Source organism: Ensifer sp. YR511 (assembly GCF_900103045.1).
Classification (GTDB): Bacteria; Pseudomonadota; Alphaproteobacteria; order Rhizobiales; family Rhizobiaceae; genus Ensifer; species Ensifer adhaerens.
In genome coordinates this window covers 1-52,070 of sequence record NZ_FNGR01000040.1, presented here as the reverse complement: position 1 = coordinate 52,070, position 52,070 = coordinate 1, and the positions used below count along the sequence as shown (strand labels likewise).

Here is a 52,070-nt window from a genome sequence, read left to right as displayed (position 1 = left end):
CTGAAACAGTCATCGCTCAACTGCCGTTCTGGTTCGAGCATTACAACAATCTTCACCCGCATAGTGCTTTAGGATATCAATCACCGCGCGAGTTCATCAACTCGCAATCTCAAACCTGAGCATGTCCGGTCTTTTGGGGGCAACTCCACCGGGTTGTTGAAGAAATCCTTGGGGTTGAGGTCGGTCGCATAGGCGGGAATGATGATGATGTCCGGGTTCCAGACGAGCAACTGTTCAAAATCGACGGTTCGCCACCATTCACCGGTTTTATCCGCCGCCGGGTTGGTGACGCCGCTGAGGGAAAGATCCTGCGAGCCATTGGCGATGACCTGGATCTGGTCGGCGACCTTGTCGATGTGAAGGACAGAAGGAAGCGCCGACTTGTCGAGCTTGGCAACCTTTTCATTGAGGGCCTTCAACGTTTCGGACTGTGCTTCAGGATTGCCTGGGCGCGGTCGTTGCGGCCGGTCATGTAGCCACTGAGCGTGACATAGTCGAGCCGGTCCTGCTCGGAGCAGCATTGCCAGCCGACGACAGTGAGCCCCACCCGCTCCAGCGGTTCGATAAGCTTCTCGTCATGGGTCCACTGGATCACCACGTCGGGTTTTTCCGCAAGGATCGCCTCGACATTCGGTACGAAGCCATCCTGGGCGGCACTGGCATTGATTTTGGCCATTTCCGGGAGCATCTCGGCATAGATGCCGCTGGTAAAGTACCTCACCAGCGAATCCTTGTTCATGCCGACGATGCGATCGGCCTTTTCGTCCACGGCACGATAGATGATCGGCGCCGAGCGAACTGTCGTCACGACGCGTTCCGGCGGTTTTGCAAACATGACCTTCTTGCCGCGGTGGTCGAGGAAGGCCGTTTCGGTCGACGCCGCGGCCGGCAGAAACGCCGATAGGGACAGTACCAGTGCAGTGAATGTCTTGAGGCGGCTTGACATGTACGCTCCATCGCAAGGTCGGTAGGTTCGGACCAAGTTCTGCCAGTCAAGTTATCGCGCCGTGTCCAGCGCTCCGTAAATTTTTAGGGAGATTCGCCAGAAGATGCTGCTGCACCGGACGAATAGCGCGGTCTGCCTCCAGGCACCAAGGCAGTTTAGTAAACCGCATCGGTCGCGCGAAGATGCCGAGCCAGTCTACGGTTGGCGGCGGTTGACGATTTCCGGAGGTCTTCCCCGTCAATAATTGACGGTTCCCTCCTCACCGCGGCTGCAACGCGCTCGTGCGGAATGTAACCGTTACGTTCTTCAGTAGTACGATATATTCGACATAATGCTGACGAAGAGCGAACCTGGGGAAATACTGTGTGGTTTAAGCGGCTCTTGAAATGGGCCAATCGAGAATGTGACGAGAGGAGTCAAACATGAGCAAGCGGCAGCCCAAACAAAGCGGCTGGCAAACTACGCGGGACCTGAAGTGTTGAGGAATCCAGGTTGGAACAAGCAAAGGAGTGGCTGGAGTCGCTGGGCTCTGGTTGTTCTGACTGTTCCGCCGGCGATTCTGCTAGCCGTGGCAGCCGCATGGGCCTCGCTTGCATTATGGTATCGTCTTCCCGTTTCCGAATTCACAAGAGGTTTTATCGCCGGACTCTTTGCACTTGTCGGGCTTTTGACGGTCGCCGCGCTGTTTGGCCGCTGGCGTCTCAAAGCTCTCCTGGTATTTGCAGTTGCGTTCGCAGTTGTCTTGATTTGGTGGAGGACGATCAAACCCGTCGAAGACGGTTCGTGGGCACCTGATGTTGCACGACAGGTTACAGGCGAATTTCACGGCGACCTGCTGACACTAACCAATGTTCGCAACTTCGAATGGCACAGCAGCACGGAATTCGTCGAACGGTGGACCACGCGGACCTACGATATGAGGAAGCTCCGAACAGTCGACCTGTTCATGTCCTATTGGGCGGGGCCAGAGATTGCCCATGTAATATTCAGCTTTGGATTTGAAGGCGGCGAGCAGCTCCCGTGGTCGGTCGAAGTCCGTCGGCGGGTTGGCGGCGCGTTCTCGCCGCTCGCAGATTTGTTCAAGAGCAATCCTTTGGTGATCATCGCAGCCGACGAACGGGACGTGGTGGGCGTCCGGTCAAATTTCCGCAGCGAGGATGTTCAAATCTATCGCCTGAAGGCGTCACCTGACCAGGCGCGTGCGCTTCTGCGCGAGTATGTTACAGACGCCAACGCTCTTGCCACAACGCCGCTCTTCTACAACTCGCTTACGACCAACTGCACGACGACGGTTGTCAAGATGATGCGCGTTGTAGGAGACTCGATCCCGTTCGACTGGCGTCTCATCGTCAACGGGTATCTTCCCGACTACGCTTATGATCGGGGGGCGGTCGATACGTCAGTGTCGCTCGCAGAACTCAGAAATGCCAGTCATATCGGCCAACGTGCTCGGGACGACGGGTTGTCGCCAAATTTCTCAAAGGCAATAAGACTCGGCGTGCCTTCGCCAGTGCCGCAGGGCTCGCCTTGAAGACGGCGAACGGTCATCAGGGAGCTCATCAGCAATCCGCAACAGCCTGTTTCATTCTTCGCTACGTGCGCATGTCAGTCTTCTGATGGAGTTTCTTCCCCGAGCCAACTGGGCGTGAGCCTTGCCCCGCCTTCCCCGGCGGGGTTTTCTTTTGGACGATTTTGCGGGGCGCGCCAGCCTGGAACATATGGTGTTCCCTACGCCCCAACAAACTCCATGACCTCAAAAGCAAAAGCGCCCGCAGGAGATGCAGGCGCTTGGCAATTCTTCAGTCTTTAAGATCGCCTTAGCGGGCGAAGGCCGTACGTGCGACGCGGTCGATGTCGGCGCGTTCGATGCCGAGGTCGCGAAGTTCGCGGTTCGACATGCGGCCCAGCTCGGTGACCGTCTGACGGTACTTGCGCCAGTTGTTGATGGAGCGTGCTATGTTCATTTGATCCCCCTTTCAATGGGCTTTCGAAGCCTGGCTGCCAGTCCGTGGCGCCTCGTTTCGCTTCGATGAACACCTTATAGCTCAGGCTTTCCCTAAGTTGCAGCGCTCAAAACTCAGCGCTCCCATGTGGGAAATGCATAGGCGGTCGCCAGCCGACGGTTCAGCTGCGATGGCCATGAACCATCATGAGAGCTGTGCGTTACATGTCAGATCGTGAGGTAAAGAACATGGCGCGAACTTTTAGAAGCCAAAGCCACCGGGCGAACCTACTCCATCTTGCACTCGCGGTGCTCGCAATGCTGTTCATCGCAGCGATAGTGGCACTGCTTTAGGCTCGTGCAGGACGCCATTTGCCGCCACGGATCGGCGCCACACATTGGCCCGGCATGTGTCGCTGAGGCCGATTACGACAATACCAGTTTAAAACCTATGAAAAATTTTGCATAAGGGGTCATCCGGAAAGGTGATCCCCATGAACGATCAGACAACGCTCGAGTTTCTTGCCAGCCAAATGTCGGGCGACAGCGGCGAGCCGCTCTATCGCCGCCTTGAAGAGGCGATCAAACAGGCCATCAGCGCCTCGACACTCCGCCGCGGTTCGGTCATCCCCAGCGAGCGGGACTTGAGCGAGGGCCTTTCGATTTCGCGCGTGACGGTGCGCAAGGCGATCGAAGGGCTCGTCGCTGATGGCCTGCTTGACCGCCGCCAGGGGGCAAAGACCGTTGTTTCATCACGTGTCGAGAAATCCCTGGCCACGATGACGAGCTTCTCCGAAGATATGCGCTCGCGCGGGCTGGAACCCGGTTGCACCTGGATCTCACGTGAAATCAGCCGCCCGTCACCCGCTGAAATGATGGCGCTTGGCATTCCGGCGGGAGAAAAAATCGTACGCCTTAGACGATTGAGGACGGCCAACGACACGCCGATCGCGATCGAAACGGCATCGCTTCCCGCCCGCTTTGTGCCGGATCCGGACGCCATCGGCGCGTCCTTGTACGAATATCTCGCAGCCCACGGCGCTTTGCCTGTCCGGGCACTGCAGCGCATGCAGGCAAAGCCTGCAAGCGATGAAGAGCGACGCCTGCTCGCAACGCCCGAAGACACGAGCCTGCTCGTCATGGAGCGGCGCTGTTTCCTGGCCGATGGGCAAATTGTCGAATTCACCCAGACCAAGTACCGGGGTGACGTCTACGACTTCGTTATCGAGCTGATGAGGTAATACCAGTATAATTCCTGTTGCAATCTGGTCTTACACTGTTACCGTGAGGCCTCCATTGGGAGAGCCTGCGTGACCTTCGACATCCATAGCCTCAAGCACGGTCTGATCGTTTCTTGCCAACCGGTGAAAGGCGGCGTCATGGACAATGCCGCCATGGTTGTCGGTTTCGCCTTGGCCGCGCTCGACGGCGGCGCAACCGCCCTTCGCATCGAATCTGCAGACTATGTTCGCGCCGTGCGCCAGGCGACCGATCGGCCAATTATCGGCCTCGTCAAACGCGACCTGGAGACATCGCCGATCCGCATCACCCCCTTTGTCAAGGACGTCGATGCTCTGGCGGCAGCCGGCGCCGATATCATCGCCTATGATGCCACTGCTCGCGAACGGCCGGTTGCGACCAGGACGCTGATCGAGCGCATTCACGCCGGCGGCAAGATCGCCATGGCGGATTGCTCTGTTTTCGCCGACGCCGAGCGCGCGCTTGCCGAAGGTGCCGAGATCGTCGGCTCAACCCTTGCTGGCTACACCGGACCGGTCGAGCCGACGGAGCCGGACTTCGCGCTCATCGCCGCCATGCGCGGCCTCACCCCTCACGTGGTTGCCGAAGGCTGTGTGCGCACGCCCGAACAGGCCGCTCAGGCGCTGCAGGCGGGGGCCTTCACTGTCGTCGTCGGTTCCGCGATCACGCGTCCCGAACATGTGACGGCGTGGTTCCGGCAGGCGCTCGATCAAACGCTTGCCGGAAGCGAGGCTTGATCATGACTGAGCCCCGGACCGTTCTTTCGATCGATGTCGGCGGCACGAAGATGCTGGCTGCCCTTATCCGGGGAACAGAGATCGTCGACACGCACCGGATGCCGACGCCCCGCCAAGGCGACCCGACCCAGTGGCTCGCCGCACTCTTCGGTGCGATCGCGTCCTGGCGCGGTGCGTACGGCTCGGTCGGCGCCGCGGTCACTGGCATTGTCGATAACGGCCAATGGTCAGCGCTCAACCGCAACACACTCGCCATACCTGATCGGTTTCCGCTGACAGCGACGATCGAACGACTGGCTGACGTGCCGGTACTGGCTGCAAACGACGCCCATGCGGCCGCCTGGGGTGAATACGCCTTTGGCGCAGGCAACCGCGAAGACATGGTCTTCCTGACGATCTCCACCGGCATCGGCGGCGGCATCGTCCTGAACGGGCGTCTGCTCGAGGGCCTCGCCGGACACTTCGGCCAATCGCGTAGTGCCGAATGGGCTGATGATGTGCTCGAAGATCGCGTGTCCGGCCACTGGATCGCCAGGGAGGCATCCCCCCACCAATCCGGCGCCACCGCGCGCGACGTCTTTGCCGCGGCCCGAAATGCCGATGACTGGGCCAGGCGCATCATCGAAACATCCGCGGGGCGAACCGCGCTGCTCTGCCGCAACATCCAGCTCACGTTGGACCCGAAACGCATCGTCATCGGCGGCAGCATCGGCCTGGCCGAAGGCTATCTCGCCGCCGTCGAACGCGCACTGGAACCGGTGCCGCCACGCCTTCGACCATCGCTACACGCCGCCGCCCTTGGGGAGAATGCAGGGGTGATCGGCGTTGCTAATCTTGCAGAGTGTCAACAAAACTTGAGGGAGAACCAAAAATGACATTTGCGACAACGAAAAGACGTGCGCTGCTCGCCGCAGCGGGTATTGCGAGCCTGCTGGCGGCCACGCCGGCCCTTGCGGAAGTAACGGTGCTCGGCTGGCCGGGCGGCCCGGAAGAAACGGCACTGCGGGCTGCCGCCGACGCCTACAACGCCAAGTCAGACGTTGCCGAGAACGACAAGGTCGAACTTCTGTTCTTCAACCGAGACGGCTTCTGGGACAAGCTGCAGGCCGATCTCGCCGCTGGCTCGAAGGCCTTCGACCTCAACCTGCTCGCTACCTATTCGATCGGCCGTTACGCGCCGTTCATGGAGCCGGTCGAACTTTCGGGCGAAGCCAAGGCGGTCTATGGCGATTCCGTACTGTCGACCATGCAGTACCAGGGCAAGCAATATGGCGTGCCAACCGATCTCTCGCTTCACTTCATGTATTTCCGCAAGGACCTGATCGAGGCCCTGCTGAAAGATGACGCCGGCAAGGCGAAATATGCCGAGATCTCGGAGAAGTATCTCGGCAAGAAGCTGGAGCCCAAGATCCCGGACGAGTGGACCTGGGACGATTACGCCGCCACCGCGCTCTACTTCACTCAGGCGGTCAACCCGGACAGCCCGACCCGCTACGGCACGGTGCTGCAGCTCAAGAACCTTCTCTTCAACATCATGGTCTGGCAGTCGGTACCACGCGCCTATGGTGCGAACTGGATGGACGACAGCGGCAAGATCACCGTGAACTCCAATGCCTATCGAAAGGGCCTCGAGATCTACAAGCTGCTCTACGACAATGGCGCATCACCGAAGGACTCACTGTCTTACGAATTTGCCGAGGCGAATGCCGCCTTTGCGTCTGGCCAAGTGGCCGCAATGCTGCAATGGAATGCGGCAGCCGGCGACCTGACGAGCAAGGAGAAATCCCCTGCTGTGGCAGACGTGACCGAAACGGTCGCACCACCTGCAGGTCCTCAAGGGCGCTTCACCCATATCCACGGCCTCGGTTTCGGCCTCAACAAGAATGCCGAAAACAAGGAGGGTGCGGCCAAGTTCGTGAAGTGGCTGTCTTCCAAGGAAGCCGCGCTGATCTACGCCAAAAACAACGGCGCACCAGCCCTGACGCCGGAAGTGGTCGTCGAGGTCGCCGATTCCCGGCCTGATCTCGTCAAGCTCGGCGAATTCGCCGGCAAGTACGGTTACGTCATGAACGGTGCTACGTCAGCCAAGGCGCTGTCGGTCTACGAACTGCAGGCCAAGGAGTTCACCGGCTACTGGTCCGGCCAGCAATCGATCGAGGATGCGCTCGCTAGCACCGAAAAGGGCATGGCAGACCTGCTGAAGTAAGTGAAAGGGTTGCGGCGTCCACCAGGAGGCCGCAGCCCTCAACGACAAGCGGGTACCGGGGAATCTTTCTCCACCCCACTTGCCAGTGCTCCACACGGGATCCAGGTGCGCCGCGTCCGCGGTGCCAAAGAGCCATCCAGCTCAAGGATTTGGGCTGGCTAGATCTCCTGTAACAGGCACTGGGAAGTGGACCGAGGAAACACCTTGCGTCCCCTTGCCCGACCGACAACAGACACAGATCGGTGCCATGACGATAGCCAGACCGCAATCCAATGCCCCTGAGTTCCGGCTGCTCGCCACGCCGCTCGTCCTCTTCCTGCTCGTTTTCCTGGGCTTCCCGGCCCTCGTCAACCTGATCTATTCGGTCTCCGAGGTCTCCTTCGAGACGCTACGCCAGCCGACGTTTACCGGGCTCAAGAACTTTGTCTCGGTCTGGAGCGATGCGGCTTTCTGGCAGGCGAGCTGGTTCTCGCTGCGCTTCGGCCTCTTGACCGCTATTCTCGAATGCCTGCTCGGGCTGTCGCTGGCGATCTTCCTGTCGCCGCTCATCGAAAAACGGAGCTGGCTGATGGCGATCCTGATGCTGCCGCTCATGGTCGCGCCGGCACTGGTCGGCCTGATGTACCGCCTTGTCCTGCACGAATTCGTCGGGCCGGTACCTTATTATCTCTGGACCTATTTCGGCGCCAGCATCTCGTTCCTTGGGCCCGGCTCCGCCTTCTGGACCCTGGTCGTCGTTGAGACGTTGCAGTGGACACCATTCACGCTGCTGCTTTTCTACATGGCCTATCAGGCGATCCCTTCCGAGATTGCCGAAGCATCCGCAATGGACGGGGCGCGAAGCCTGCAGCGCCTGTGGTTCATCGAACTGCCGATGATGGGCCCTACGATCGCGGCCGCGTTGCTTATCCGCTTCATCGACGGCTTCCGGGTCTTTGACAACGTCTATGTGTTGACCGGGAGCGGTCCCGGCGGATCGACGGCATCGCTGTCGATCTACATCTATGAGGCCTTCTTCAAGCAGGGCGCCATCGGCAAGGCGGTTGCCGCCTCAGTCGTCCTGTTCGTCGCCTCCTTCGCCGTGCTTTATGGCCTCAATGCTCTCGCCAGCCGGCGGAAAGGAGCCAAGCGATGATGTCAGCACTCCGTTGGTTCGTTTTCGCTGTTGCCGCCATCGGCTTGAACTTTCCGGTGCTGGTGACGCTTTCCACCTCGTTCAAGAGTGCGCGCGAGCTTTCCGGCAACCCCGGTCTCTGGGTCCAGGCCCCGACATTTGAGAACTACCGCGCCGTGTTCGAGGTCTCCGATCGGCTGAACATCTTCCTCTATCTGTTCAACAGCCTTGCTGTGGCGCTGATGGGAACGGTACTTGCCGTGGCGCTGGCGCTCCCCGCAGCCTACGCGATTGCCCGCGGCAAGATTGGCGAACGCACACTCCTGCCCTTTATTGTCAACCTGCGCGCCGTGCCGCTGATCATCTTCGCGATCCCGCTCTACATGATGTTCCAGTGGCTTGCGCTGCTTGATACGCGCCTGGGGCTGGGGCTGATCCTGACGATCGTCAACCTGCCGCTTGCGCTCGTCATCCTCGTCAACGCCATCCGTGACCTGCCCGCGGAACTCGACGAGGCTGCCCTCATGGATGGTGCAAACCGCACGCAGATCCTCATCAAGGTCGTGATGCCGCTCTGCCGGCCGGCGATCGTCACCAGCCTGATCTTCGGCTTCATCACCGCGTGGAACGAATTCCTCTTCGGCCTGATGCTGACGACCTCCAAGGCAGTTCCGGTCACGGTCGGCGCATCCTTCTTTTTTGCCGCAAGCGGCGGCGGTGTGCAGTGGGGCGTAGCATCGGCAGTGATGGTCGTCGGCGCTTTGCCGCCAATGCTGCTCGGCCTCGTGATGTACCGCCAGATCAGTGGATCGATGACCGCCGGCGCGGTCAAGGGTTGATATTCCAGGAGACACGCATGGGAACGATTTCGCTCAGGAAAGCCGGAAAGCGCTACGGCGCAGTTGAGATCATCCGGGAGCTCGACCTTGAGATCGCCGACGGTGAATTCGTCGTCATCGTCGGGCCCTCCGGCTGCGGCAAGTCAACGCTGTTGCGCATGATCGCGGGTCTCGAGGCAACGACCGACGGCCAGATTTTGATCAATGGGCGGGATGCGACGTCCGCTTCGCCGGTCGATCGTCAGCTCGCCATGGTCTTCCAGTCCTATGCGCTCTATCCGCACATGACGGTGCGGCAGAACATGGGCTTCGGCCTGAGGCTCGCCAAGGTGCCGTCGGAGACCGCAAGGGCCAAGATCGAGGCAGCGGCGGAAACGCTGAAGCTCACGCCCCTTCTGGACCGCTATCCGAAGGAGCTCTCGGGCGGCCAGCGCCAGCGAGTCGCAATCGGGCGGGCAATTGTGCGCGAGCCGGTCGGCTTTCTCTTTGACGAGCCGCTTTCAAACCTCGATGCGGCGCTGCGCGTCGATATGCGACTTGAGATCGCCAAGCTGCATCGCACGCTTGGCGCCACCATGATCTATGTGACCCATGACCAGGTGGAGGCGATGACGCTGGCCGACCGGATCGTCGTGATGAAGGACGGGCGGATCATGCAGCAGGGTAGCCCGAGAGACCTCTACGAAAAGCCGGCGAACCTTTTCGTCGCGCAGTTCATCGGCAGCCCAAAGATGAACCTCCTGCCATGCCGGCGCGACCAGGGCGGCCGCCTCGACCTGAGCGGCGAAGGCGATCTAGCGCTTCCCATGCCAGGGACGGTCGAACCCGAGAAACTGGGCGCAAGGCCCGAGCACTTGGCGCTGGTTGCTCCGGAAACTGGGCATTGCCGCGGCGTCATCGAGGCGAGCGAGTATCTCGGCGGCAATATGAGCGTCTTCGTTCGCGCCGGCCGGCTCGGCCTGATCAATGTCAGCGCACCGGCCGACACACCTTTTCGCGTTGGCGAAGCCGTCGGGATCCGGATCGACGAGAGCCGGTCCTCGCTGTTCGATGGTACGGGCGCAGCAATTGGTGCCTGACACTGGGGGATCCCTCGAAGGCCTTTGAGCTAGGCAGGCGCTCAAGCGATCGGCAGCGTTCAGATGGCAAAAATCGGTTCATTGGCCGATTTCACATCAAACGCTGCGGACCCTGGCAGACGAAAGAAAAGCCTTCGATTGACCCAACAGCAAGCATGCACAATGGGGAACAGTTGAAATTTGTCGGTCGGACAGCCGACAGTGCGATTTCACATAGATACCCAGCAATCATGAGCGATAATGGTACCGAATGCCGACGAGCAACAGGGTCGTCCTGGCCGGGATGGCCCAGCGAAGTGCTCGTCGCTGTAGCGCTGAATGAAAGCCGATGAAATGTCGCGAAAGTATCTAGCACTCCAGGCCGACGGCGCCGTTGGAAAGATGGAGTTGAACCAAGAGATCGCGGCCGCGCTCGAAAGGTTGCCGGAGGATCCTTCGCTCTACTTCGATCTTGGAGAAGCACATCTGCTTATTCCGCTCGAGCAGCTTGTTAACGCGCGAATGCGCGAACGAGGCATCATCAGCGCGAACCGCTATATGCTTGCGTCGGCGCGCGGCAAGCAGGAGAAGCGAAAACCCCTCACTGTACACGCCCTTGGCAACGGGCTGTGGCTCGTGGTGGACGGGAATTCAACGCTGCTCAATGCTCGTCATTCCAATTGGCGGGCTGTACCTTGCACCACGGTTGACAAACCGACGTGGGATCCGAGCTCAGCCTGACGATCACAAGTGCAGACGTAGATCCGGGTCGCGGGGTTGGCGCCTACGGAGCCAGCGCAGGTGCCTGGTGCGCCACCCCATCCTGCATAGCGCGCTCTTCCGCTGGCAGCGCCAGCAGATGAATGAACATTGGACACTCCAATCCTGTCAGCATGCCGGGCAAAGTGGCCGTGTGGCCGAGGCGAGCGGGGTTTGCATGGCACCCCCGCTTCATTCAAAAACGCCCTCGGCGATCACCCCCTACGACTGTGAGAGAGCCCCGTAACCCGGCCGTTTATAGAGCGTGCTTTCGTTCGCCACTATTTCCGGGTCGTAGACACTCGCATCCCACTCCGCCGGATCCACTTCTAAGATGGAAACGGAAAGCGAAGCGTCGCTTGAGCCTAGGATGGTTTTCGCAGCTTCGACCACTTTCGCGGCGAATTCCTGTTTCTGCTCCTCGGTGCGGCCAGGGAACATCTTTACGACTATGTGCGGCATTTCCATTCCATTCGTTGATACCAAGTGCCATGACGGGAAGACGACAGGGCCCAAGGGCAAGCCGCAAATCCTGCCGACCTCGACGAGTCCACAAGGTGATTGCGGACGATCAATGCCAACTCATTGCCATTGCTTGCGTCTGCACTGACCCTATCATCCCGATACCAGGTGCTTTCGCGAACATCAAAGCTTGATGACGGTCTTCTTTGCAAGCAACCCCTGCGGAGCAAAGAGCAGAACCCCGATGACGAGCAGGATGGTGAAGGCGTCGCGGTAGCTGAGCAGGCTTTCCGGCAGATAGGCTTGCAAGAACACTTCGATGAAGCCGAGCAGAAAGCCGCCGGCGACAGCGCCGGAGAGGCTGCCGAGCCCACCGATAATTGCGGCGATAAAGGCTTTGAGCACTGGCAGGAAGCCCATCAACGGATCGACACTGCCGCGCTGGGCCACCCAGAGGATGCCGGCGACGCCGGCAAGCAGGCCGGAGATCGCAAAGGCGGTAGCGACCACCGCATTGGCGCGGATACCCATCAGCCGAACGATAGCGAAATCTTCGGATGCAGCACGCATGGCACGACCGAGCACGGTCGTGCGAAGGAAGAGGTTCAGGCCGACCAGCATGATGATCGTGACGAGGATCGAGGTTCCCTGAATGAGGCCCAGATGCAGGCCGCCGATCTCGATCGTGCCAGAAAAGCTCTCGGGCATCGGCACCGGCTTCGGACGGGCGGAAATGAAGTTCTGGAAGATCACGCGCAGGATCGCGCTAACGGCAAAGCTCGTTAGAAGCAGCGTCGTGCCACTGGCGCCGCGCACCGGCCGAAAGGCGATGCGCTCCATCAGCATGGCAAGCACGATGGCGATCAAAAGAGCCGCACAGACAGCGAGCGGAAACGGCAGGCCCAGCAACAGGGCAAAGCAGAGGCCGTAGCCGGCAGCCGTCATCAGTTCGCCATGGGCGAAATTGATGAGCCCCATGATCGAAAAGACGACCGCAAGGCCAAGCGCCAGAAGCGCATAAGTGCCGCCGAGGCTGAGCGCATTGACGAGTTGCTGCAGGAACATATCCATGAATTGACCCTCCACGCGCTCGGCTCAGGCGCCGAGATAGGCGCCCTGGATTTCGGTTGAATTGCGCAGTTCGGCGGCCGTGCCCGAAAGCACGACCCGGCCATTGGCCATGACGTAGCCCGCGTCAGCAATCTCGAGCGACAGAGAGACGTTCTGCTCGACCAGGAGGATCGTCAGGCCCTTTTGTCTCAGCCCGGCGATCAGGTCGAAGATCAGATCCACCACCTGCGGCGCCAGGCCGAGCGAGGGCTCGTCGAGCAGCAACAAGTCAGGCGACGACATCATCGAGCGGGCGATCGCGAGCATCTGCTGTTCTCCCCCTGAGAGCGAGCCGGCCTTCTGGGTGAGGCGTTCTTTCAGGATCGGGAATCGCGAGAGCATGTCTTCGCGCACCTCTGATATCGCGCCGCGCGCCTTGTGCATGGCACCGCCGAGCAGCAGGTGTTCGTCGACGGTGAGGCTCGGGAAGATGCGCCGTCCCTCGGGCGTCAAGGTCATTCCGAGCCGGACAATCTGTTCCGGCGCGAGGCCGGAAACATCCCGGCCGTTGAAAGACACACGTCCGGCCTTCTTTCCCGCCAGACCGACAAGCGCGTTCAGCGTCGAGCTCTTGCCAGCGCCGTTGGCGCCGAGCAACGTCACGATCTGCCCTTTGCCGACGGCGAGATCAACACCCTTCAGGGCTTCGACCGCACCATAGGCGACCTTAAGGCCGCTCACTTCCAGAAGCGGCTTCAGAACGGGAATTTCACTCATCATCATCGGGCAAAGTCCTTGCCGTGGATTGCAAAGCGCCGCCGGCGCAGACAGGCACGATCCCCGGGGAAATCCGGGGACCACCACAGGTGATCGATCAGGGGGCTGGAACGTCGGCGGCCGCCGGAACGCCCTGACTGATCAGCTGGCGATTGCCGCTTTCGATCTGCACCAGCGATACCGAGCGCATCGGCATCCCTTGCGTGCCGGCATAGCTGATCGGGCCGGTCACACCCTGGACGTTTTCGAGCGAGGCGATCGCGTTGCGTATGGCAACCGGATCGATACTGTTTGCCTCCGTCACCGCCGCGTCGATCACCTTGCCAAGGTCGTAGCCGTTGGCGATGTAGACCGTATCCGGCACCTGACCGTATTTTTCCTTGTACTTCACATTGAAGTCAGCAAGCGGGCTGCCTTCGCTGGCAAAGCCTGCGGTTGTAAAGACAACCCCGTCGACGGTGGCACCAAGGCCGAAGGTCGTGGGCGAATCGATGCCGTCGCTGCCGAGGATCGGCGTGGCCACCCCTGCACCGCGCAGCTGACGGATGAAGGCTGGGAAATCCGGCTCGTAGGCCGCCGTCATGATGACGTCGGGCGCCGGGTTCATCGCCTTGATCTTGGTGACCTCGGCGCCGAAGTCCTGCTGGCCCATGCTGTAGGTGCCCTCACCGAGCAGTTCGCCGCCCTTGGCTTTGAACGCAACGGCGAAATACTCCGGCAGCTTCAGAGTATAGGCGCTATCCGGCGACTTCAGGATGTAGGCCTTCTTGTAACCCTTCTCGAACGCGTAGGTCGCAAGAACAGAGGCCTGGACGTTGTCGGCCGGATAATTGCCAAACATGTAGTCGCCCACCGCAAGCGGCATGGTCGGCGTCGTGGCGCAGAAGGAGAAGGCGGGGATCTGGGCTGCCTGTGTCACCTGGCCGGCAGCAATCGACGGATCGGCATCGCAAGGCGTGATCACGATCTTGACGCCTTCGTCAACCAGTTCCTGCGCCACCAGCGCCGTCTGCGCCGCATCCGAGCGCGTATCCTTGGCGACGAGCTTGATCGGGAATTTGCCGGCAGCACCACCGGCCGCATTGATCTCCTCGACCGCCATTTCCAGACCCTTCAGCGACGGCTGGTCATAGGGTGCAAGACCGCCGGTCTGTGCGGTCGCAAGACCGATAACCAGATCGTCTGCAAATGCGGGTAGTGGCGACAACGCGATACCGCCAAGCATGGTTGTAAGGCACAGGGCCGTGACGTTCTTCTTCATCCGAAAAGCTCCCTCTTTTGATTTATGCTGGTTTATGCAGGCCCGGCGCGCCGGACGGCAGAACGGGGGTCCCGACGGGCGCGTTGCGCGCCTGCGCCGCTGAGCGGCGGCGGCCGATGTAGGCCTCGATGACATCAGGGTTAGCCTGGATTTCCGCCGGTGTGCCGATGGCGATCTGCTGGCCCTTGTTGAGCACGACGACAACATCGCAGAGCCGCATGATCAGCTTCAGGTCATGCTCGACGACGAGCAGGCCGAGGCGGTATTTCGTGCGGATGCGGTCGAGCACATGCATCAATTCCTCGGTCTCGGCCGGGTTCATGCCGGCAGCCGGCTCGTCGAGCAGCAGGTAACGCGGCTTCAGCGCCAGCGCGCGGGCGATTTCTAGCCGCCTCTGCGCACCGTAGGAAAGCGTGCCGGCCAGCCGGTCGGCAAATTCCGCGAGGCCCACTTCCGAAAGCACCGTCAAGGCACGGGCAGCGGGATCCTCACCGCCCGCCTTCAAGGCGCTCGCCGCGACCGTGACGTTCTCGATGACCGTTAGGTTCTTGAAGAGACGGATGTTCTGGAAGGTGCGGGCAAGGCCCGCGACGGGAACCGCGTGAACGGCAAGCGACGCCACATCCTGGCCATCGATCAGCACGCGGCCCGTCGACGGCGGCACGACGCCGGACACACTGTTGATCAGCGTGGACTTGCCCGCACCGTTCGGGCCGATAAGGCCAGTGACGATACCGGGCTTGATCTCGAAATTGGCGTTCTCGAGCGCCACGAGGCCGGCAAATTTCTTGCCGAGATTTTCGACCCGGAGAGAGCCGTGACCGGCTGCAGCGGCCTCGGACGCAGGCACGCTTTTCACCGGCACAACGTCCTTCTCTGTGGAGCGCTTGAACCAGCCGAAGCGCTCGTCAAGTTCGCGCACACCGAAGAGGCCATCCTGCAGGCGGTACATCACGACGAGGATTGCCACGCCGATCCCGATGTCGGTGAGGCCGAAGACGGTCGGCAGCTTGAGGAAGCCGAGATCGACGCCACCCTCGAGCTTGCGCAGGAGTTCGACAATCAGCATGATTACGGCAGCGCCGCCGACGGCACCCGAGACGGTGGTGATACCGCCGAGGATCAGCATCGCCAAAAGCATGAAGGTGAGGTTGAAGTAGAAGTCCTTCGGCGAAAACGCGCCGAGGAAATGGGCCAGCAAGGCGCCAGCAGCGCCTGCAAGCACCGCACCGAGAACCCAGGCGAAGAAGCGCTGCAGTTTGACATTGACGCCGACGGCGCTCGAGGCGATCTCGTCTTCGCGCGACGCCCGAAGCTTCAAGCCAGCACTCGAATCCCGATAGAGACGCGCAACCACCACGGCAGCGATAGCAAAGGGCACCGCCACCCAGAGATTGACCGCGCGGGGAATACCAAAAAAGGTCTGGCTGCCGCGGGTGAAATCGGTCGAGGCGACGAGCACAACATGCACGATGACGAGGAAACCAAGGGTCGCGATCGAAGCCGATGAGCCGCCAAGGCGCGCCACGGGAATGCCGATCAGCACCGCGACGAGCGCAACCACGACAAGCGCAATCGCAAGTGCCGGAAGGAAGGGCATGCCCATCCCGGCCAGCCATTCCGGGAGATGTGGCAACGCTGTCTTTTGGATGATCGGATTTAGCGTCAACAGACCCGACGCATAGGCACCGATCGCCATGAAGCCGACATGGCCGAAGGAAACGATACCGGAATTGCCGGCATAGATGCCGATGCCGAGCACGGCGATGACGTTGATCATGTAAAGCGTCACCAGGCGCTCGCCGCTGCCCGGAAAGAACAACGAGGCGATGGCGGCAGCGGCCAAAAGCGGCAGCGACGCTACAAGGATACCAACGACGGTTTCTCGCCTGACGCGCACCATCCGCATTCCCCCAGATTTTGGCCCGGCCGCGTATTTTTTGGCTCGGGCCCGTTCCCGACATGAACGTTATCGCAGATCGACCAAATGTCAATCTTGTTTCAAAAAACATTATCTGCTAGCAATTATGTAACAAAAATTAGAAATCGGAATTCACGCCATCGTTTTTGGGAGGCAGAAATCGTGGCAATCCGGGACCGACTGACAGACGGCGCAATTACCTTCACGCGCTCGGAACTGAAGATCGTCAGGCAGCTTCTGTCGAATTATCCGGCAGCAGGGCTGAACACGGTCGCGCATCTCGCGGCCGCTGCCGGCGTCAGCAATCCGACCGTCGTGCGCTTTGCCAACACACTGGGCTTTGAGGGTTATCCGGAGTTCCAGAAGGCGCTGCTCAGTGAAGTCCAAGAGCGCATGAGCTCGCCGCTCTCCATGCTCGACGCGCGCCGCCCGTCGCTGGAACAAGAGAACTTCTACCAGTACTTCCTTCGCGCCAGCATCCATGCGCTGGAGTCTTCGATGCAAATGCTGCCTTCGGAAGACTTCGAGGCAGCCGTGGATGCGGCGGCCGACATGAGCGCTCGCATCCATTGCCTCGGCGGCCGCTTCAGCGGCTTTCTCGCGGGCCTCCTCTGGTCGCACATGAAGCAGCTCAGGGGCGACACGCGCTGGATCAACGGCAGTCAGGCCGACCAGGTCGATCAGCTTGTCGACCTCGGCAAGCGCGACGTGCTTTTCGTCTATGACTATCGCCGCTACCAGAACGACACGATCCGCTTTGCTCGTCAGGCGGCCGAGCAAGGATCGCGCATCGTGCTCTTTACTGACCGCTGGCTCTCGCCGATCGCCGATTTCGCGACAGTGACGCTGACGGCACCCGTCGACACGGTCTCGCCCTACGACACGATGGTGCCGGCGATTGCCCAGACGGAGGCGGTGATTGCGGCACTTACCGCCCGCCTTGCCACGCAGTCACGTGGTCGCATCGAGCGCATGGAGGACCTGCGCCGCGGATACGCCATCACGGAGGACGCCTTCAATCCAGCCGTTGAAGACGACCGCTGACCCTTTCCGCCGTCCCGGCGAACCAAAATAAACCGAGGAGAATTCGAATGAGTGCAGTCACTGTCAAGGTTGGCGACGATCGCTTGAGGCGCGACAGCGCCTATGAGGCTGGCCGCACCTCGCTGCTGTTCGTCGACATGCAGCGCATCTGGTGCGAGCCGAACCTCGACCCGACCCACCCGCAGGACGCCGAGAGCTATTATCACAGGCGCCTGCGCCAGACCGTCATCCCAAACCAGGTACGCATTCTGGAGGCGGCGCGAAAGGCCGGTTGCGATGTGCTGCACACGATCATCGAAAGCCTGACGCTCGACGGCCGCGACCGCTCGCTCGACCACAAGCTCTCCGACATGCACGTGCCGAAAGGTTCTCCGGAGGGGCAGGTCATTCCGGAACTTTCGCCCATCGACAACGAGATCGTGCTGCCGAAGACGTCGTCGGGCGTCTTCAACTCGACCAACATCGACTACGTCCTGCGCAACCTCAACACCCGCTACCTGATCATCGCCGGCGTCATCACCGACCAGTGCGTCGACATGGCGGTGCGCGACGCCGCCGACCGCGGTTACCTTGTCACCGTCGTCAACGACGCCTGCGCCACCTATAGCGAGCAGCGCCATGACGCGGCCCTTCGTGCCTACTCCGGCTATTGCTGGACGACCGACACTGAGACGGTGGTCAGCCGCCTCGGCACTTTGCGCCAAGCCTGAGTCGCCGCCTAAAAAATGAACGAATAGAGGGGAACCCCATGACGGAAACCAACAACGGCAAGGCGGCCGCCGCACTGACGGAACTTGCCACCTTCGTCACGACCGACATCGCCGGCATCACGCGCGGCCGCAGTTTTGCGGCTTCCGAGATCGACAGCTACCTGCGCAAGGGTGTCGGCTGGGTGCCGGCCAACCTGGCGCTCACGCCCTTCGACCTGATTGCCGAGAACAATCCCTGGGGCTCGGCCGGCGACCTCCGGCTGATGGCCGACCCCGACAGCAAGGCGCGCGTCACCTGCCTGCCAGACGAGACGCCGCTGCATTTCTATCACGCCGACATCACCGACCTCCAAGGCAATGCCTGGGACTGCTGCGTACGCAGCTTCCTGAAACAGACGCTGAAGGAATACGAACAAGTCGGCCTCAAAGTCATTTCAGCCGTCGAGCAGGAGTTCCAGTTGCTCGGCGTTGACTGGCCGGATGCGCCGTCCTTCGGCCTGCGCGCCCAGCGCCGTGCCGAACCCTTCGGGTCTCTGCTGATGACCGCTTTGCAGGAAGCCGGCGCCGAGCCGGAAATGTTCCTGCCGGAATACGGAAAGGACCAGTTCGAAATCACCTGCCGTCCCGCCGACGCGCTGACCGCCGCCGATCGCGGCGCTACCATCCGTGCAATCACCAAGGAAGTCGCCGCCCTCTTCGGCTGGAATGCGAGTTTTGCCCCGAAGACGGTCTCGAATGGCGTCGGCAACGGCGTGCACCTGCATGTGAGCTTCACCGATCTCGACGGCAATCCGGTGACCTTTGACGCCTCGCGCCCCGGCAGGCTCTCCAAGATCGCCGGCGCCTTTGCCGCCGGCGTCATCAAGCATCTGCCGGCGCTGACCGCCTTTACCGCTCCGTCGGTGCTTTCCTACATGCGGCTCGTGCCGCACCATTGGAGCGCCGCTTACACCTGCCTTGGCGAAAAGAACCGCGAAGCGACGCTCAGGATCTGCCCGACACTGGACCTTCCCGGCAGCAATCCGGCCAGGCAGTTCAACATGGAATACCGCGCCGCCGACGCATGCGCCAGCCCGCATCTGTCGCTGGCCGTCTTGTTGAAGGCCGGCCTCGAAGGCATCAAGGCCGGGCTCGAACAGCCGCCCTTGATCAATTCCGACCCCTCCGATTTCTCGGCGGCAGAGCAGGAGAAGCTCGGTATTCGTCGTCTGCCCGCGAGCCTGCCGGAAGCTCTGGATACGCTCGCCGCCGATCCGGTCGTCACGGGCTGGTTCTCTCGAGATTTCCTTGACTGCTACATGGCGATGAAGCGCAAGGAGATCGAGATCGTCGATGGGCTCTCGCCGGACGAACTTTGTGCCCGCTATGCGGCGGTCTACTGATTGACGGATGGGCAACCCATGACCTCGACAACGGCCATCAAGAGCCTAGAACCCGGCGCGCGACACGACCCGAGCGCGCCGCTGCTTTCGATCGACGAACTGCCGCCCTATGCGGTCTTCAACCCGGACGGCACCTCCCCGATCCTGCTCTTATGCGAGCACGCCTCCAACCGGATGCCACGCGCGCTCGGCGATATGGGGCTTCCGCTGCACGAGCGCCAGCGCCACATCGCCTGGGATATCGGCGCCATGGCGCTGGCTCAGCACCTAAGCCTCAGCCTCGATGCACCACTGTTCTTCACCAACTATTCAAGGTTGGTGATTGACTGCAACCGGCCGCTTCCCGCCCCCTCGATGATCCCCGAGATCAGCGAGACGACGGAGATCCCCGCCAACCGAAACCTGAGCGACGAAGAGCGGCAGCAGCGGATCGATACGCTGTTCACGCCCTTCGCTGAAGCGGTCAGCCGCCGTCTCGACCGGCTCGAAGGCGAAGGCAAGCGGCCATTTGTCGTCGGCATCCACAGCTTCACGCCGGTCTATTTCGGCAAGCCGCGCCCCTGGCAGGCCGGCATCCTCTATCGCGACGCCGTCGATTTTGCCGGTTCGCTGATCCGAGAACTGGCCAGCGAAAGCCAGCTGACGATCGGTGACAACGAGCCCTACAACATCCATCCCGACGAGGATTACACCGTGCCGGTTCATGCCGACGCGCGTGGGCTTCCGGGCGTTCTGGTCGAGGTGCGCCACGATCTGATCGATACGGATGCGGGCGTCACTGCCTGGGGCGAGCGTCTCACCCGGTGTCTTAAAGCTAGCGTAGGGGAAGCCCCGTGACCGCACTCTACGAGAGAGACCAAGCGGCAGTCGCCAACCTACAGAAGCTGCGCTTCTTCCCGCTTGCAGTGACCGGTGGCCGCGGCGCGAGGCTGACGGAGGAAAACGGCCGCGAACTGATCGACCTCTCCGGGGCATGGGGGGCGGCGAGCCTTGGCTATGGCCACCCGGCGCTGGTTGAGGCAATCTCCGGTGCTGCGGCAAATCCCGCCGGCGCCAGTGTTCTTTCTGCCGCCAATGGACCGGCGGCGGCCCTTGCCGAAAAACTCCTCACGGCCTTTCCCGGATCGGGCGACAACAAGGTCTGGTTCGGTCATTCCGGATCCGATGCCAACGAGGCGGTCTTCCGCGCTGTCACCAAGGCGACGGGACGGTCGGGCGTCATCGCCTTCGTCGGCGCCTACCACGGCTGTACCGTGGGCTCGATGGCTTTTTCCGGCCACAGCGTCCAGGCGGGCGCGACCAAGGCGGACGGACTGCTCCTGCTACCGTACCCCGATCCCTACCGGCCCTACCACGACGACCCGACAGGTGGTGCGATACTCGCAGAATTACGGGAGCGACTTGAGGCGGCGCCGGAGCGTTTCGCGGTCGCCTTCATCGAGCCGATCCAGTCAGACGGCGGCCTGATCGTTCCGCCAACCGGTTTTTTTAAAGCCTTTTCCGCGATCTGCCGGGAATACGGTGTGCTCGTCGTCTGCGACGAAGTGAAGGTCGGGCTTGGCCGCAGCGGCCGCCTGCATTGCTTCGAACATGAGGATTTCGTCCCCGACATCCTGACCATCGGCAAGGGTCTTGGCGGCGGGCTGCCGCTTTCTGCCGCGATCGGCCCGGCACGCATCCTCGATTGTGCCAGCGCCTTTGCCATGCAGACGCTCCACGGCAATCCGATCTCTACTGCCGCCGGCCTTGCCGTTCTTGAAACCATTGAGCGCGACGAGCTTGCGCAGGAAGCGGAGCGCAAAGGCAAACTGCTGCGCGACGGCCTGGCAAGGCTTGCCGAACGATATCAACTGATCGGCGATATCCGCGGTCGAGGTCTTGCCTGCGGCGTCGACCTCGTTCTCGATCGGCAGACACGGGCTCCAGCGCGAGCGGAAGCAGCAAAACTTATCTATCGGGCCTATGAACTCGGCCTCGTCGTCTACTGTGTCGGGATGAACGCAAATGTTCTGGAGATGACTCCGCCGCTGACCGTCCCGGACACCGACATCGTTCAGGCATTAAACGTTCTGGATCGAGCTTTCGCCGAAGTCTCCGACGTTCCGGATACAGTTGTTTCGCAGTTCGCGGGCTGGTAAAGGCAGTCTCAAGACCTAAGCTCGCGCCCGCCACGGTTGGGATTTTTAGGTCCCACCTGTCGTGACGCGCGCACTGATGATGGCGGCGTATTTCCTTTGGCTGGAACCAGCGTCTTTGCCGTACGTTGAGAACCCGCCACAGTGCTCTAAGTCATTAAGGGTTTGAGCGTCTTAAAAAATGCCCCGCAATCCTCACGTCTCTACACGAAGTGGCACTGGGTCGGACGACCATCAAAAGGCGGAAGTGCTCGCCCAGAGAGCCCCCGCGGCAACAAAAGAGGCGGATCACAGCGCAGACGCTGACCCGTTCATCCGAGCTGGAACGAGCGAACATCTGCCTCTGCCGTTTGAGCAGACCCGACAGGCAGCGCACGCTCTGCTTCGTGCGCTTCACGACGATTTGCGGGCTATCTCAACAGCGGTCAAGGTCAAGGTCCGGGCGGCTGCTTCGTCCGTAAAGACCAAGGTCCAGGCTGCGGATAAGCAAACTCTTTCATTTCTGCTGAAAAATCTCGGCGGGGCACTTGCGAACGCTCCCAAAAAGGCAGGACGAGCGCTTCGCCGGTCTAGCCAGCCTGTCTTGCAAAGGAAAGCCAGGTGGAAATCGGCGGTGCGGCTGACCGCCGTTTTCTGTATTCTGGTTGGTGTAACGGGCTTGGTGTGGGCGCTAAAAGATGTCCCTTGGGCCGAGATCAGGGACGGTACACTAAAGCCTATCGTGGTGTTGGAAACCGCGGACGGTCAGCCGCTGGTCAGACAAGGACCTTATCAAGGACCTTACGCACAGTTCGACCAATTCACGCCACAACTGATCGATGCGGTACTGTCTGTTGAAGACCGGCGGTTCATGGACCACTTCGGCATCGATATCAGAGGCATCGGACGAGCGCTTCTTCGAAACCTCAAGGCAGGGTCGGTTGTGGAGGGTGGTAGCACGATCACCCAGCAGCTCATCAAGTTGCAGTATCTCGACAGCGATCGTACGGTAAAACGAAAGATACAGGAGTTTGTGATTGCCCTGTGGCTGGAGTGGAAACTCGGAAAGCAGGAAATCCTGACGCGTTACCTCAACAGCGCCTATCTTGGCGCTGGCGCAACGGGTATGCCGGCCGCCGCACGCATTTATTTCAACAAGGATATCGGAGCGCTAAACCTTTCGGAATCGGCGCTTCTGGCGGGATTGTTGCGGGCTCCTAGCCTATGGAACCCGATCGACAATCTTGAAGGTTCCCGAAAGCGCACATCGGTCGTCCTCGACGCGATGGTTGCGAACGGCAAGGTTGACGCGTCAAAGGCTGCGCAGATCAAGGCGAGCTTTGCTACCCTCCACCCGACAACGCCAACGCCCCGATCCGGCAGTTGGTTTGCGGACTGGGTCTCACCGCAGGCGAGCGAAATCGCCGGGACTTCGCCGGGCTCGACCACAGTTCGAACGACGCTTGTTCCCCGGCTTCAGGGGATTGCCGAAAGGGTCATCAAGAGGGCCTTGGATACTGAGGGAAGAACTGTTGGTGCATCTCAGGCCGCATTGGTGGCAATGACCCCGGATGGAGCGGTTGTGGCCATGGTCGGCGGCCGCGATTACAAAGAGAGCCAGTTCAACCGTGCCGTCACGGCAAAACGGCAGCCGGGCTCCACCTTCAAGCTGTTCGTTTACTATGCCGCTCTGAAGGCCGGACGTTCCTTATCCGACCGGGTACTGGACGCACCGATCGAAATCAACGGCTGGTCACCAGAGAATTCCGGCGGCCGCTATCGCGGCTGGGTCACGATCGCTGAGGCCTTCGCCCGGTCTCTCAACGCGCCAACAGTGGCGCTCGCCCAACATGTCGGCCTTGACAAGGTGATCAGTGCCGCGCGTGAACTCGGGATCGACGCGCCACTTGTCGATACGCCTTCGCTGGCGTTAGGCACGTCCGAGGTCAGCTTGCTTGACCTGACAAGTGCCTATGCGTCCGTGCAATTCGGCAAGGCCCCCGTTGAACCCAGGGGAATTATCGAATTTCAGGCTTCGAACCAAGCAACGGCTTTTCGAGTCGGGGCAAAAGATACGCCAAGCGTGGATCTGGCCCCCTATCGGCGCGATCTCCTTTCCCTTCTACAGCTTGTTGTGGAACGCGGTACCGGGCGCGCAGCCGACCCCGGCGCGTTTGCTGCTGGCAAGACCGGCACCAGCCAGAACAATCGTGACGCTTGGTTTGTCGGGTTCACCGAGCCGCTTGTCGCAGGGGTCTGGGTCGGCAACGACGACGACACGCCGATGAAAGGCGTAACGGGCGGGGATATGCCAGCGCAGATTTGGCGGGATTTCATGCGGGAAGCGTTGGCGACCCCCGCAGCGGGCGTTCTGGTTGACGACAGCGCTCCGCCTCAGAGCTGCAACATCACCGCTTGCTCTCGCAGCTATCGCTCCTTCCGGCCATCGGACTGCAGCTACCAACCCTATTTCGGGGAGCGAAGGCTCTGCGAAAAATGACGAATACGTCGGATCAAATGCGAACCGCCCACAAAGGCGGCAAGCCTCGATGCCTTCCCCTCTCGGAACCGGCCAAGGCGGCCCAGCAAGCGGGAACCTTTTCCGTACATTCGTGTTTTTGCTTTGCTGATGATCTCGGATCCCTCCGGATCAAGGTAGGAGCCCCATCATCGCTCCGGCGAAGGTGGGGCTTTTTCACAACGCCGTCAACGCTTCGTGACAACACCGCGTAGCCGAGGGCCGCCGCCAGGCCGTGCGCAGGTCGTGCAACTGGAAGAGCTCGATCCGCTGGAACAGCTCGATCCGCGGACCATGGTCATAGCGATGACGGCAGACGTGCAATGGCCATGAGACATCTGCCCGAAGAGCGTTATGTAGTTGGTATGAGCAGATTCACGGAAACCGAAATCGCATTGATCGAGCGCCTACGCGCATTGAAGGCTATGCCGGACATGTCCATCAACGTGTTTGAAGTCGGCGATCCTTTGACCTCGGCAGGATTCTCGCAGGATGAAATCCTGGAGGTGCTCTACGCTCTTGAACAGGACAAAATCATCGCTCTGTTGCCTGGAAACCGACTGACAATGCTCAAAGAACTGCCGAATGGCTAGTGTGGCGCTGCGGGTTTGGCCGTAAATTGCCTCACCAAGTGCAACACCGTCGAGCTTGCCCTCGACCAAATCTCGACCTCTTTGCCCTCGGTCATAAGTATCCCCGTCTCCTGGCCCTGATGGCCATAGGCGCTGGCTCGTATGCCTATGGGTAGCGAGCACCCCGAGCCACAGCATGCTGGATCCGTCATGCCTCTCCTCTCCAGTGAGACGCATAGGTCCGAGCAGCCTTCACGACCGCAAGCGGCCTTCGAAGAATGGTAGGCGGGTGATGAACGCGTTCTCCACCGGGAATAGAACACAAACTCGCACTACCGCGCGCACTGGCGTGCGCGACCAACGCGTGAGAAAATCGCGTGCTGCAGGGCGTGTGCGCTACTCGCTTTGGCGGAAATTGCGGATGCGATCGAAAAGGACTGCAAGGATTATCGCGCCGCCGATGAATGTCCCCTGCCAGAACGCATTGATGCCGAGAAGTCCGAGGCTATTGCGGATCACCTCGATGAGTGCCGCACCGACAAGTGCGCCGAAGGCAGTACCTGCGCCGCCAGCGAGATTAGCGCCCCCAATCACTGCCGCAGCGATGACCTGCAACTCCATGCCCGCTCCAATATTGGTCGTCACAGCACCCAGCCAGCCGGTCTGAATGATGCCGGCGATGCCAGCCGACAGCGCCGAGATCATATAGACGCAGACCTTGATGGGTCGTACGGGAAGGCCCGTGGCAACGGCCGCCTTTTCGTTGCCACCAATGGCGTAAATGTAGCGGCCGATCCGCGTCCACCGCAGCACGAAGCCGGTCAGGAGCGCCAGCACGATCATGTAGATCACTGGATTGGCGATACCGAAGACCGCCCCACCGCCCAGCGCCAGCAGCTTGGCATGATCGGGGCCAAATTCGAAGACGACAGTATTGTTGGACGCGACCATGGCCAGGCTCCGGGCAACCGAGAGCATGCCGAGCGTTACGACAAAGGGCGGAAAGCCGAGATAGGCAATCAAGATGCCATTGAACGCGCCGATCACTAATGCCGTGGCGACCGAGACGGCAATGCCCGTCCCTATGCCGTATCCCGCATGCATCGTGACTGCAAGTACCATACTGCACAGGCAGAGCACCGACCCTACCGATAAATCAATCCCACCGGTGATGATGACAAGCGTCATCCCGAGCGCGATGATTGCGATGAAAGTGACGTTGCGGGTGATGTTGTAGAGGTTCTTTGCCGTTGCGAAACTGTCGGTGGCGAATGACAGGAAGATGCAGGCGAGAATGACGGCGACCAGTACCCAGAAGGTCTGGCTGCCCAGGACTGTTGCTGCGAGCGTGCGCTGCCTATGGGCTATCGTCTCGTGCAGCGTCGTTGCCATGTTAACCTCGCGTTCCTCCGGCGCAAAAGACCCAGATCGTTTTCCTCTATCCACCCTCAATGGCGCCAGTAATAAGCCCTGTCACCTCTTCCGGAGAGGTCTCGATGATTGGCTTGTCCGCCACCTTTCGGCCTCGGCGCATGACAACGACGCGATCGGCGACATCGAATACGTCGGGCATGCGATGGCTGATAAGCACAACCAGAATGCCACGATCGCGCAGTTGTCGGATGAGATGGAGCACTTCAGCGACCTGGCGCACGGAAATGGCCGCGGTCGGCTCGTCCATCAGAACGATTTTCGCCTCCGAAATCATCGTACGCGCAATCGCCACCGCCTGGCGTTGACCGCCCGACATCTGTTTCACGAGGTCGCGTGCTCTGGTCTCGGAACGGAGTTCCTTAAAGATCTCCGCGGCCCTCCGGTACATTGCCTTGTAGTCGAGCACGCCCAATGGGCCGATGCCCCGCCTCAGTTCGCGTCCGAGAAAAACGTTCGCCGCCGCGGTGAGATTGTCACAAAGGGCAAGATCCTGGTGCACGATCTCAATTCCGAAGTGCCGCGCCTCGACCGGGCGATGCAGCACGATTTCGCTGCCATTGAGGCGCATCGTGCCTTCGCTCGGTCGAAAGTTTCCCGCAATCATTTTGACGAGAGTCGACTTGCCGGCGCCGTTGTCGCCCATCAATCCGACAACCTGGCCCGCCTCTAACGACAGCGAAATGTCATTGACGGCCTGTATGGCCCCGAAGTGCTTGGAAATATTGCTGAGTTCTAGCAGCACGACCAGCCTTCCAAACTCCCAAGACGCGCGGCCTTCACCAAGGCGCGTCACAATATGCCCGCCCCTTGAGTGAGAGATTGCTTATTTACGCAAATCATCACAACCGCGTCAATGATCTCTCGTCTGATAAACCTTATTTGTATGACAATTAGACATTGACGAAAGTCGCAATCATATATTAGCTACTACTGGGAGATAAGCATGCTTATCCTTGTCACCGGGGCAACGGGCAAGGTCGGGCAGCACCTCATATCCACGCTGCTTGACCGACCACGTTTTTCGAAAGCGCGCATTCGCGCGCTCTGCCACAACCGCGTGCTCAATCCAAGCGAGCGCCTCGAGATTATCCGCGGCTCCATCGCCGATCGCGCGGTCGCTGACGCTGCGATTGCCGGCGCGACCCATATCGTGCATCTGGCGACCTGCAAGGAAACGCCCGCCGACGTCATGGATGTGACCGTCAAAGGTCTCTTTTGGCTGCTCGAAGCGTTCAGAATGAGCCCAACAGCCCGGCAGTTCATTCTGATCGGCGGCGACGCCGCGGTCGGCCATTTCTTCTATCGCCATGAAGGACCGATAACCGAGGTGACACCGCATCGCGCCTATCCCGGCAGCTACGCGCTCTCCAAAGTCCTCGAGGAGGTGATGGTCGAGCAGTACTCAGTCCAATATGGGATGAACGTCTGCTGCCTGCGTGCGCCGTGGATCATGGAAAAGGACGACTTCAGGCACTCGCTTTCCTTCGGCGACGACGTTTTCGGTGGACCGGACTGGAAGACGTATTTTCCGCCCCATGAAGCCAGGCGCCACGCAAAGGCCGGAACCGTACCATTACTGCGCGATGCCGACGGAAGACCGCTCAAGCGCAACTTCGTCCACGTCAGCGACCTTGTGTCAGCGATCCTCAGCACGATCGACAATCCGCACGCAGAGCGTCAACGTTTCAACATCGCCATGGATCGTCCGGTCGATTACGGCGAGGTCGCAAGCTATCTCGAACGCACGCGCGGCCTGCCGTCGGTCGATGTTCCAAGCCATTTCCACTCAAACTGGTTGGACAACAGCAAGGCAAAATTCCTGCTGGACTGGCAACCGGAATACGATCTCGAAAAGCTTATCGACCAGGCCTTTCAATACGAGCGTCCACCAAGTGACCCTCGTATCGTCTGGTATCCGGGTTGATTTGTGCCGCGGACAGAGGGTGTCCGCTTGTTTCAACGGGAGGATAAAATGAGGAAAGCATTGGTGCTCGCAGTCGCAGCGCTGGCGCTGGCCGCCGGCCCCGCCGGCGCCCAGACGAAAAAGCAGCTCGTCATCGTCGTCAAGGGTCTCGACAATCCCTTCTTCGAGGCGATCAATCAGGGTTGCCAGAAGTGGAACAAGGAAAACACAAGCTCGGAATATGAATGCTTCTATACCGGCCCGGCGTCGACTTCCGACGAAGCAGGAGAAGCGCAGATCGTCCAGGACATGCTCGGCAAGCCCAGCACGGCTGCGATCGCCATTTCGCCTTCCAACGCCAAGCTGATCGCCCAGACGTTGAAGTCGGCAAACCCGACAGTCCCGGTCATGACGCTTGACGCCGACCTTGCCAAGGAAGATGCGGGCCTGCGAAAGACCTATCTTGGTACCGACAACTATACGATGGGCGCGCGGATCGCGGACTACATCAAGAAGGCAAAACCGAACGGCGGCAAGATCTGCACGATCGAAGGGAACCCTGGCGCTGATAACATCCTGCGCCGTGCTCAAGGGATGCGTGACGTGCTGACCGGCAAGGACGGGCTGGCCGAGCTAAAGGGTGAAGGTGGCTGGACCGAGGTTGCTGGCTGCCCGGTCTTTACCAATGACGACGGCGCCAAAGGCGTGCAGGCGATGACGGACATTCTTGCGGCCAATCCCGATCTCGACGCCTTCGGCATCATGGGTGGTTGGCCACTGTTCGGTGCGCCGCAACCCTATCGCGATCTGTTCAAGCCGATGGCAGACAAGATTGCGAAGAATGAATTCGTCATCGGCGCGGCCGATACGATCGGAGAGGAAGTGGCGATCGCCAAGGAGGGTCTCGTGACCGCACTTGTCGGCCAACGACCCTTCGAAATGGGCTACAAGGCGCCATCGGTCATGCTCGACCTGATCGCCGGCAAGCCGGTAGACGATCCGGTATTTACCGGTCTCGATGAATGCACCAAGGATACGGCCGATACCTGCATCCAGAAATAGGAACGGTGGCCGGAGCGCCCTTTGACGGCCTCCGGCGCCTCCGCCCCATGAGCAGCGAGCGCGGTCAGCACGCTTGACGGCCGGCCGCGACTCCTTGCAACGACCCCGCTTGGAAGTTCCCTTCGGCGAACTATCATCGACAAGACCATTCCCCAATTTTGCAAAGCACGGAGAGCGCAATGACCAAGCGGATCATCTTCACCGGAGGTAGCGGCAAGGCTGGTCGCCATGTCGTGCAATACCTCCTCGAGCAGGGCCATCAGGTGCTCAACCTCGACACGAAGCCCCTCGATAACCCGAAAGTACGCACGCTGATCACCGACATTACCGACAGCGGCCAAGTGTTCAATGCACTGTCGAGCTACACCGGCCTGCACGAATTCGACCCGTCGCTTGCGCCGCAACCGATCGATGCCGTTGTTCATTTCGCGGCGATCCCGCGCATCCTGATCGCGCCTGACAATGAACTCTTTCGCATCAATGTGATGGGCACCTACAATGTCATTGAGGCGGCGGCGAAACTTGGCATCCGCAAGATCGTCATCGCATCCAGCGAAACGACCTACGGTCTCGTCTTCGCCAATGAGCCACGAAACCCGCACTATTTTCCGCTCGATGAGGACTATGACGTCGATCCGATGGACAGCTACGCGCTCTCCAAGGTGGTGAACGAAAGGACCGCGCGCGCCTTTGCGCTCAGAAGCGGAGCCGACATCTATGCATTGCGCATTGGAAATGTGATCGAGCCCAACGAATACCACCTTTTCCCAGGCTGGTTTGCCGACCCTGGATTTCGAAAGCGCATCGCCTGGAGCTACATCGACGCGCGGGACCTCGGCCAGATCACCCTCAGGGCCATCGACACGGATGGTCTCGGGTTCCAGATCTTCAATGCAGCGAACGACGAGACGTCTTCAGACCTTCCGACGCAAGAGCTGATCGACCGGTTCTATCGGGGCGTACCGGTCAAAGGACAGCTTGGCGAATACGAGACACTTCTGTCGAACCGGAAGGCGCGCGCGATGCTCGGTTTTCAGCCGCAACACAGCTGGCGGACCTATGTTGGCGGCAGGTGACGCAATGCGTGGCTAGAGGGTTCGAGATACGAGAAAAGATGAATGGCTGAACAGCGACCAGAAAAACGCTCCGCAGGCTCGGGTACCGCGGAGGCGGCGCGTGCGACCCGACGGCTCGACGCGCCGCGCATGTCAGGGCCGAGCGTTCATATGTCGCTCGCCGAAGATATCGGGCTCAGGATCGTGCGTGGCGACTATCCTCCGGGAACGATCCTGCCGAACGAGGCCCAGTGGACGGAAATCTTCAATGTAAGCCGAACCGCCGTCAGGGAGGCGATCAAGATATTGATGGCCAAGGGGCTACTCGCATCGCGTCCAAAAATCGGCAGTTGGGTGGAGCCGAAGGAGCGTTGGAACCTGCTCGACCGCGACGTCCTGAGTTGGTACGCACACTCGCCGGATCGGATCCAGTTCCTCAAGACCGTACAGGAATTTCGTCACATCATCGAACCGGAAGCCACCGCCCTTGCAGCGATCCGCCGCAGCGAAGAACAGATGGCCGAAATCACCGAGGCACTGAGAGACATGGGGCAAGCGACAACGCTGCAGGCTCGCACCCAAGCTGACACGCGGTTCCACCTCGCGATCCTGCGCGCTTCCGGAAATGACCTCCTCATTCCGCTCGGGACGTTGATTGAATCCGCACTCAACCACCTTTTCCTGCTGGTAACCCGGAACGACAGCACCCTCGTCCATGCCCTTAGGCTCCATGAGAACATCGAGAAAAGCATTCGGCTTCAACGCCCGAACGCGGCCCGTAACGCCGTAAGGCGACTTTTAGCGAACACCGATGCACTCATTGCGCATTCAGAGCGCAACATGTGAGCTCAGGGCGCGCCGCACGTCGTCGTGAACAAACTGCTGCTGAGAGCTACCCATGCGGTGGACCGGCTAAGGCCCCCACGCAGGCCGAGGATCGCGATCGTGACAGCCTTTTACGGCTCGTGGCGTTCACGCAAATTCCGCGTATCGCGCGACATTGTGCTGCAACAACGCGAGCATCGTGTCGCGCAACGGATCTCGCACCGCTTTCATCCAGGCGGCTGAGAGGGGTAGTCGATGCATCGGCGATCCCGATGGATGAGCGAGCGGGATGTAGCTGACACCTGACACAGCAAGTTTCGAGGTCCAGCGTGGAACGATGGCGGACCCGATTCCGGCGGCAACCAGATTGATTATCGTCTGCTTTTCATCGGCTATTTGTGCGACGCGGGGACGCATGTCAAAGTCCGCGAACAATCCCATTGTGAGGTCATGACTGTGCGGTCGCGAGCGGCGTTCTGGCACGATCAATGGCTCTTCCGCCAGATCCTGGACGGTAATTTCGGACCGTCCAGCAAGAGCACTCCCCATTGGTACCGCAACAACTGCCGTTTCATGAAACAGCAACTGCACATTCAGAGTGCGGCTGATCCCATCGCGAGGACGGATCAAAACAAGGTCGAGGCGCCCGGCCAGCAGTTTCGGAATAAGCCGGACAGACTTGTCTTCAATGATCTGGGTGATGACATCAGGCGCCGCCTCCCGAAAATCCTGCAAGAGCAACGGTAAGAGACCGGCGGCAGCACTATCGATCGCGCCGATGCGCAGTATGGCGGACGGCCTGTGTCGGGCTGCACGAAATTTTTCGGCGACTTCGTCAAGCCGCCCCAGGAGCGGCCGCACTTCTTGCAAAAGCGACACGCCGTCATCGGTCAGGCTCACGCTTCGGGTTGTTCTACTCAACAACTGCGTTCGCAAAGATTCTTCCAGTAACCGGATGTGCCGGCCGAGCGAAGCAGGCAGCATGCCCGTCTTCTGGGCAGCTCTTCCAAAGTGCAGTTCTTCGGCGACCGCGACAAAACACCTGAGCTGTTCGAGTTCCACCCCCACGCCCTCCATTATATCAATAAATTATATAATTGCATGAACCTTCATGCGCAGGAAAGGAGAAACTAACCTTCTCGACAAGCGCGAGAGGACGCGCCGGGTTCGAACATAGGGAGGAGCTTGTTTTGACGAGCGACCGGGAGACGCGCGTATTGCGCAAAATCACATGGCGCATCGTGCCATTCATCATGGTTCTCTACCTGATCGCGTTCATCGATCGCGTGAACATCGGCTTCGCGTCTTTGACGATGAACCAGGACCTTGGATTTTCATCGACCGTCTTCGGCGTGGGCGCGGGCATCTTTTTTCTCGGCTACTTTCTTTTCGAGGTGCCGTCGAACCTCATTCTCCACAAAGTCGGCGCCCGCATCTGGATTGCCCGGGTGATGATTACTTGGGGCCTGGTATCGGGTGCGATGGCGCTGGTCCAAGGCACGACGAGCTTCTACACCCTGCGCTTCTTGCTGGGCGTGGCCGAAGCTGGGTTCTTCCCAGGCATCATTCTTTATCTGAGCTATTGGTTTCCTGCGCGTCGCCGAGCGGCGGTCACCGCGATGTTTATGGCAGCTGCTCCGCTTGCAACAGCCATCGGGTCGCCGATTTCTGGCGCCCTTCTCGAGATGCACGGCATCTGGGGCCTGGCCGGCTGGCAGTGGATGTTCATCATCGAAGCTGTTCCGGCGGTAATCTTCGGTGTGGTCGTATTGTTTTTCCTGACGGACCGACCGGAAAAGGCAAAGTGGCTTACCGACGACGAGCGTGCTTGGCTTGTGAAGACCATGGAGCAGGAACAGGCCGGCAAGGTGAAGGCAAGCCACGGCATCTGGGCAGGGCTCGCTGATGTAAGGGTCCTTGCACTTTCGCTCATCTACTTTGGCACGTCAGCAGGTCTCTACACGCTCGGAATCTGGGCACCACAGATCATCAAGAGCTTTGGCCTTTCGTCTTTCCACGTTGGTTTGATCAATTCCATTCCAGCTGTTTTTGCTGTGATCGGCATGATTGTCTGGGCACGCCATTCCGACAGGACCGGCGAACGCACTTGGCACGTTGTCGGTGCCTGTCTGCTGGCTGCCGCGGGCCTTGTCTTTGCAACCGGTGCGACGACTGTGTTTGCCGTGATGATCGCCCTGACGCTTGTGAACATCGGGATCAGCGCCTCCAAGCCGCCGCTGTGGAGCATGCCGACGATGTTCCTCTCAGGCCCGGCCGCAGCCGCTGGTATCGCCACCATCAATTCATTGGGCAACCTCGGCGGCTTCGTCGGCCCCTCGATGATCGGCTGGATCAAGGACACGACAGGGAGTTTTGCCGGTGGTCTCTACTTCGTCGCGGCACTGCTCGTGATTTCGGCAGTGGTCACTCTGATCCTTGCTCGCGGGGCCTCCCGCGAGGCCACTCGGACGGCTTCCATTCAACATTGAAATCCAGATTGGAGAACAACAATGCGCGAATACAAAATTGCAGCGATACCGGCCGACGGAATTGGCCCGGAAGTGATCGCAGCGGGTCTTCAGGTCCTTGAGGCGCTGGAGAAGCGTAGCGGCGACTTCAAGATCCACTCCGAAACCTTTGACTGGGGCTCGGATTACTACAAAAAACATGGCGTCATGATGCCGGCCGATGGTTTGGAGACACTCAAGAAGTTCGACGCAATCTACTTTGGTGCGGTTGGTGCGCCGGATGTCCCCGATCACATCACGCTCTGGGGCCTGCGTCTTCCAATCTGCCAGGGCTTTGACCAGTACGCCAACGTCCGACCGACCAAGATACTCCCAGGAATTACTCCGCCGCTGCGCAACTGCGGGCCAGGCGACCTGGACTGGGTCATCGTTCGAGAAAATTCCGAAGGCGAATACTCGGGCCACGGCGGTCGCGCCCACAAGGGGCTGCCGGAGGAAGTTGGCACCGAGGTTGCCATCTTCACACGCGTCGGCGTTACCCGCATTATGCGCTACGCCTTCAAACTCGCCCAGTCGCGGCCGCGCAAGCTCTTGACCGTCGTCACCAAGTCGAACGCGCAGCGGCATGGCATGGTCATGTGGGACGAGATCGCTGCCGAAGTTTCGAAGGAATTCCCGGATGTGACCTGGGACAAGATGCTAGTCGACGCGATGACGGTGCGCATGACGCTGAGGCCGGAAAGTCTTGACACCATTGTAGCGACCAACCTGCATGCCGACATCCTGTCGGATCTCGCCGGCGCCCTTGCTGGTTCCCTCGGCGTCGCACCGACTGCCAATATCGACCCGGAGCGTCGCTTCCCATCAATGTTCGAGCCGATTCACGGCTCAGCTTTCGACATCACCGGCAAGGGCATCGCCAACCCCATCGCCACCTTCTGGACGGCCGCCCAGATGCTCGAACATCTTGGAGAAAAAGACGCTGCGACAAGACTGATGACGGCTGTCGAACGCGTCACCGAGGCAGGCATCCTCACCCCTGATGTCGGCGGCACCGCCACCACACAGCAGGTGACCGATGCCGTTTGCGAGGCGATCGCCGGCTCAAACATCCTCGTTGCTGCCGAATGACCTTTAGCGATACATCCGCCCGCGATGCGCTGCGTCAAATGTTCGACGCAGCGGTCACCAGCGCGGATCCGGTTAGAGTGGTGTCAAACCACCTGCCCGATCCGCCCAAGGGCCGCTGCATCGTGATCGGAGCCGGAAAGGCTTCGGCTGCGATGGCGGCGGCACTCGACGCCGCATGGAGCGACGTTGAACTTTCCGGACTAGTCGTGACGAGGTATGGCCATGCAGTTCCTGCCGGGCGCATCGAAATCGTCGAAGCGGCCCATCCGGTCCCCGACGCGATGAGCGTTGAGGCGGCGACACGTATCCTTGAGAAGGTCCGCGACCTTGGGCCGGACGATCTGGTCATTGCCCTGATTTCAGGCGGCGGTTCCGCTTTGCTGGTTGCTCCAGCCGGCAACATGACGTTGGCCGACAAGAAGGAGGTCAACCGGATGCTGCTTGCCAGCGGTGCGACGATCTCGGAGATGAACGCCGTTCGAAAGCAGCTTTCAAACATAAAAGGCGGACGGCTCGCGCAGGCAGCATATCCTGCAAGGGTCGTCACGCTCGTGATCTCCGACGTGCCGGGCGACAACTCTTCCGAAATTGCCTCGGGACCCACTGTCTCCAACGAGACGGGCGTTGTCGAGGCTCGCGAAATCGTCGCGCGCTACAAACTCGCTCTTCCACCGGAAGCGATCGCCGTTCTCGACGGTGGCGGCTCCGCGGCGGCGAGCGCCCCGATTAACGCAGAAACGCGGCTGATAGCCTCACCGTCCACAGCCCTGCATGCGGCGGCACAAGTTGCGCAATCTCACGGGATCCGCCCCTTGATCCTTGGCGATGCGCTTGAGGGAGAAGCGAGAGAAGTCGGTACAGTCTTTGCCGGCATCGCGCTCTCCGCGCGCGACAAGGGCTTACCGGTTGCGGGACCAGCCGTGCTCCTGTCGGGCGGAGAAACGTCCGTGTCCTTGCCGAAAGGCTCGACCGGACGTGGCGGCCGCAACACCGAATTCCTGCTGAGCCTTGCGATTGGCTTGAGTGGTGCAAATTCGATCTGGGCAATTGCCGGAGACACAGACGGTATCGACGGTGTCGAGGACGCTGCGGGTGCTTTCGTCACTCCTGACACCCTTACCCGTCTGCAGCAAGTCGGCATTGCTCCGCGCACCGCGCTTTCACAACATGACAGCTACACCGCATTCAAGGCGATTGGCGACCTTGTCGTCACCGGGCCAACACTCACAAACGTCAATGACATACGCGCAATCCTGATCGGATAGAAATCATGCTCCCACGCAGCAACCGCAAGGCCAAGATCGTTGCGACGGTCGGGCCGGCTTCAAATTCGCCCGAAACGCTCAAATCGTTGTTCCTCACCGGCGTCGGACGGACCTTCAAACTGTCATCGTCAGCGGCCTCCCGTTCGCGACTGAAGGCAGCACGAATAATCTCCGTGTCGCTCAGATCGGGAAAGCATGATCCTCGAAGCGGGTCGAGCCACCGCTGAGAACCGACGAGTTGGCCGGGAACGCACGGCCGAGGCGTCGGCAGGCTCCTTTTTTGGCGGTGCGCGCCTGGATAGTTTGGGCTTCAATCGGCAAGGCGGCGCTGGGTATCGGCATCGAAAAGATGCATGCTGCCGGGAGCAAAGCTCAGTCCGACCCGGTCGCCTGCTCTTGCGACCGATCGGCCATTGAAGACCACCGACAGCTCGGGCGTGGTTGCCATTGTCAGAAAGCACGTCGCACCGGTCGATTCGATCATTGCCACTGGTGCTGAGAGAATGCCCTCATCGGCTGCCGCAAGTTCGATATGCTCCGGACGCAAGCCGACGCTCAAGGCCTGTCCTGGCTGCACCGTCCGGTTAAGGGCGATCGTTTGTTTGGTACCGACATCGAGGATGATCGAGCGTCCGTCCGGACCGCCGACCGCGGGCAGGAAATTCATGGCAGGAGATCCAATGAAGCCGGCCACGAACTTGTTAGCCGGCCGGTCATAAAGCTCAAGCGGACTGCCCTGTTGTTCGATGACGCCGTCACGCATGATGACGACATGGTCCGCCATTGTCATCGCTTCCACCTGATCGTGCGTGACATAGACCGACGTGGCGCCCAGCCGATCGTGCAGCGCGCGGATTTCTTTGCGCATATGAACGCGAAGTGCGGCATCAAGATTGGAGAGCGGCTCGTCGAACAGGAACGCCTTTGGGTGCCGGATAATCGCCCGGCTCATCGCTACGCGTTGCCGCTGACCCCCGGAAAGCTCGCGCGGGTAGCGCGCCAGGAGATGCGTGAGCCCGGTGACGGCGGCAACTTCATGTGCCGCCTTCTTGCGTTCGGCCTTGGCAACGCCCCTGATGCGTAGGCTATAAGTCAGGTTTTCCTCAACCGTCATGTGCGGATAGAGCGCGTAGGACTGGAACACCATCGCCACATCGCGCTTGCGCGGCGGCACTGCATTCATCACCTCGCCAGCGATCTTGAGCGTACCGGACGATATGCTCTCCAGGCCCGCCAGAGACCGCAACAACGTCGACTTCCCGCAACCTGACGGACCGACGAGAGCTGTAAAGCTGCCTTTGCGGATCGAAAGCTCGATGTCCTTCAGCGCATGGTAGGCACCATAATACTTGTTGACGTTCCTTAGTTCGATCTGGGCATTCATTTGAGCGCTCCCGAGGTAAGACCAGAGACGATGCGGCGTTGCAGGAGGACGAAAATGGCGAGGATCGGCGTCACGTAGATCGCCGCGTAGGCCATGATATTGTTCCATTCATTGGTGTTTGGCCCCATGAAGGAGTTCAACCCCACGCTTGCCGGTTGCAGCTCGACGGCCTGGATCATCGATTTCGAATAGACGAACTCGCCAAAGGCCTGCATGAAAATCAGGATCGCACTGACGAGGATGCCGTTGCGTGCGAGCGGCAGGACGATATTGAAGAATGCGCCGACCCTGGAGTTGCCGTCGACAAGGGCTGCTTCCTCCAGTTCCTGTGGCACGCTCATGAAGGTCGCGCGCACCAGGACGACGAAGAACGGCATGCTCTTGGCCGCAATCGCCAGGATGACGGCAAGCCGCGGATAGTTGAGCAACCCAACTTGCGAAAAGCCCACGAAAATCGGCGTAACCATCAGCGACGCCGGAAGGACCTGCAACATGAGGATGAGGAAGAGCCCGATATCGATCCAGATGTTGCGATAGCGCGCCAGCACGTAGGCGCAGCCAACACCAAGCACGGTGATGACGCTGACCGCTCCGCAGGCGATGACCAAGGAGTTCCAGATGTACCGGCCCATGTTCCGGCTCTGCCACACGTTGCCGAAGATTTGCCACTGGGGATCGCTCGGCCAGAAGGTCGGCGGAGTGGCAAACATCTCCGACCCCGATTTGATCGTGGTGATGTACATCCAGTAGAGTGGGAACAGATAAAGGCCGGCGAGAATGATCGCGATTGCGAGAAGCAGGCGATCCCGGGATACGTTGCTCATCCGCGCACCTCATGCCGTGTCGAACGCACGTAGACGACAGAAGCGATCATCACAAAGACGATCATGATCACCGAGATCGTCGCGCCCTTGGCGAAATCGTACTGCCGGAAAGACAGATCCCAGGCCCAGTATTGCGTGACGTTGGAGGCATTGTTCGGCCCTCCGGAGGTGATCGAGGCGAAAAGATCGAACTGCTGCAGCGTGAAAATGAGCCCGAGCGCGATGATGGCCCCTATGGACGAGCGCATCATCGGCAGCGTGATCGTCCAGAAGCGTTGCCAGACATTGGCACCATCCAATTCGGACGCCTCATAAAGGTCCCGCGGAATGGCCGACAGACCGACGGACATCAGGATCATGTTGAAGGAGGTACCGAGCCAGATATTCGCGATTATGACGGCCCAGAGCGAGTAACCGGGATCCGAGCGCCAGAAGATATTACTGTCGATGAGGCCCGTTTCCCGCAGTATGAAGTTGAGCACGCCAAAATCACCCGACAGGATCCAATTCCAGATCGCGCCAACCACGAGGCCAGGCATCACCCAGGAAACCAGAAACAGACCCCGCACCCACGAGGCGCCTGGAAAATTTGTCCAAAAGAACAGCGCCAGTCCAAAGCCGACGAGGAACTGACCGGCGATCGAGGCGACGACGAAAGTCGCGGTATTGGCCAGGATCGGCCAGGTTTCCGGCTGGGCGAAGAGATCGCGGTAGTTCTTGAGACCGACGAACGGGCGCCAGAAGCTGCCGAGGCTGAACATGTCCACCTCCTGAAAGCTCATGGCGATGTTGTAGAGCAGTGGCAGGCCGGACAGGGTTAGCAGGAAGGCGAGCGGCAGGCTCACGAGGCCGATATCGAAGCCGCGGCCGTCGATGATGCTGGATAGAAGGCGTTTCATGAGCTCCTCCGCCGCCAAGGCCTCAGCGCATTTGGGCTGACGCAGCTTGGCCTGCAAACTAGACAACCAGAACCACGCCGGCATAGCCGGCATGGTTTTTGCGGGTTTCCGTCCCAGCGCCTCAATGCGATCGAGCGCTTGCGGAAGGCGGCCCGGCTCTCCGGTTCAGGCGGGATGCCTCTAGGCCGCCTTGGCCAAGACTTTAGCCCAGGACTGCCTTTATCTTTTCAGCAGCCTGGTCGAGTGCTTCCTTCGAGCTCATCTGTCCCGTCAACGCTGCCTGGATTGCATCCTGGATTGCCTTTGAGATCTTCGGCCATTCCGGGTGCGGGCCGCGCGGCTTTGCGTATTTCAACTGCTCATTGAAGACCTTAAGGGCCGCGTCCTTGAGCGGCACGCCAGTCTCCGGAATAGCGATGTCGGAACGGGCGGGAAGCTGGCCGAAGTCCTTGAACATGCGATCGTCCTGCGAGACGAAGTACTCGAGCACCTTGAACGCTTCGGCAGGGTGTTGCGTGTTGGAGAATATCGCCCAGTTGAAATCGCCCATGGCCGATGAACGCTCCGCAGCGAGCTCAGGCACGGGCAACAGAGCGACACCCCAGTCGAACTTCGCCTCCTTGACCATCCGGTCGAGCTCCCACGGGCCGGAGATGACCATGGCGGCGTTGCCGGAGTTGAAGGTACCGGTCGAATCCCACTGTCCGCGGGTGAGCGTGTCCGGCGACGCCAGCTTCTCCGTAATGATGGTCTTCCAGATGTCGAGCGCCTTGACGGCGCCATCCGAATTGATGTGCTCGTAGCCACCACCGGCCATTTGGGCCCAGGGGAGAAACTGGAAGGTCCCCTCCTCGTTCGCCTTAGCTGAAAACGCGATCCCATAAACGTTGGCCGCAGGGTCCGTCAGCTTGCGAGCCGCATCGACGAGTTCGTCCCAGGTTTGCGGCGGCTTGGAAGGATCGAGGCCCTTCGTCTTGAACATGTCCTTGTTGTAGTAGAGCGCAATCGTGTTCGTGGCCTTGGGAAGACCGTAATTCTTGCCATCCCACATGGTGGAGGCGAGCGGGCCAGGGAAATAGGTTGACGTCTTGACCACCGTCGACTTGGCGATCATATCGGTGAGATCGAGGAACGCGCCGCGCGACGAAAAAAGCGCATGCTCAGGATTGTCGATAGCGATGATGTCGGGTGCCTGCCCGGTCGAATAGGCGCGCATCGCCTCGCTGACGACGTCGTCAAACTGTATCTGGCGGTACTCGACCTTGATGCCAGTGTTCAGCTTGTTGAAGTCCGAAATCAAGTTCGGTGCGGGTTGAATATCGCGATCGAGCGACCAGACGCTGATCGTGACATCCTCCGCCTTGGCGGTGAGGCCGAATAGAGAGACACCTGCAAGGGCGAGCGCGCCCAGGATTGCGGATCCGCGGATAGCCATTTTCTCCTCCTTTGATTATCCCCGAGCCGGCATCCTCCATGCCGGCCAACATGCACGTCTCAGACCGGATCGATGACGAAGTCGCCGCCCCGGCACGTTTTGAGGTAATTCAGGCCGTGAACCTGGCCGGTCATCTCCAGATCGTCGCGATAGACCGGGTCATGCCAGCCTTCGATATCGATCGAGCCGGACCAACCAGCCAACCGAAGTTCGGAGATCACGTCGGTCCAGTTCGTGTCGCCAAAGCCGGGCGTACGCATGAAGACGAATTTCTCTTTGCCGAAGATCCCGTGTTCACGGATGACGTCCCAGCGGATGGTCGCGTCCTTGCCGTGCACGTGGAAGATCTTGCTTGCCCATTTGCGGATCTGCGGCAGCGGATCGATCAGATAGACCATTTGATGGCATGGCTCCCATTCGAGCCCGATGTGGTCGTCTGGCGTCTCGTTGAAGATCAGTTCCCAGGCATCCGGATTATGCGCGATGTTCCAATCGCCGGTATGCCAGTTGCCGTCCATGGCACAGTTCTCGAATGCAATCCTTACGCCCTTGTCGGCGGCACGTTTCGACAGCTCGGACCAGATTTTCCTGTAACGCGGCAGGCTGTCGGTCAAAGGCTTGCCGCGAAGGCGGCCGGTGAACCCGGCAACGCAGGTCGCGCCGAAGTGGTGGGCATTGTCGATGCAGTCTCGCCAGCCCTGCAAGGTCTCTTCGTCGATCGCGGTCGTCTCCAACGGATTGCCGAACATGCCGATCGTGGAGATGGTGATGTCACGATCGCCGACCGCCGCCACGCAACGCTTGCCGAGGTCGGCGAGGTCCTGGCCATTCGTCGTTTGCCAGAAGAAGGGCTCGAAACTCTCGAAGCCCATGCCCGCGATCTGGGCGATACGCCTGTCGGCACCGCCCTTCGTGGCAGAGATCATCGTGCCAATACGGATGGATTTGCTTGGGTTGATCAAAATAGGCTCCCTAGGCTGCAATGGTGACGCGTTTGCCATCCCGCGCGCTGTCGATCGCGCCGAAGACCATGGCAAGGCTCTTGATGTTGTCGCTGCCGTCGGTTTCCGGCACAGTTCCCGCGTCAATCGCGCGGATGAAATTCTCGATCACGCTGGCATGCCCGTTCGTATCGGCGAGATCTTCGGTATCGGGCATCGCAACCGGTTCAACGGTGCGCATGAAGCCCTCCTGACCCGTAACGACTTTGGCGTCAAAGCGATCGCCGCCATCCCAAAGCAAGGTGCCCTTCGAACCGGTGATGCGCCACGCGCTCTCCCAACTGGTGTTGGCACCCTCAGCGCACCAGGAACCGCGATAGGTGAAGGCGACATTGTCGGAGAACTCGAAGATCGCATTGGCGGCCGCGCCATGGCGATACCAGGAGCCCTTGGGATTGTATTCGTGGCAATAGACCGCGAGCGGGTCCTTGCCCGACATGAAGCGCGCTGCATCGAAGGTGTGGATGGCCATGTCGAGCAGCAAGACATTGTCCATCTGCTCGCGAAATCCTCCGAAATGCGGGCCGAGGAAGAAGTCGCAATGCAACGCCGTCAGCTCACCGAGAACGAGCGACTCGATGAGGCGGCGTATGCGCCGAACACCGCTGATGAAGCGACGGTTTTGAACGATCGCATGGATCCGCGAGGCCGCTGCAGCAAGTCGACGCAATTCGCGTGCCTCGCCGAGCGAGGCGGCCATGGGCTTCTCACTCAAAACGTGGCAACCATGCGCAAGTCCGGCGGCCACCACCGCACGACGTGCGGCCGGAACGACGATGTCGAACAAAAGATCTGCGCGGCTCTCGCGAAGCACGGTCGGCAGGTCCGTTCCGATAACGATGCCGCCAAGGTTAAATTCGGTAGCGAGCGCCTCAGCAGTCGCCTGGTCGAGATCGACGAGGCCAACAATCTCGACTTTCACGCGAAGAAGTTCGCTCTCCGTCAGCGCCCTCAGCCAGCCTTTGGCCATAGCTCCGCACCCGCACAAAACGGCCCTGTATCGCACGTGATTTCCTCCAAGAAACGGAAGCAGCAACTCCTCAATTGGCTTCCGTAAACGTTTACGATACTATGCGGCAAAGGGTTTTTATGTCAAGAGGTGTGAAAATGACCAGTCGCGGGTCTGGGGAGGAACGCGGAAAAATGAAGGGGATTCGCGAGCTTGCAGAACACCTCGATATCTCGATCGGGACAGTATCCCGGGCGCTGAACGGTAAGCCCGACGTCAACGAAGAGACCAGAAAAAGGGTGCTCGAAGCAGCCGAGTCCCTTGGTTATGTCGCCAACCAATCGGGCCGTGCGCTCCGCAAGGGCGCGACCGGCGTCATCGGCTTCATGATGCAGACCGGCTCCGAAATCACCGGCCAGGGGGACACATTCTTCATGAGCGTCTTCGACGGTGTCCAGACCGTCTTTGCTCGTCACAAGCTCGACCTCGTCGCCCTGCTCTGCTCCTCTGAGGAGGATCCGAACGACTACTTGAAGCGCGTTGTCGCGCGCGGTTTTGCCGACGGCATCATCCTTTCGGCAACAAGGCGACACGATGCCCGCTTCGAGCTGTTGTCCAAACGCAAGATCCCGTTCATCACGCTCGGACGTAGCCTGACAGATGTCGGTCAACCCTGGCTTGATCTGGATTTCGAGGGCATGGCTGAGGCATCGATCGATCGGCTGGTTGCGCACGGCCACAAGCACATAGCGATTACGCGGCCGCATGACGACATGAACCTGGGCTATGTGTTTGAAGATCAGTGCCGTGCGACCCTGGCCCGACATGGGCTTCACCTCGACGAGCGTCATGTGTTCCGCTCAACCCCGAACGAAGCGGGAGGGTATCAAATCGCCCGGGAACTGAGTGCGCTTGAGACCCGTCCGACGGCGATTGTGCTCATCAACGAAGCAATCACTGTCGGCCTTTATCGCGGACTGGTGGAAGCCAGCATAAAGCCCGGACGGGACATGGCGATCATCGGTCGTCAAAGTCCGCATTCGCAATTCCTGTCGCCCCGATTGACGGCTTTCAGCCTGTCCCTACGCGATCTTGGCATAGCACTTGCCGAATCCCTGCTTGGTACGATGCCGGCTTTTGCCGACATTTACCCGGTGAGATCTGCGCGGTTCCTCTGGCCCATGACGCTCGTCCCGGGTGAGAGCGACTGATCGACACGTTTGCTGACACTTTCGGCGAAGGCCATCATCAGCGGACCGACGCCCTTGGGATCGTCGCTCACCAGCCGTTCTGCGAGGTAGTAGCCGGGCGTACCGTCCCTGTACGTGCCTTCGAAGCCTCCGAGACCTGCAACGCAGACGATCGTCGTCAGCCTGGTTATGCCCTGGGCGTCGGCAATGAGCCGCATAGAGAGCAGAGCGTCGAGTGCGCGGCGGCCGGCCGCGATTGTCTCTGACGCTCGATCAGGTTCGACGAGCCCAAGGCGTGCGGCGCGGATCAGCGCATAGGCAAACATGGCGGAGGCCGAGCTTTCCTCGTAGTTGCCTTCGAGGTTCGGTGCGTCAAGCACCTGCATCCAGAGGCCAGACGATGTCTGCCGCGCCATGAGTTCCCCCAAAAGCTGGCGTGCCCTCAGCCGATGAGGACCGGAGATTTCGTCATCAGGTAGAAGCGCCAGCGCATCCACGAGCGCCATCGCCAGCCAGCCAACAGCGCGTGCCCACACGGCAGGCGATTTGCCTGTCTCCGGATCGGACCACAGCTGTTTTCGGCTGTCGTCGTAACCATGAACATAGAGGCCGGCCGGGGTCGCCGTTAGCGAAAGCGCCGTCGAAAATTGCCGAAGGGCGTCAGTAACAAGCGCCGGCCTATCCGTGGCCAGCGCATATTCGATTTGAAACGGCAGGCCCATATAGAGCCCATCGAGCCAGACCTGGTGTGGGTAGCGCTTCTTGTGCCAGTAGTTGCCCTGGGGGATGCGCGGATGGCTTTCGAGTTGACCAGCCAGATGTTCTGCCGCCGCGAGATAGCGGGCGTCGCCGGTATCCCTGGCCAAGGCAAAGAGCGATCGTCCGGCGAGAATGTGGTCGATATTGTATTCTGTGGGATCGTAGCCGAGGAGTGAGCCATCGGGCCCGATTTGCCGATCGGCCAGCCGGTGAAGATGGTTCATCCAACGTTTCTCGCCCGTCGCCTGAAACAGCAGCTGAAGGCCTCGGTAGAGGCAGCCGTCTTCGTAACACCAGCTCCCGCCCTTGTAGGGACTGTAGCGATGCGCGAACTGGTCGAAATAGTCGGTCGGGTTCATGGGATCTCTCACTCGAAGTGCGTTGATATCGCGGCGGTGCTCAGGAGCGCCGGCTCGTCGCAATCGACGTCCGCTTGTTCCGAGACGATCGTTTCATGCCGCATCGGTCGGATCCCGTCAGCCATGACAGGAGGAGCGGCTGTGGCCTCGTAGTTGAAGGAGACGATCTTGAGCCGACGAATTTTGATGTTGCGGATTGGGGCCTCCGGCAGGCCAAGGAAGGTACCGGCGACATGGGCCAACTTCCGGATCTCGACATCCTCAATCGTGACGCCGTCGATGACAGGCGTGCCCACATCGACTGGAGCCGGCTGGCGGGATTGCACCCAGGCGTCGTGGCCGTCGGCATCGCAATGGTAGTGTGTGTTGGCAGAAAGCGCGGTCTCGACGCCGTCCATAAGAACGCTGCGCATAGCGATATCGGTGATCGCTCCACCACGGCCGCGCCGCGTCTTAAGGCGCAGGCCGCGATCTGTACCGACCATGGCGCAATTCTCGATCGAAACGTCGTGCACGCCGCCAGACATTTCCGAACCAATGACGAGCCCCCCGTGGCCACGCTCCATCAAGCAGTGGCTCACCCGCACGCCACGCGTTTCGCTCAGATGGTCATCCTCACCATTTGGGCCGCGTTTGCCGGCCTTCACGGCGATGCAATCATCCCCGACGGAAAAGCGGACGCCGGTGATTGTCACGTCGCGACAACTTTCAGGATTGAAGCCATCGGTATTTGGGCTGTCGAACGGAGCGGAAATGAATAGTCCTGCCGCCGTCAATCGCCTGCAACCCTGCGGGTGGATCGTCCAGGAGGGCGCATTGCGGATGGCAAAGCCAAGGAGCTGCACATTTGAGCAGGAAACGAGATGAAGGCCGCGCGGGCGGCGTGCACCGTCACGCGTTTCTTTCGGCCAGGTCCACCAGTCGCCCCTATCGCCGGAACCGTCGAGCGTGCCCTGCCCCTCGATTGTCAGCTCTTTCACGCCAACGGCATGGAGCGGAGCTGCGAAACAGTCGGCCGGAAGGCCTTCCCAGCTCCCCAACATCCGGCCGGACGCGTCACGGGCGGGCAGGATGGGCCATCCGCGCCGCACCGACGGCGCTCGCAAGACCGCCCCTTGGGAAAGGTGGAAAGTCATGTGGCTCTTGAGTTTGACCGGAAATGCCGTCCAGACCCCAGCCGGCACCCTCAACGTACCGCCCACCGGAACCGCAGCAACGGCCTCTCTCAAAGCAGCCGCATTCCGGCGGGCACCGTCGAAATCCTCGGGAAGAACATCAAGGACAAGACCAAACTCGGCGGCGTCGACGAGCCCCGCGCAGGACGGGGTGTCAAACTCGACCGCTTCAAACCCTTCCGCTTCGAAGCAGTAACGTGCGCGAGGTTGAAGCTCGTGCAGCAGAGGCACAGCAAGGGAGGTCTCTCCCTGCCGCATCTGATTGTCCCCGTCGGACGAGGAAAGGCGCCACTTCGCTGTCGCCGGCAGGTGGTATAGTGCTCCGCGTGCCGGCAGGCAAAACGCCGCCGTTCGCGCCGACAGCGCGATGATGGATGGTCGGGTCATGATCTCTCTCGTGTAGGCTTCCCGCAGGGCGCAGGGACGCCCGCCGCGACAAGCAACGGCGGGCAGTCTTAGCGATCAGTCAAACTTGGCGAGAACGTCGTTCACCGTATCGATGATCTGTTCTGCCGCCTCCTTGGCATCGAGCTGCCCGTAGGCGTATTCCTCGAGCGTATCGATGAAGGCGGCGCGGATCTCTGGGTGTTCATTGAACGGCGAAACCGTCGGCCCGCCGGCGGCCAGCACGATGGCATTGGCGGCCCGCACCTCGGGCTCGCCCTTTTCACCAAGGCGAGCGGCAGCGGCCTTCGACGCCGGCAGGCCGCGAGAGGTACCGAGTGCATCGATCCCTTCCGGCTCGTTCAACAGGCAGTTGACGATTTGCGCCGCAGCCGCTGGGTCCTTCGAATTCTTCGAGATCGAGAACACCATGGAGGGCTTGCGATAGACGCCGTCCGTTACCGCATCAGCAAGCTTGAGCATCGGCACGGGCGTCAACACCTGACCGTCCTTCAACGGATCGGCATACTTGGAATAGGTCGAATCCCATTCATAGGAACCGGCGACCTTCCCCTCGGCCCAGGAGGGTTTCTCGAACAGATTGACGTTGCCGTCGGCGGCCTCTTCCTTCTGGGAGCGAATGGCGCCGGTCTCGACCAGCTTGCCGAGGAAGGAAATGCCTTCAGCCAGCTCCTCAGGTGTCCAGGCAACACGGTTGGTCTCAGGATCGACGAGATCCTTTCCGGTCTTCTGGACGACGGCCAATGTCGTTAGAAGTTGCGCGGTCTCCTTGACGGCGTTGAAGGTGTAATAGTCCTTGCCAAGCTTCTCCTTAATCGTTGCCGTCGTAGCGAAGAACTCATCCCAGGTTTTCGGGATAGGCACCCCGGCCTTCTCGAAGGTCGTGGCGTTGAAGAAGAAGACGCGGCCGGTGGTCGAGACGGAAAGCCCCTGCAAGACGCCGTTCATTGAGCCCGCCGCGAGATCGGCTTCGCTCCAGTTGGAAAGATCGATCGCCTGGAGCGTACGCAGGTCCGCAAAACCGTCACCATTTTTCGAAAACAGCGGCAGCCACGGCCAATTGACCTGCACGATATCGGCCTCGGTCTTGCCGGCCATTTGGGTCGTTAACTTTTCGAGGTAGCCGTCAAAACCAGTGAACTCGCCTTTGACGGTATGGCCATATTTTTCACCGCAAGCTGCGATCGCCTTCTGGGTGGCAACGTGGCGGCTCTCGCCGCCCCACCACGCCATGCGTAGCTCAGCGGCGTGCGCTGCCGTGGCGAGCGCGAGAGCGCCATATGCAACGCTGGCGAGCGCAGCGATCTTTACTGTCATTCTCATTGGTTTCTCCTCCTTGAAATTGAACGACGCATCGCCTCCTCAAAGCGACACGTTGCGGCCATCGGTCTTGTCGAAAACATGAAGCTTTCTGGGGTCCGGGCGCAGCCGGATCAGATCGGAGCGGCCAAGAGCCTCGAATTCGGCGGCGCCCACTACACTCACCAGCTTTCGACCCTCGAGATCGGCGTGAAGGTAGACTTCATGGCCCATGAACTCGGCATTCGTGAGTTTCGCTGTGAACGCAGGGCCGTCGGTGGCGAGTGAGAGGTGCTGCGGGCGCATGCCGAGCACCGCCTCTGCCGGCCTCGCCGAGAGCCTTGCTTGAAGGTTGGAGCCGAGCGGCAGGCGCTGGGTCCCGATAGAAAGATGCCCGTCGACAAGTTCGGCATCGACAAGGTTCATCTCGGGGCTGCCGATGAAGCCAGCGACAAAAAGGTTCGCCGGGCGATTGTAGAGCTCCTTCGGCGCGGCGACCTGCATGATGTGGCCCGCCTGCATGACGCAGATGCGGTCGCCCATCGTCATCGCCTCGGTCTGGTCATGTGTCACGTAAATGACCGTTGAGGATAAGCCTTCGGCCTTGAGCTGGCGGTGCAGGTCGGTGATGCGGACACGCATCGAGGCACGCAGCTTGGCGTCGAGGTTGGACAGCGGCTCGTCGAACAGGAAGACGCCGGGCTTCTTGATCAATGCACGCCCGAGCGCCACGCGCTGGGCCTGGCCGCCGGAGAGCTGCTTCGGCAACCGATCGAGCAACGGCTCGATTTCAAGGATCTTGGCTACGTGAGCGATAGCCGCGTCGATCTCCGCCTTCGGCTTGCCGGCAATCTTCAACCCGAAGGCCAGATTGCCGCGCACTTTCATGTGCGGGTACAGTGCATAGTTCTGGAACACCATTGCGATGGAGCGTTTGCCGGGCGGCAGGTCGTTAACCCGCTGGTCGCCGATCACGACCTCGCCTCCCGAAATCTCCTCGAGCCCCGCGACCATGCGCAATGTGGTGGACTTGGCGCAGCCAGAGGGACCGACGAAGACCATGAACTCGCCATCCTCGATATCGAGATTGATCCCGTGCACGGCCTTGAATGCGTTGCCATAGACCTTTTCGAGGTTCTTCAATTGGACCTTAGCCATGTTCAGCCTTTGACTCCCCCAGAGGAGATCCCTTCAATGAAGTACCGTTGCGCAGCGAAGAAGACGACCAAGGCAGGCGTGATCGTCAGCACCGACATTGCGAGAATGCGGTTCCATTCGAAGGCTTCGGTGGTGTCGATGGAAAGTTTGAGCGCGAGGCTCACGGGATATTTGTCGACCGATGACAGGTAAATCAGCGGTCCCAGGAAGTCGTTCATGGTCCACATGAACTGAAACAGGCAGACAGAGATCAGCGCCGGCGCGAGCATCGGCACGACGATGTAGACCAGCGTCTGGAGACTGTTTGCGCCGTCAACACGAGCGGCCTCTTCCATATCCGCCGGAAGCGAGCGCAGGAACTGCACCAGCATGAAGACGAAGAAGGCATCGCCCGCAAAGGCGGAAGGTACCCAGAGCGGCAGGAACGTGTCGAGCCAGCCGAGATCGCGAAAGAGAATATACTGCGGAATGCGGGTTACAACATTTGGCAGAAGCAGGATGGCAATGACCGAACCGAAGAGGATCTTCTTCAGCGGAAAGTCGAACCTTGCGAAGGCATAAGCCGCCATCGTGCATGAGATCGCCGTACCGATGACCTTCGGCAGAATGATCAGGAAGGAATTCCAGAAGAACCGGCCGAACGTATAGGGCGTCGACGTCTGCCAGCCCTTTACATAGCCGTCAGCCGTCGGATTTGCCGGCATGAAACCAGCACCAGAAAAGATCTCCGAATTCGTCTTGAAACTCGCGCCTACCAGCCAAATCAGCGGGTAGAGCATGACGAACCCAACGGAAAACAGAAGCACATAGCGAACCGCCGTGGAGATCAGGCGGACCCTTGCCCTGCGTGCAGCCACGCGATCGTTGAGAGCTTGAAACTCGGTCATCTCGTCAGCTCCTCTTGTCGCCGGCGTAATAGACCCACTTCTTGGAGGACCAGAAGGCAACAAGGGTCAGCACAGTGATGATGGCGAAGAGCACCCAGGCGATAGACGAGGCGTAGCCCATGTTGAACTTCTTGAAAGCCTCGTCATAAATGTAGAGCGGCAGCAGATAGGTCGCCTTGAGTGGACCGCCCTGGGTGATGATGTAAGGGCCGTTAAACTCCTGGAACGCCTGAACCATCTGCATGATCAAGTTGAAGAAAATAACCGGCGTTAGCAGCGGTAGGGTGATCCAGAAGAAGGTGCGCACTTTGCCGGCGCCGTCGATGGCGGCCGCTTCATAAAGTGACTTGTCGATCGATTGAAGGGCGGCAAGAAAGATCACCATGGCCGAGCCGAACTGCCAGCAGCGCAGCAGCGTGATGGTGAAAAGCGCATTCACGGGATCGCCGAACCAATCGACGGGCGCGATACCAAGGGTCGAAAGCGCCATGTTCGCAAGGCCCTGCGAAGCGAAGACATAACGCCACAAAACGGCAATCGCGATCGACCCCCCAAGGATTGAAGGCACATAGAACGCCGTTCGAAAAAGACCGATGAATTTCAACCTGTGGTTTAGAATTGCAGCGATGAAGAGCGCAAAGGCGAGCTTCAAAGGCACGGTAATGAACACGTAAAGCAGCGTTACGTTCAGCGACTTGATGAAAGTCCGGTCGCGGGTAAACAGCCGCTCGTAGTTGGCGACACCTGTCCAGCGCGGCTCGCTCATCAAGTCGTAGCTCGTGAAGCTGAGATAGAATGAGCCGATGAACGGAATGGCCGTGAAGATCAAGAGGCCGATAATGTAGGGCGCCAGATAGCCAAGCCCTAAAAGACGATGCCCTTTCATGCCGGCCCTCCCGGACGGCACTGCAGAGCGGCCATTTTAGATACGGTTTCGTACAAATTGCGCTCCCGGAACGGCGCAGACAGGCGCAGGCTGTAGCCTCCTTCCCGTCCGCTGACCGATCTCCTCCCAGTTCGATGCGGTGCGTGCATGCATTTCTGCGATGACACTCACGTATTTTTGTCACAGAATGAATTCACAAAGGCGAGGAAAAAGATGGACGAAATTGAAGGTGGAATTCTCTCAGCTATTCCACCGGCGGCGCTGACGCTTAATCTGACCCGCGCTGCTATCCGGATGGAGCATTCGCAGACTTGGCGCATCGACAAGTCGAACCCGGTCGACGACCTCGTCATCTGCCTTGAAGGGCGCGGCCACTATCTGGTCGACGGCGAGCCACGCGTGATGGAGCCGGGTGATGCCATGCTGATTTCGCGCGGCCAGCGCTTCATCGGATGGAGCGAGGGACCGGAGACGTATCTTGGCCTCGCCCAGCATTTCACTCTTGATATTTACGGCCGCCACAACCTGGTCGAGCAGATGGATTTGGTGCCGAAGTTGAGACTGGCGCGGTGGGGGTTGCTTGAGCCGTTGGCGCGCCACTATCGTCAAAGCGCGCCGCCCTCTTCCGTGACGCTTGGCCAGCACCACCTGTTCATGGTTCTGTTGATCGCTTTCATCGAGGATGCGTTCATCGGGTGGCGAGACCATGCCACCTACCAGCCCGAGGGGGCAGACGCGATCGATCTCGCTGTCATGAAGGCCGCAACGATGATCTCCGCCAATCCGCTCGACCCGGATATTGCGACGAAAGCGGTTGAGGCATCACCCTACAATCGCGATTATTTCCTGCGGGAATTCCAAAAGCGCGTGGCGCGCACGCCGCGCAAGTACCAGGAACTGAAACGCATGGAGCGGGCGATGCACTTTCTCGAAGCAGGGCTTTCGGTTTCCTCTGCGGCCGCGGAAGTCGGCTATCCCGACCCCTACTACTTCTCACGCATGTTCAAGCGAACTCTGGGTATCAGTCCACGCGATCACATGAAAAGGGTTCGCCAAAGCCGAGATGGCGGCCTCATGCACCTCGACGAGCGCGAACAGGCCCTGGTACTTGCCGACGGGCTTGCGGCCGACTAGCTCGAAGTGTGTTGGCGCTAAGCCGGACAGACAAGCACCCATGTGTCTCGCCGCGATGATGTGGGAGAACATACCCGGCAATTTCGGACATGGCCCTGGTCGGCGCGCATGTCAACAACACTCTCATGTCTCGGGCATCTTGAACCTGGCGAGCGCGTCACGGTCGATCTCGATGCCAAGGCCGGGCGCATCGGGGATGGCAACGACACCGTCGACCGCCTCGATCGGCGCCTTCAGCACCGCCTGTCGGAACGGGTTTTCCGTCCGGTCGAACTCCAGGATCGGCTCGATCGGGTTGACCCGCACCGGATCCGGCGTCATCGCCGCCATGAACTGCAGCGCGGCAGCGATATGCACGCCCGTGCCCCAGACATGCGGCACGATGCGAACGCCGTGCAGCGTCGCAAGGCTCGTGATCTTCGCCATCTCGGAAAAGCCGCCGCAGCCGCAGAGATCCGGCTGCAGGATGTCGACGGCACGGCTTTCGATCGCCGGCCACATGCCATAGCGG

The 52,070-nt window shown here is 60.2% G+C and carries 50 protein-coding genes; 26 read left to right on the top strand and 24 right to left on the bottom strand.

Annotated elements, in window-relative coordinates; translation table 11 throughout:
* Positions 1-119: integrase core domain-containing protein (locus BLU15_RS34370; protein ID WP_143034230.1), on the top strand; the 119-nt coding region annotated here is incomplete at its 5' end.
* On the opposite strand, the gene BLU15_RS40415 is transcribed toward BLU15_RS34370, so the two are convergent.
* Both BLU15_RS40415 and BLU15_RS34365 read right to left on the bottom strand, forming a co-directional pair.
* Entirely contained in the window at positions 81-419 is a 339-nt protein-coding gene (locus tag BLU15_RS40415; protein WP_244546905.1) for a TroA family protein, read from the bottom strand. The genes BLU15_RS34370 and BLU15_RS40415 overlap by 39 nt on opposite strands.
* Positions 416-946, bottom strand: a complete 531-nt coding sequence (locus tag BLU15_RS34365; RefSeq protein ID WP_234824578.1) for a TroA family protein — start codon at positions 944-946, stop codon at positions 416-418. The genes BLU15_RS40415 and BLU15_RS34365 overlap by 4 nt, the downstream gene beginning before the upstream one ends.
* 529 nt (positions 947-1,475) lie before the next feature.
* On the opposite strand from BLU15_RS34365, the gene BLU15_RS34360 reads away from it, so the two are divergent.
* Positions 1,476-2,477 carry an Lnb N-terminal periplasmic domain-containing protein gene (locus BLU15_RS34360; RefSeq protein WP_034798802.1) on the top strand — a complete coding sequence of 334 codons (1,002 nt, stop codon included), beginning with the start codon at positions 1,476-1,478 and terminating at the stop codon, positions 2,475-2,477.
* 286 nt (positions 2,478-2,763) lie between these two features.
* Here BLU15_RS34360 and BLU15_RS34355 read toward each other — a convergent pair whose 3' ends face one another.
* Positions 2,764-2,910, bottom strand: coding sequence for a DUF1127 domain-containing protein (locus tag BLU15_RS34355; protein ID WP_064817045.1), 147 nt, complete (start codon positions 2,908-2,910; stop codon positions 2,764-2,766).
* A gap of 472 nt (positions 2,911-3,382) precedes the next feature.
* Between BLU15_RS34355 and BLU15_RS34350 the strand changes: the two genes are divergently transcribed.
* From BLU15_RS34350 to BLU15_RS34315, 8 genes are all read left to right on the top strand, one after another.
* Entirely contained in the window at positions 3,383-4,129 is a 747-nt protein-coding gene (locus tag BLU15_RS34350) for a GntR family transcriptional regulator (RefSeq protein WP_034798725.1), read from the top strand.
* A gap of 69 nt (positions 4,130-4,198) precedes the next feature.
* Entirely contained in the window at positions 4,199-4,885 is a 687-nt protein-coding gene (locus BLU15_RS40410; protein ID WP_244546904.1) for an N-acetylmannosamine-6-phosphate 2-epimerase, read from the top strand.
* Between the two features lie 2 nt (positions 4,886-4,887).
* Positions 4,888-5,760 (top strand): ROK family protein, encoded by an 873-nt coding sequence (locus BLU15_RS40405; protein ID WP_051659466.1) that lies wholly within the window; start codon positions 4,888-4,890, stop codon positions 5,758-5,760.
* A complete protein-coding gene (locus BLU15_RS34335; RefSeq protein ID WP_090301586.1) occupies positions 5,757-7,091 on the top strand; it encodes an extracellular solute-binding protein in 1,335 nt (444 codons plus the stop codon). The genes BLU15_RS40405 and BLU15_RS34335 overlap by 4 nt, the downstream gene beginning before the upstream one ends.
* 247 nt (positions 7,092-7,338) lie before the next feature.
* Positions 7,339-8,226 carry a carbohydrate ABC transporter permease gene (locus tag BLU15_RS34330; protein WP_060516727.1) on the top strand — a complete coding sequence of 296 codons (888 nt, stop codon included), beginning with the start codon at positions 7,339-7,341 and terminating at the stop codon, positions 8,224-8,226.
* Positions 8,223-9,044: a carbohydrate ABC transporter permease gene (locus tag BLU15_RS34325; RefSeq protein WP_060516729.1), complete on the top strand. Its 822-nt coding sequence runs from the start codon at positions 8,223-8,225 to the stop codon at positions 9,042-9,044. Before BLU15_RS34330 ends, BLU15_RS34325 begins: the two co-directional genes overlap by 4 nt.
* A 17-nt stretch (positions 9,045-9,061) precedes the next feature.
* Complete coding sequence (locus BLU15_RS34320; RefSeq protein WP_090301584.1) at positions 9,062-10,123, top strand: ABC transporter ATP-binding protein; 1,062 nt, start codon at positions 9,062-9,064, stop codon at positions 10,121-10,123.
* Between the two features lie 318 nt (positions 10,124-10,441).
* Positions 10,442-10,843, top strand: coding sequence for a hypothetical protein (locus BLU15_RS34315; protein ID WP_060644495.1), 402 nt, complete (start codon positions 10,442-10,444; stop codon positions 10,841-10,843).
* 240 nt (positions 10,844-11,083) lie between these two features.
* Here the strand turns inward: BLU15_RS34315 and BLU15_RS34310 are convergent, their stop codons facing one another.
* From BLU15_RS34310 to BLU15_RS34290, 5 genes are all read right to left on the bottom strand, one after another.
* Positions 11,084-11,323, bottom strand: coding sequence for a tautomerase family protein (locus tag BLU15_RS34310; protein ID WP_060609394.1), 240 nt, complete (start codon positions 11,321-11,323; stop codon positions 11,084-11,086).
* A gap of 183 nt (positions 11,324-11,506) precedes the next feature.
* Positions 11,507-12,394: a branched-chain amino acid ABC transporter permease gene (locus BLU15_RS34305; protein ID WP_176960447.1), complete on the bottom strand. Its 888-nt coding sequence runs from the start codon at positions 12,392-12,394 to the stop codon at positions 11,507-11,509.
* 24 nt (positions 12,395-12,418) lie between these two features.
* Entirely contained in the window at positions 12,419-13,156 is a 738-nt protein-coding gene (locus BLU15_RS34300) for an ABC transporter ATP-binding protein (RefSeq protein ID WP_226020830.1), read from the bottom strand.
* Between the two features lie 91 nt (positions 13,157-13,247).
* Positions 13,248-14,411, bottom strand: coding sequence for an ABC transporter substrate-binding protein (locus tag BLU15_RS34295; protein ID WP_051659459.1), 1,164 nt, complete (start codon positions 14,409-14,411; stop codon positions 13,248-13,250).
* Positions 14,412-14,433: 22 nt separating this feature from the next.
* Positions 14,434-16,314: a branched-chain amino acid ABC transporter ATP-binding protein/permease gene (locus BLU15_RS34290; protein ID WP_090301582.1), complete on the bottom strand. Its 1,881-nt coding sequence runs from the start codon at positions 16,312-16,314 to the stop codon at positions 14,434-14,436.
* A gap of 180 nt (positions 16,315-16,494) precedes the next feature.
* Here BLU15_RS34290 and BLU15_RS34285 point away from each other — a divergent pair, with 180 nt between their 5' ends.
* The 7 genes from BLU15_RS34285 to BLU15_RS34255 all read left to right on the top strand — a co-directional run bounded on the left by BLU15_RS34285 (position 16,495) and on the right by BLU15_RS34255 (position 24,693).
* Positions 16,495-17,376: a MurR/RpiR family transcriptional regulator gene (locus BLU15_RS34285; RefSeq protein ID WP_034798710.1), complete on the top strand. Its 882-nt coding sequence runs from the start codon at positions 16,495-16,497 to the stop codon at positions 17,374-17,376.
* Between the two features lie 47 nt (positions 17,377-17,423).
* Positions 17,424-18,086, top strand: a complete 663-nt coding sequence (locus BLU15_RS34280) for a cysteine hydrolase family protein (protein WP_082566430.1) — start codon at positions 17,424-17,426, stop codon at positions 18,084-18,086.
* Positions 18,087-18,124: 38 nt separating this feature from the next.
* Positions 18,125-19,468 carry a glutamine synthetase family protein gene (locus BLU15_RS34275; protein WP_060516739.1) on the top strand — a complete coding sequence of 448 codons (1,344 nt, stop codon included), beginning with the start codon at positions 18,125-18,127 and terminating at the stop codon, positions 19,466-19,468.
* Between the two features lie 18 nt (positions 19,469-19,486).
* Complete coding sequence (locus BLU15_RS34270; protein WP_051659457.1) at positions 19,487-20,305, top strand: N-formylglutamate amidohydrolase; 819 nt, start codon at positions 19,487-19,489, stop codon at positions 20,303-20,305.
* Positions 20,302-21,606, top strand: a complete 1,305-nt coding sequence (locus BLU15_RS34265; protein WP_060529750.1) for an aspartate aminotransferase family protein — start codon at positions 20,302-20,304, stop codon at positions 21,604-21,606. The genes BLU15_RS34270 and BLU15_RS34265 overlap by 4 nt, the downstream gene beginning before the upstream one ends.
* Positions 21,607-21,784: 178 nt before the next feature.
* The gene (locus tag BLU15_RS34260) at positions 21,785-24,082 is read left to right on the top strand and encodes a PBP1A family penicillin-binding protein (RefSeq protein WP_090301580.1); all 2,298 of its coding nucleotides are present in this window, start codon (positions 21,785-21,787) and stop codon (positions 24,080-24,082) included.
* A 341-nt stretch (positions 24,083-24,423) separates the two neighbouring features.
* Positions 24,424-24,693 carry a hypothetical protein gene (locus tag BLU15_RS34255; protein WP_244546903.1) on the top strand — a complete coding sequence of 90 codons (270 nt, stop codon included), beginning with the start codon at positions 24,424-24,426 and terminating at the stop codon, positions 24,691-24,693.
* Positions 24,694-25,068: 375 nt separating this feature from the next.
* Here BLU15_RS34255 and BLU15_RS34245 read toward each other — a convergent pair whose 3' ends face one another.
* Together BLU15_RS34245 and BLU15_RS34240 are read right to left on the bottom strand one after the other, a co-directional pair.
* Entirely contained in the window at positions 25,069-26,064 is a 996-nt protein-coding gene (locus BLU15_RS34245; RefSeq protein ID WP_060516753.1) for an ABC transporter permease, read from the bottom strand.
* Between the two features lie 46 nt (positions 26,065-26,110).
* Positions 26,111-26,902, bottom strand: coding sequence for an ATP-binding cassette domain-containing protein (locus BLU15_RS34240; protein WP_226020917.1), 792 nt, complete (start codon positions 26,900-26,902; stop codon positions 26,111-26,113).
* Between the two features lie 147 nt (positions 26,903-27,049).
* Here BLU15_RS34240 and BLU15_RS34235 point away from each other — a divergent pair, with 147 nt between their 5' ends.
* The 4 genes from BLU15_RS34235 to BLU15_RS34220 all read left to right on the top strand — a co-directional run bounded on the left by BLU15_RS34235 (position 27,050) and on the right by BLU15_RS34220 (position 30,972).
* The gene (locus BLU15_RS34235; RefSeq protein WP_060516755.1) at positions 27,050-28,030 is read left to right on the top strand and encodes an NAD-dependent epimerase/dehydratase family protein; all 981 of its coding nucleotides are present in this window, start codon (positions 27,050-27,052) and stop codon (positions 28,028-28,030) included.
* Between the two features lie 48 nt (positions 28,031-28,078).
* On the top strand, positions 28,079-29,071 hold the full coding sequence (locus tag BLU15_RS34230; protein WP_060516756.1) for a sugar-binding protein: 993 nt from the start codon (positions 28,079-28,081) through the stop codon (positions 29,069-29,071).
* 179 nt (positions 29,072-29,250) lie between these two features.
* Positions 29,251-30,147, top strand: a complete 897-nt coding sequence (locus BLU15_RS34225; RefSeq protein WP_060609418.1) for an NAD-dependent epimerase/dehydratase family protein — start codon at positions 29,251-29,253, stop codon at positions 30,145-30,147.
* Between the two features lie 42 nt (positions 30,148-30,189).
* Positions 30,190-30,972 carry a FadR/GntR family transcriptional regulator gene (locus BLU15_RS34220; protein WP_060609421.1) on the top strand — a complete coding sequence of 261 codons (783 nt, stop codon included), beginning with the start codon at positions 30,190-30,192 and terminating at the stop codon, positions 30,970-30,972.
* Between the two features lie 126 nt (positions 30,973-31,098).
* Here the strand turns inward: BLU15_RS34220 and BLU15_RS34215 are convergent, their stop codons facing one another.
* Positions 31,099-32,013 (bottom strand): LysR family transcriptional regulator, encoded by a 915-nt coding sequence (locus BLU15_RS34215; RefSeq protein ID WP_034798776.1) that lies wholly within the window; start codon positions 32,011-32,013, stop codon positions 31,099-31,101.
* A gap of 128 nt (positions 32,014-32,141) precedes the next feature.
* On the opposite strand from BLU15_RS34215, the gene BLU15_RS34210 reads away from it, so the two are divergent.
* Genes BLU15_RS34210 through BLU15_RS34200 form a run of 3 tightly spaced genes read left to right on the top strand, consistent with a single transcriptional unit; the run spans position 32,142 to position 35,815 of the window.
* On the top strand, positions 32,142-33,440 hold the full coding sequence (locus BLU15_RS34210) for an MFS transporter (protein WP_034798689.1): 1,299 nt from the start codon (positions 32,142-32,144) through the stop codon (positions 33,438-33,440).
* A gap of 21 nt (positions 33,441-33,461) precedes the next feature.
* The gene (locus tag BLU15_RS34205) at positions 33,462-34,550 is read left to right on the top strand and encodes a tartrate dehydrogenase (RefSeq protein WP_034798686.1); all 1,089 of its coding nucleotides are present in this window, start codon (positions 33,462-33,464) and stop codon (positions 34,548-34,550) included.
* Positions 34,547-35,815, top strand: coding sequence for a glycerate kinase type-2 family protein (locus BLU15_RS34200; RefSeq protein ID WP_090301578.1), 1,269 nt, complete (start codon positions 34,547-34,549; stop codon positions 35,813-35,815). Before BLU15_RS34205 ends, BLU15_RS34200 begins: the two co-directional genes overlap by 4 nt.
* 310 nt (positions 35,816-36,125) lie before the next feature.
* On the opposite strand, the gene BLU15_RS34190 is transcribed toward BLU15_RS34200, so the two are convergent.
* The 6 genes from BLU15_RS34190 to BLU15_RS34165 form a co-directional block, all read right to left on the bottom strand.
* Positions 36,126-37,199, bottom strand: a complete 1,074-nt coding sequence (locus tag BLU15_RS34190) for an ABC transporter ATP-binding protein (protein WP_034798682.1) — start codon at positions 37,197-37,199, stop codon at positions 36,126-36,128.
* Positions 37,196-38,023 carry a carbohydrate ABC transporter permease gene (locus BLU15_RS34185; protein WP_034798680.1) on the bottom strand — a complete coding sequence of 276 codons (828 nt, stop codon included), beginning with the start codon at positions 38,021-38,023 and terminating at the stop codon, positions 37,196-37,198. Before BLU15_RS34185 ends, BLU15_RS34190 begins: the two co-directional genes overlap by 4 nt.
* A complete protein-coding gene (locus BLU15_RS34180; protein ID WP_060584395.1) occupies positions 38,020-38,922 on the bottom strand; it encodes a carbohydrate ABC transporter permease in 903 nt (300 codons plus the stop codon). Before BLU15_RS34180 ends, BLU15_RS34185 begins: the two co-directional genes overlap by 4 nt.
* Before the next feature lie 202 nt (positions 38,923-39,124).
* Positions 39,125-40,357, bottom strand: coding sequence for an ABC transporter substrate-binding protein (locus BLU15_RS34175; protein WP_090301577.1), 1,233 nt, complete (start codon positions 40,355-40,357; stop codon positions 39,125-39,127).
* Positions 40,358-40,416: 59 nt separating this feature from the next.
* A complete protein-coding gene (locus tag BLU15_RS34170; protein WP_034798673.1) occupies positions 40,417-41,319 on the bottom strand; it encodes a sugar phosphate isomerase/epimerase family protein in 903 nt (300 codons plus the stop codon).
* Between the two features lie 10 nt (positions 41,320-41,329).
* Entirely contained in the window at positions 41,330-42,364 is a 1,035-nt protein-coding gene (locus BLU15_RS34165) for a Gfo/Idh/MocA family protein (RefSeq protein WP_090301575.1), read from the bottom strand.
* Between the two features lie 137 nt (positions 42,365-42,501).
* On the opposite strand from BLU15_RS34165, the gene BLU15_RS34160 reads away from it, so the two are divergent.
* Positions 42,502-43,518, top strand: a complete 1,017-nt coding sequence (locus tag BLU15_RS34160; protein WP_034798668.1) for a LacI family DNA-binding transcriptional regulator — start codon at positions 42,502-42,504, stop codon at positions 43,516-43,518.
* On the opposite strand, the gene BLU15_RS34155 is transcribed toward BLU15_RS34160, so the two are convergent.
* The 6 genes from BLU15_RS34155 to BLU15_RS34130 form a co-directional block, all read right to left on the bottom strand.
* On the bottom strand, positions 43,455-44,615 hold the full coding sequence (locus BLU15_RS34155) for a glycoside hydrolase family 88/105 protein (RefSeq protein ID WP_060609427.1): 1,161 nt from the start codon (positions 44,613-44,615) through the stop codon (positions 43,455-43,457). The genes BLU15_RS34160 and BLU15_RS34155 overlap by 64 nt on opposite strands.
* Before the next feature lie 8 nt (positions 44,616-44,623).
* Positions 44,624-46,177, bottom strand: coding sequence for a polygalacturonase PglA (locus BLU15_RS34150; RefSeq protein WP_090301573.1), 1,554 nt, complete (start codon positions 46,175-46,177; stop codon positions 44,624-44,626).
* Between the two features lie 75 nt (positions 46,178-46,252).
* Complete coding sequence (locus BLU15_RS34145; RefSeq protein WP_060584383.1) at positions 46,253-47,518, bottom strand: ABC transporter substrate-binding protein; 1,266 nt, start codon at positions 47,516-47,518, stop codon at positions 46,253-46,255.
* A gap of 39 nt (positions 47,519-47,557) precedes the next feature.
* Positions 47,558-48,652, bottom strand: coding sequence for an ABC transporter ATP-binding protein (locus tag BLU15_RS34140; RefSeq protein WP_034798661.1), 1,095 nt, complete (start codon positions 48,650-48,652; stop codon positions 47,558-47,560).
* Positions 48,653-48,654: 2 nt separating this feature from the next.
* Positions 48,655-49,539 carry a carbohydrate ABC transporter permease gene (locus BLU15_RS34135; RefSeq protein WP_034798658.1) on the bottom strand — a complete coding sequence of 295 codons (885 nt, stop codon included), beginning with the start codon at positions 49,537-49,539 and terminating at the stop codon, positions 48,655-48,657.
* A 4-nt stretch (positions 49,540-49,543) separates the two neighbouring features.
* Positions 49,544-50,425 carry a carbohydrate ABC transporter permease gene (locus BLU15_RS34130; protein ID WP_034798656.1) on the bottom strand — a complete coding sequence of 294 codons (882 nt, stop codon included), beginning with the start codon at positions 50,423-50,425 and terminating at the stop codon, positions 49,544-49,546.
* Between the two features lie 213 nt (positions 50,426-50,638).
* Here BLU15_RS34130 and BLU15_RS34125 point away from each other — a divergent pair, with 213 nt between their 5' ends.
* Positions 50,639-51,559 (top strand): helix-turn-helix domain-containing protein, encoded by a 921-nt coding sequence (locus BLU15_RS34125; protein WP_090301571.1) that lies wholly within the window; start codon positions 50,639-50,641, stop codon positions 51,557-51,559.
* Between the two features lie 123 nt (positions 51,560-51,682).
* On the opposite strand, the gene BLU15_RS34120 is transcribed toward BLU15_RS34125, so the two are convergent.
* A partial coding sequence (locus tag BLU15_RS34120) for an enolase C-terminal domain-like protein (RefSeq protein ID WP_305765360.1) occupies positions 51,683-52,070 on the bottom strand: 388 nt, incomplete at its 5' end.

Excerpts from the sequence above, each read along its gene's own strand:
- BLU15_RS34365 (WP_234824578.1), bottom strand. The coding sequence starts at position 946 with ATGTCAAGCCGCCTCAAGACATTCACTGCACTGGTACTGTCCCTATCG.
- BLU15_RS34355 (WP_064817045.1), bottom strand. The coding sequence starts at position 2,910 with ATGAACATAGCACGCTCCATCAACAACTGGCGCAAGTACCGTCAGACG.
- BLU15_RS34350 (WP_034798725.1), top strand. The coding sequence starts at position 3,383 with ATGAACGATCAGACAACGCTCGAGTTTCTTGCCAGCCAAATGTCGGGC.
- BLU15_RS40405 (WP_051659466.1), top strand. The coding sequence starts at position 4,888 with ATGACTGAGCCCCGGACCGTTCTTTCGATCGATGTCGGCGGCACGAAG.
- BLU15_RS34335 (WP_090301586.1), top strand. The coding sequence starts at position 5,757 with ATGACATTTGCGACAACGAAAAGACGTGCGCTGCTCGCCGCAGCGGGT.
- BLU15_RS34330 (WP_060516727.1), top strand. The coding sequence starts at position 7,339 with ATGACGATAGCCAGACCGCAATCCAATGCCCCTGAGTTCCGGCTGCTC.
- BLU15_RS34325 (WP_060516729.1), top strand. The coding sequence starts at position 8,223 with ATGATGTCAGCACTCCGTTGGTTCGTTTTCGCTGTTGCCGCCATCGGC.
- BLU15_RS34320 (WP_090301584.1), top strand. The coding sequence starts at position 9,062 with ATGGGAACGATTTCGCTCAGGAAAGCCGGAAAGCGCTACGGCGCAGTT.
- BLU15_RS34315 (WP_060644495.1), top strand. The coding sequence starts at position 10,442 with ATGAAAGCCGATGAAATGTCGCGAAAGTATCTAGCACTCCAGGCCGAC.
- BLU15_RS34310 (WP_060609394.1), bottom strand. The coding sequence starts at position 11,323 with ATGCCGCACATAGTCGTAAAGATGTTCCCTGGCCGCACCGAGGAGCAG.
- BLU15_RS34305 (WP_176960447.1), bottom strand. The coding sequence starts at position 12,394 with ATGGATATGTTCCTGCAGCAACTCGTCAATGCGCTCAGCCTCGGCGGC.
- BLU15_RS34300 (WP_226020830.1), bottom strand. The coding sequence starts at position 13,156 with ATGATGATGAGTGAAATTCCCGTTCTGAAGCCGCTTCTGGAAGTGAGC.
- BLU15_RS34295 (WP_051659459.1), bottom strand. The coding sequence starts at position 14,411 with ATGAAGAAGAACGTCACGGCCCTGTGCCTTACAACCATGCTTGGCGGT.
- BLU15_RS34290 (WP_090301582.1), bottom strand. The coding sequence starts at position 16,314 with ATGGTGCGCGTCAGGCGAGAAACCGTCGTTGGTATCCTTGTAGCGTCG.
- BLU15_RS34280 (WP_082566430.1), top strand. The coding sequence starts at position 17,424 with ATGAGTGCAGTCACTGTCAAGGTTGGCGACGATCGCTTGAGGCGCGAC.
- BLU15_RS34275 (WP_060516739.1), top strand. The coding sequence starts at position 18,125 with ATGACGGAAACCAACAACGGCAAGGCGGCCGCCGCACTGACGGAACTT.
- BLU15_RS34270 (WP_051659457.1), top strand. The coding sequence starts at position 19,487 with ATGACCTCGACAACGGCCATCAAGAGCCTAGAACCCGGCGCGCGACAC.
- BLU15_RS34260 (WP_090301580.1), top strand. The coding sequence starts at position 21,785 with ATGCCCCGCAATCCTCACGTCTCTACACGAAGTGGCACTGGGTCGGAC.
- BLU15_RS34255 (WP_244546903.1), top strand. The coding sequence starts at position 24,424 with ATGGCCATGAGACATCTGCCCGAAGAGCGTTATGTAGTTGGTATGAGC.
- BLU15_RS34245 (WP_060516753.1), bottom strand. The coding sequence starts at position 26,064 with ATGGCAACGACGCTGCACGAGACGATAGCCCATAGGCAGCGCACGCTC.
- BLU15_RS34235 (WP_060516755.1), top strand. The coding sequence starts at position 27,050 with ATGCTTATCCTTGTCACCGGGGCAACGGGCAAGGTCGGGCAGCACCTC.
- BLU15_RS34230 (WP_060516756.1), top strand. The coding sequence starts at position 28,079 with ATGAGGAAAGCATTGGTGCTCGCAGTCGCAGCGCTGGCGCTGGCCGCC.
- BLU15_RS34225 (WP_060609418.1), top strand. The coding sequence starts at position 29,251 with ATGACCAAGCGGATCATCTTCACCGGAGGTAGCGGCAAGGCTGGTCGC.
- BLU15_RS34220 (WP_060609421.1), top strand. The coding sequence starts at position 30,190 with ATGGCTGAACAGCGACCAGAAAAACGCTCCGCAGGCTCGGGTACCGCG.
- BLU15_RS34205 (WP_034798686.1), top strand. The coding sequence starts at position 33,462 with ATGCGCGAATACAAAATTGCAGCGATACCGGCCGACGGAATTGGCCCG.
- BLU15_RS34200 (WP_090301578.1), top strand. The coding sequence starts at position 34,547 with ATGACCTTTAGCGATACATCCGCCCGCGATGCGCTGCGTCAAATGTTC.
- BLU15_RS34190 (WP_034798682.1), bottom strand. The coding sequence starts at position 37,199 with ATGAATGCCCAGATCGAACTAAGGAACGTCAACAAGTATTATGGTGCC.
- BLU15_RS34185 (WP_034798680.1), bottom strand. The coding sequence starts at position 38,023 with ATGAGCAACGTATCCCGGGATCGCCTGCTTCTCGCAATCGCGATCATT.
- BLU15_RS34180 (WP_060584395.1), bottom strand. The coding sequence starts at position 38,922 with ATGAAACGCCTTCTATCCAGCATCATCGACGGCCGCGGCTTCGATATC.
- BLU15_RS34175 (WP_090301577.1), bottom strand. The coding sequence starts at position 40,357 with ATGGCTATCCGCGGATCCGCAATCCTGGGCGCGCTCGCCCTTGCAGGT.
- BLU15_RS34160 (WP_034798668.1), top strand. The coding sequence starts at position 42,502 with ATGAAGGGGATTCGCGAGCTTGCAGAACACCTCGATATCTCGATCGGG.
- BLU15_RS34155 (WP_060609427.1), bottom strand. The coding sequence starts at position 44,615 with ATGAACCCGACCGACTATTTCGACCAGTTCGCGCATCGCTACAGTCCC.
- BLU15_RS34150 (WP_090301573.1), bottom strand. The coding sequence starts at position 46,177 with ATGACCCGACCATCCATCATCGCGCTGTCGGCGCGAACGGCGGCGTTT.
- BLU15_RS34145 (WP_060584383.1), bottom strand. The coding sequence starts at position 47,518 with ATGAGAATGACAGTAAAGATCGCTGCGCTCGCCAGCGTTGCATATGGC.
- BLU15_RS34140 (WP_034798661.1), bottom strand. The coding sequence starts at position 48,652 with ATGGCTAAGGTCCAATTGAAGAACCTCGAAAAGGTCTATGGCAACGCA.
- BLU15_RS34135 (WP_034798658.1), bottom strand. The coding sequence starts at position 49,539 with ATGACCGAGTTTCAAGCTCTCAACGATCGCGTGGCTGCACGCAGGGCA.
- BLU15_RS34130 (WP_034798656.1), bottom strand. The coding sequence starts at position 50,425 with ATGAAAGGGCATCGTCTTTTAGGGCTTGGCTATCTGGCGCCCTACATT.
- BLU15_RS34125 (WP_090301571.1), top strand. The coding sequence starts at position 50,639 with ATGGACGAAATTGAAGGTGGAATTCTCTCAGCTATTCCACCGGCGGCG.